Source organism: Xenorhabdus budapestensis (genome assembly GCF_002632465.1).
Taxonomy (GTDB): domain Bacteria; phylum Pseudomonadota; class Gammaproteobacteria; order Enterobacterales; family Enterobacteriaceae; genus Xenorhabdus; species Xenorhabdus budapestensis.
Window position 1 is genome coordinate 1 of record NZ_NIBS01000006.1, and the last position, 57,671, is coordinate 57,671.

47 protein-coding genes, 1 rRNA gene and 3 pseudogenes (1 of these 51 running past the window's edge) are annotated in these 57,671 nt (G+C 43.2%); 19 read left to right on the forward strand and 32 right to left on the reverse strand.

Translation table 11 applies throughout. The annotated features are described in order from the left end of the window. From Xbud_RS07585 to pepQ, 5 genes are all read right to left on the reverse strand, one after another. Positions 1-81, reverse strand: a 16S ribosomal RNA gene (locus tag Xbud_RS07585); the annotation flags it as partial. 391 nt (positions 82-472) lie between these two features. Continuing rightward, positions 473-1,015: a menaquinone-dependent protoporphyrinogen IX dehydrogenase gene (hemG, locus tag Xbud_RS07590; RefSeq protein WP_099135503.1), complete on the reverse strand. Its 543-nt coding sequence runs from the start codon at positions 1,013-1,015 to the stop codon at positions 473-475. Between the two features lie 35 nt (positions 1,016-1,050). Continuing rightward, a complete protein-coding gene (gene trkH / locus Xbud_RS07595; RefSeq protein WP_099135504.1) occupies positions 1,051-2,502 on the reverse strand; it encodes a Trk system potassium transporter TrkH in 1,452 nt (483 codons plus the stop codon). Between the two features lie 37 nt (positions 2,503-2,539). Beyond that, positions 2,540-3,151 (reverse strand): IMPACT family protein, encoded by a 612-nt coding sequence (locus Xbud_RS07600; protein WP_099135505.1) that lies wholly within the window; start codon positions 3,149-3,151, stop codon positions 2,540-2,542. Continuing rightward, the gene (pepQ, locus tag Xbud_RS07605) at positions 3,151-4,485 is read right to left on the reverse strand and encodes a Xaa-Pro dipeptidase (RefSeq protein WP_099135649.1); all 1,335 of its coding nucleotides are present in this window, start codon (positions 4,483-4,485) and stop codon (positions 3,151-3,153) included. Before pepQ ends, Xbud_RS07600 begins: the two co-directional genes overlap by 1 nt. Before the next feature lie 271 nt (positions 4,486-4,756). Here pepQ and fadB point away from each other — a divergent pair, with 271 nt between their 5' ends. Together fadB and fadA are read left to right on the forward strand one after the other, a co-directional pair. Beyond that, entirely contained in the window at positions 4,757-6,943 is a 2,187-nt protein-coding gene (gene fadB / locus Xbud_RS07610) for a fatty acid oxidation complex subunit alpha FadB (RefSeq protein WP_099135506.1), read from the forward strand. A gap of 11 nt (positions 6,944-6,954) precedes the next feature. Beyond that, positions 6,955-8,118 (forward strand): acetyl-CoA C-acyltransferase FadA, encoded by a 1,164-nt coding sequence (gene fadA, locus Xbud_RS07615; RefSeq protein ID WP_099135507.1) that lies wholly within the window; start codon positions 6,955-6,957, stop codon positions 8,116-8,118. Positions 8,119-8,377: 259 nt separating this feature from the next. Here fadA and fre read toward each other — a convergent pair whose 3' ends face one another. Together fre and ubiD are read right to left on the reverse strand one after the other, a co-directional pair. Next, complete coding sequence (gene fre, locus Xbud_RS07620) at positions 8,378-9,079, reverse strand: NAD(P)H-flavin reductase (protein WP_099135508.1); 702 nt, start codon at positions 9,077-9,079, stop codon at positions 8,378-8,380. Between the two features lie 10 nt (positions 9,080-9,089). Further along, positions 9,090-10,562, reverse strand: coding sequence for a 4-hydroxy-3-polyprenylbenzoate decarboxylase (gene ubiD / locus Xbud_RS07625; protein ID WP_099135509.1), 1,473 nt, complete (start codon positions 10,560-10,562; stop codon positions 9,090-9,092). 578 nt (positions 10,563-11,140) lie between these two features. On the opposite strand from ubiD, the gene rfaH reads away from it, so the two are divergent. Then, a complete protein-coding gene (gene rfaH, locus Xbud_RS07630) occupies positions 11,141-11,629 on the forward strand; it encodes a transcription/translation regulatory transformer protein RfaH (protein WP_099135510.1) in 489 nt (162 codons plus the stop codon). Positions 11,630-12,170: 541 nt separating this feature from the next. Here rfaH and Xbud_RS07640 read toward each other — a convergent pair. Continuing rightward, positions 12,171-12,865 (reverse strand): IS1 family transposase gene (locus Xbud_RS07640; protein WP_099135512.1). Its coding sequence is split into 2 segments (ribosomal slippage): positions 12,171-12,610 and positions 12,610-12,865, totalling 696 coding nucleotides; the frame shifts between segments, so codons are not numbered across the junction. Between the two features lie 58 nt (positions 12,866-12,923). On the opposite strand from Xbud_RS07640, the pseudogene Xbud_RS20420 reads away from it, so the two are divergent. The 4 genes and pseudogenes from Xbud_RS20420 to pcp all read left to right on the forward strand — a co-directional run. Continuing rightward, positions 12,924-13,057 (forward strand): annotated as a pseudogene (locus Xbud_RS20420) (aminotransferase); the annotation flags it as partial. Positions 13,058-13,685: 628 nt separating this feature from the next. Further along, the gene (locus Xbud_RS07650) at positions 13,686-14,429 is read left to right on the forward strand and encodes a DUF969 domain-containing protein (protein ID WP_099135513.1); all 744 of its coding nucleotides are present in this window, start codon (positions 13,686-13,688) and stop codon (positions 14,427-14,429) included. Beyond that, complete coding sequence (locus Xbud_RS07655) at positions 14,426-15,445, forward strand: DUF979 domain-containing protein (RefSeq protein ID WP_211283506.1); 1,020 nt, start codon at positions 14,426-14,428, stop codon at positions 15,443-15,445. Before Xbud_RS07650 ends, Xbud_RS07655 begins: the two co-directional genes overlap by 4 nt. 78 nt (positions 15,446-15,523) lie before the next feature. Further along, positions 15,524-16,171, forward strand: coding sequence for a pyroglutamyl-peptidase I (gene pcp, locus Xbud_RS07660; RefSeq protein ID WP_099135515.1), 648 nt, complete (start codon positions 15,524-15,526; stop codon positions 16,169-16,171). A 209-nt stretch (positions 16,172-16,380) separates the two neighbouring features. Here pcp and pgpA read toward each other — a convergent pair whose 3' ends face one another. The 11 genes from pgpA to queA all read right to left on the reverse strand — a co-directional run bounded on the left by pgpA (position 16,381) and on the right by queA (position 26,506). Next, a complete protein-coding gene (pgpA, locus tag Xbud_RS07665) occupies positions 16,381-16,872 on the reverse strand; it encodes a phosphatidylglycerophosphatase A (RefSeq protein ID WP_099135516.1) in 492 nt (163 codons plus the stop codon). After that, entirely contained in the window at positions 16,865-17,911 is a 1,047-nt protein-coding gene (thiL, locus tag Xbud_RS07670) for a thiamine-phosphate kinase (RefSeq protein WP_099135517.1), read from the reverse strand. Before thiL ends, pgpA begins: the two co-directional genes overlap by 8 nt. Positions 17,912-18,011: 100 nt before the next feature. Next, entirely contained in the window at positions 18,012-18,428 is a 417-nt protein-coding gene (gene nusB, locus Xbud_RS07675; RefSeq protein WP_099135518.1) for a transcription antitermination factor NusB, read from the reverse strand. A gap of 29 nt (positions 18,429-18,457) precedes the next feature. Further along, on the reverse strand, positions 18,458-18,928 hold the full coding sequence (gene ribH, locus Xbud_RS07680; RefSeq protein WP_099135519.1) for a 6,7-dimethyl-8-ribityllumazine synthase: 471 nt from the start codon (positions 18,926-18,928) through the stop codon (positions 18,458-18,460). A gap of 98 nt (positions 18,929-19,026) precedes the next feature. Beyond that, the gene (gene ribD / locus Xbud_RS07685) at positions 19,027-20,160 is read right to left on the reverse strand and encodes a bifunctional diaminohydroxyphosphoribosylaminopyrimidine deaminase/5-amino-6-(5-phosphoribosylamino)uracil reductase RibD (RefSeq protein ID WP_099135520.1); all 1,134 of its coding nucleotides are present in this window, start codon (positions 20,158-20,160) and stop codon (positions 19,027-19,029) included. An 11-nt stretch (positions 20,161-20,171) separates the two neighbouring features. Then, positions 20,172-20,621 carry a transcriptional regulator NrdR gene (nrdR, locus tag Xbud_RS07690; protein WP_099135521.1) on the reverse strand — a complete coding sequence of 150 codons (450 nt, stop codon included), beginning with the start codon at positions 20,619-20,621 and terminating at the stop codon, positions 20,172-20,174. A gap of 155 nt (positions 20,622-20,776) precedes the next feature. Further along, positions 20,777-21,745, reverse strand: a complete 969-nt coding sequence (secF, locus tag Xbud_RS07695) for a protein translocase subunit SecF (protein WP_099135522.1) — start codon at positions 21,743-21,745, stop codon at positions 20,777-20,779. Between the two features lie 10 nt (positions 21,746-21,755). After that, complete coding sequence (gene secD / locus Xbud_RS07700; RefSeq protein WP_099135523.1) at positions 21,756-23,603, reverse strand: protein translocase subunit SecD; 1,848 nt, start codon at positions 23,601-23,603, stop codon at positions 21,756-21,758. A gap of 28 nt (positions 23,604-23,631) precedes the next feature. Beyond that, positions 23,632-23,970: a preprotein translocase subunit YajC gene (yajC, locus tag Xbud_RS07705; protein ID WP_047678376.1), complete on the reverse strand. Its 339-nt coding sequence runs from the start codon at positions 23,968-23,970 to the stop codon at positions 23,632-23,634. A gap of 208 nt (positions 23,971-24,178) precedes the next feature. Next, positions 24,179-25,303: a tRNA guanosine(34) transglycosylase Tgt gene (gene tgt, locus Xbud_RS07710; RefSeq protein ID WP_099135524.1), complete on the reverse strand. Its 1,125-nt coding sequence runs from the start codon at positions 25,301-25,303 to the stop codon at positions 24,179-24,181. A 90-nt stretch (positions 25,304-25,393) separates the two neighbouring features. Next, a complete protein-coding gene (gene queA, locus Xbud_RS07715; RefSeq protein WP_099135525.1) occupies positions 25,394-26,506 on the reverse strand; it encodes a tRNA preQ1(34) S-adenosylmethionine ribosyltransferase-isomerase QueA in 1,113 nt (370 codons plus the stop codon). A 106-nt stretch (positions 26,507-26,612) separates the two neighbouring features. Between queA and Xbud_RS07720 the strand changes: the two genes are divergently transcribed. The 3 genes from Xbud_RS07720 to ggt all read left to right on the forward strand — a co-directional run bounded on the left by Xbud_RS07720 (position 26,613) and on the right by ggt (position 30,092). Continuing rightward, a complete protein-coding gene (locus tag Xbud_RS07720) occupies positions 26,613-27,236 on the forward strand; it encodes an acyl carrier protein phosphodiesterase (protein ID WP_099135526.1) in 624 nt (207 codons plus the stop codon). A gap of 167 nt (positions 27,237-27,403) precedes the next feature. After that, complete coding sequence (locus Xbud_RS07730) at positions 27,404-28,006, forward strand: peroxiredoxin C (RefSeq protein WP_038262893.1); 603 nt, start codon at positions 27,404-27,406, stop codon at positions 28,004-28,006. A 322-nt stretch (positions 28,007-28,328) separates the two neighbouring features. Next, positions 28,329-30,092: a gamma-glutamyltransferase gene (ggt, locus tag Xbud_RS07735; RefSeq protein ID WP_099135528.1), complete on the forward strand. Its 1,764-nt coding sequence runs from the start codon at positions 28,329-28,331 to the stop codon at positions 30,090-30,092. A 376-nt stretch (positions 30,093-30,468) separates the two neighbouring features. Here ggt and brnQ (Xbud_RS07740) read toward each other — a convergent pair whose 3' ends face one another. The 4 genes from brnQ (Xbud_RS07740) to phoB all read right to left on the reverse strand — a co-directional run bounded on the left by brnQ (Xbud_RS07740) (position 30,469) and on the right by phoB (position 36,461). After that, positions 30,469-31,809, reverse strand: a complete 1,341-nt coding sequence (gene brnQ / locus Xbud_RS07740) for a branched-chain amino acid transport system II carrier protein (RefSeq protein ID WP_099135650.1) — start codon at positions 31,807-31,809, stop codon at positions 30,469-30,471. 576 nt (positions 31,810-32,385) lie between these two features. Further along, positions 32,386-33,720 (reverse strand): branched-chain amino acid transport system II carrier protein, encoded by a 1,335-nt coding sequence (gene brnQ, locus Xbud_RS07750; protein WP_099135651.1) that lies wholly within the window; start codon positions 33,718-33,720, stop codon positions 32,386-32,388. A gap of 480 nt (positions 33,721-34,200) precedes the next feature. After that, a complete protein-coding gene (phoR, locus tag Xbud_RS07755) occupies positions 34,201-35,622 on the reverse strand; it encodes a phosphate regulon sensor histidine kinase PhoR (RefSeq protein WP_099135530.1) in 1,422 nt (473 codons plus the stop codon). A gap of 149 nt (positions 35,623-35,771) precedes the next feature. Next, on the reverse strand, positions 35,772-36,461 hold the full coding sequence (gene phoB / locus Xbud_RS07760) for a phosphate regulon transcriptional regulator PhoB (protein ID WP_099135531.1): 690 nt from the start codon (positions 36,459-36,461) through the stop codon (positions 35,772-35,774). 302 nt (positions 36,462-36,763) lie between these two features. Here phoB and sbcD point away from each other — a divergent pair, with 302 nt between their 5' ends. Both sbcD and Xbud_RS07770 read left to right on the forward strand, forming a co-directional pair. Beyond that, on the forward strand, positions 36,764-38,035 hold the full coding sequence (gene sbcD / locus Xbud_RS07765; protein WP_099135532.1) for an exonuclease subunit SbcD: 1,272 nt from the start codon (positions 36,764-36,766) through the stop codon (positions 38,033-38,035). A gap of 28 nt (positions 38,036-38,063) precedes the next feature. Then, positions 38,064-41,789 carry an AAA family ATPase gene (locus tag Xbud_RS07770; RefSeq protein ID WP_099135533.1) on the forward strand — a complete coding sequence of 1,242 codons (3,726 nt, stop codon included), beginning with the start codon at positions 38,064-38,066 and terminating at the stop codon, positions 41,787-41,789. A 107-nt stretch (positions 41,790-41,896) separates the two neighbouring features. Here Xbud_RS07770 and Xbud_RS07775 read toward each other — a convergent pair. After that, positions 41,897-45,092: pseudogene (locus tag Xbud_RS07775) on the reverse strand (autotransporter domain-containing protein). Positions 45,093-45,473: 381 nt separating this feature from the next. On the opposite strand from Xbud_RS07775, the gene Xbud_RS07780 reads away from it, so the two are divergent. After that, positions 45,474-45,968 carry a TIGR00645 family protein gene (locus Xbud_RS07780; RefSeq protein ID WP_099135534.1) on the forward strand — a complete coding sequence of 165 codons (495 nt, stop codon included), beginning with the start codon at positions 45,474-45,476 and terminating at the stop codon, positions 45,966-45,968. Between the two features lie 46 nt (positions 45,969-46,014). Here the strand turns inward: Xbud_RS07780 and Xbud_RS07785 are convergent, their stop codons facing one another. The 4 genes from Xbud_RS07785 to Xbud_RS07800 form a co-directional block, all read right to left on the reverse strand. Continuing rightward, entirely contained in the window at positions 46,015-46,518 is a 504-nt protein-coding gene (locus Xbud_RS07785; RefSeq protein WP_038268072.1) for a hypothetical protein, read from the reverse strand. Between the two features lie 90 nt (positions 46,519-46,608). Further along, complete coding sequence (locus Xbud_RS07790; RefSeq protein ID WP_099135535.1) at positions 46,609-47,562, reverse strand: HpcH/HpaI aldolase/citrate lyase family protein; 954 nt, start codon at positions 47,560-47,562, stop codon at positions 46,609-46,611. 13 nt (positions 47,563-47,575) lie between these two features. Next, entirely contained in the window at positions 47,576-48,655 is a 1,080-nt protein-coding gene (locus Xbud_RS07795; RefSeq protein WP_099135536.1) for a cysteine protease StiP family protein, read from the reverse strand. A gap of 36 nt (positions 48,656-48,691) precedes the next feature. Continuing rightward, positions 48,692-49,861 (reverse strand): phosphoribosyltransferase domain-containing protein, encoded by a 1,170-nt coding sequence (locus Xbud_RS07800; protein ID WP_099135537.1) that lies wholly within the window; start codon positions 49,859-49,861, stop codon positions 48,692-48,694. Positions 49,862-50,350: 489 nt separating this feature from the next. Here Xbud_RS07800 and Xbud_RS07805 point away from each other — a divergent pair, with 489 nt between their 5' ends. The 6 genes from Xbud_RS07805 to Xbud_RS07830 all read left to right on the forward strand — a co-directional run bounded on the left by Xbud_RS07805 (position 50,351) and on the right by Xbud_RS07830 (position 54,935). After that, positions 50,351-50,938: a TerD family protein gene (locus tag Xbud_RS07805; RefSeq protein WP_099135538.1), complete on the forward strand. Its 588-nt coding sequence runs from the start codon at positions 50,351-50,353 to the stop codon at positions 50,936-50,938. Next, positions 50,938-52,086 carry a TerD family protein gene (locus tag Xbud_RS07810; RefSeq protein ID WP_099135539.1) on the forward strand — a complete coding sequence of 383 codons (1,149 nt, stop codon included), beginning with the start codon at positions 50,938-50,940 and terminating at the stop codon, positions 52,084-52,086. The genes Xbud_RS07805 and Xbud_RS07810 overlap by 1 nt, the downstream gene beginning before the upstream one ends. Before the next feature lie 61 nt (positions 52,087-52,147). After that, positions 52,148-52,603 carry a tellurite resistance TerB family protein gene (locus Xbud_RS07815; protein WP_099135540.1) on the forward strand — a complete coding sequence of 152 codons (456 nt, stop codon included), beginning with the start codon at positions 52,148-52,150 and terminating at the stop codon, positions 52,601-52,603. Positions 52,604-52,630: 27 nt separating this feature from the next. Continuing rightward, on the forward strand, positions 52,631-53,674 hold the full coding sequence (locus Xbud_RS07820) for a TerC/Alx family metal homeostasis membrane protein (RefSeq protein WP_099135541.1): 1,044 nt from the start codon (positions 52,631-52,633) through the stop codon (positions 53,672-53,674). 97 nt (positions 53,675-53,771) lie between these two features. Beyond that, on the forward strand, positions 53,772-54,350 hold the full coding sequence (locus Xbud_RS07825; protein ID WP_099135542.1) for a TerD family protein: 579 nt from the start codon (positions 53,772-53,774) through the stop codon (positions 54,348-54,350). Between the two features lie 240 nt (positions 54,351-54,590). Further along, positions 54,591-54,935, forward strand: a complete 345-nt coding sequence (locus Xbud_RS07830; RefSeq protein WP_099135543.1) for a SymE family type I addiction module toxin — start codon at positions 54,591-54,593, stop codon at positions 54,933-54,935. Between the two features lie 104 nt (positions 54,936-55,039). Here Xbud_RS07830 and Xbud_RS07835 read toward each other — a convergent pair whose 3' ends face one another. The 4 genes and pseudogenes from Xbud_RS07835 to Xbud_RS07850 all read right to left on the reverse strand — a co-directional run. After that, positions 55,040-55,786 (reverse strand): SDR family oxidoreductase, encoded by a 747-nt coding sequence (locus Xbud_RS07835; RefSeq protein ID WP_099135544.1) that lies wholly within the window; start codon positions 55,784-55,786, stop codon positions 55,040-55,042. Positions 55,787-55,970: 184 nt separating this feature from the next. Next, a complete protein-coding gene (locus Xbud_RS07840; protein WP_099135545.1) occupies positions 55,971-56,219 on the reverse strand; it encodes a peptide ABC transporter substrate-binding protein in 249 nt (82 codons plus the stop codon). Next, positions 56,206-56,589 (reverse strand): annotated as a pseudogene (locus Xbud_RS21310) (ABC transporter substrate-binding protein); the annotation flags it as partial. The gene Xbud_RS07840 and the pseudogene Xbud_RS21310, both read right to left, overlap by 14 nt. 125 nt (positions 56,590-56,714) lie before the next feature. After that, positions 56,715-57,671: the 3' portion of an ABC transporter substrate-binding protein gene (locus tag Xbud_RS07850; protein WP_244589881.1), read on the reverse strand. The gene runs 678 nt beyond the window's last position; the window shows 957 of its 1,635 coding nt (coding positions 679-1,635); its start codon lies beyond the right edge, outside the window; it ends in the stop codon at positions 56,715-56,717.

Below are 57,671 nucleotides of genomic sequence, written 5' to 3' on the forward strand. Positions count from 1 at the left end.
TTCCTCCCGCTGCCGCCCGACTTGCATGTGTTAGGCCTGCCGCCAGCGTTCAATCTGAGCCATGATCAAACTCTTCAATTAAAAGTTTGCTGCTCAAAGAATTAAACTGTCTGCTGTTAGTTCATAATGAATTAACTGTTCAGTCACTCTTCAAGACTTTAATCTTTTTTGCCTTGCGGCTTTTCGATAGTGTCCTGCGAGTGCCCACACAGATTGTCTGATTAACTTGTTAAAGAGCGGTGCAACCGAACGTTCGTTCCGGGTTGCGTATCTTACGCTTTTCGCCTCCGGAGTCAAGCGTTTATTTTCGCTTTTTTCTCCCTGGCCGGCGCGGCGTGTTTCAGCTCAGCGTCGGTCAATGGGGGCGCATTATAGGGCGTTTTTCGGTGCTGACAATAGTTTTTTTGCATTTTTTTTCTGTTCGCGTTTTTTTTTCAACAAAACGACGCAACAATCAGCGAATAGATTGCTTTTAAGGCGCTTTTTGACACGCTAACTGTAAAAACATCTTTGAAAAATGATCTACTTTAGCCCAATCGGTGTATTCAATCTCTTTGGTTGTATCCGTTTCTCCTCCCGTCATACGCATAATGAATTGAATCATGATGCGATCAAACCAATGATAACGGGGATAAAATAAAGCTCCTGCAAAAACATCACACAAATCTGGCTTCCACGGGCTTTTTGTCAAGAACTTGCGTAAATAGGCATTCGTTTCCGGTGTATTTTTTCCTGGTTTTCTCGCGGTTAAATTGACACTAAAGAATGCTGTCGGCAGTTGATTCAATTGCTTTTGATGGCTCGTGACAAACTTATACAACGCAGAATTAAAGTGACCATAGTGTATTGAAGCTCCTACCATCACTTTATGGTAAGGAGCTAAATTCATGTGCTTAACTGTAGCAAGATCCCTTAAATCACATCCTATACCCGCACGACGAATATTTTCCGCGATACGAGTAATAATTTTCTTAGTCTGTCCATCCTGTGTGGAATAGAGCAGTAAGTAGTTCATAGATACGTCCTTTTAAATAACGAATCATCTCATAACTAGTCGCGCCAGAAAGTTGGTGTGAATAGGACTAATAAAGTGAAAACTTCCAACCGTCCGAACAACATCGTAACTACCAATATCCACTTGGCTGTGGGATTCATCGTAGTGAAGTTATCCGCTACGGTTCCCAACCCTGGCCCCAAGTTATTCAATGTTGCGGCAATAGCTGAAAAGGCAGAGAACTCATCAACACCCGTTGCTATCAGTAGCAACATACTAATGATGAAAACCAATGCGTAAGCGGAGAAAAAACCCCAGACTGCTTCAATAATTTTTTCCGGCAATGCCCGACGTCCCAATTTAATAGTATATACCGCGTTCGGATGCACCAGACGTTTCAGTTCGCGGGAGCCTTGTAGAAATAAGAGTAAAATACGGATGACTTTCAAACCACCACCAGTTGATCCGGCACATCCACCAATAAATGCAGAGCATAATAGTAGAAACGGCAGAAACAGAGGCCATTTGGCAAAACTGTCTGTTGTAAACCCAGCCGTCGTTGCCATTGAAACAACCTGGAAGAAAGCATGATTAAGTGCATTTAATTTGGATTCATAAACAGAATGCTGCCATAAAACCAGTGTACACAGTACGACTAATGCCAACTGGATACTGATAAACATGCGAAATTCAGGGTCACGCCAGTAGACTGTCAAACTTCGCCCGGAAAGCACAGCAAAATGCAGGCCGAAGTTACAACCGGAAATCAGCAAAAAAATCGCAATAATAGTATTAATTGTCGGATTATTGAAAAATCCCACACTGGCATCGTGTGTTGAAAAACCACCGATTGCAATGGTAGAAAAGCTATGAGAAATCGCATCAAAAACCGACATTCCTGCTGCCCATAGTGCAATAGTACAGGCAATGGTCAATAAAACATAAATCAGCCAAAGGGTCTTAGCTGTTTCCGCAATACGAGGACGCATTTTATTATCTTTTAACGGTCCCGGCATTTCAGCCCGATAAAGCTGCATTCCACCGACTCCCAATAAAGGCAGGATCGCAACAGCCAATACAATAATTCCCATTCCCCCCAACCATTGCAGCATTTGCCGATAAAAGAGAATTGCCTTAGGAAGAGAATCAAGACCAACAAGCGTCGTCGCCCCTGTTGTTGTCAGGCCAGAAAAGGATTCAAAAAAAGCATCTGTAACCGAAAGGTTAGGTTTTTCAGAGAAAATAAAAGGTAATGCTCCAACACTGCCCAATACTGTCCAGAACAAAACAACAATTAGGAAACCCTCTTTAGGTTTCAATTCATGTTTTTGTTCCCGATTGGGTATCCATAGTATTAAACCAATAAAGAGCGCAAAGATGAATGTCTGACTGAAAGCTCTGCCTGCACCATCTCGGTAAATCAATGCCACCAACCCCGGAATAATCATTGTGACAGAGAAAATAATAACAAGTAGCCCGACAATACGAGTTATGGTGCGAAAATGCATTCAGCAGGTTCCTTTGAAATCCGGTATTACAAGATAGTTATTTTTTTGACGTTAAAAACAGCGTGCCGCGACTTAAGTCACGTAGTCTATTACCTATTTCCTCTGCAAGAGTAGCAGGTAATGATATTTGTAATGTAACATTTTCAGTATACACACTAGCGAGCACTTGCCCTGAAAATTGCTGTAACAATTGTTCCACCATGGAAATTTGTGCATATTCACACTGTATCTGATACAGTTTTTGCGGCACTTTATACTTTTTTTCCAATAGTTTAAGTGCCTGCTGAACGCCATTGCCATAGGCTTTCACCAACCCACCTGTACCAAGCTTGATACCACCAAAATAACGAACTGATACTGCGGTGATCTCTCCTAAGCCACTTCCTATTAATTGTGCAATCATCGGTTTACCCGCAGTTCCGGTAGGCTCTCCGTCATCTGAAAACCCTAATTGCTGAGAGTCATCAGGCGCACCTGCGACAAAAGCCCAGCAGTGATGCCGGGCATCAGGATATTGTTCCTTGATACCTTGGATAAATGCTTTTGCCTCATCTACCCCGCTGGTATGTTCCAACAGGGTAATAAAACGACTTTTCTTTATTTCTTCAGTAAAACTAACTGAAGCCGCAGGGATTAAATAAGGCTTCATTACGACAACTGCAAATCTCTGGTCATATTTTCAATTCTTCCATCGTGAATAACGATATTATCCTCAATGCGAGTACCGCCATAAAGCTTAAGCATATCGATTTTTTTCCAATCGAAATGTTTGCTGTATTCACTTTCACGCCAAGGCGTCAATAAAGTTTCAATGAAATAAAGACCCGGCTCAATGGTCAAAACCATTCCCGGCTCTAAAATACGTGTACAACGCAGGTAAGAATACATTTCCGGCGCAGCCAAATGAGTTCCGCTATCATCCTGCATTAACCCTGCAGAATCATGCACCTGTAAGCCAAGTTGATGACCAAGTCCATGTGGGAAAAATGGCGTAGTTAGGCCTTTTTCAACCATGACTTCTTCACTAATTCCAGTAATGATATCGTGTTTTTTCAGCAGTTTGGCTATACGATGATGCATATTAATATGGTAATCGGTGTATCGACCACCAGCTTTAATCGTGGCTATAATCGCCTGCTGCTCATCATTCAATCCTTTAATCAGAGCGGCGAATTCGCTGTTGGATTTTGCTGCATAAGTTCGGGTGATATCCGCTGCGTAGCCATTATATTCCGCCCCGGCATCAATCAAAAAACTGCGAATTTCAGAAGGTACTGTCTGTTGTAACTTTGTGTAATGCAAAACTGCCGCATTTTCATTCAAGGCAATAATATTATTATAAGGTACATCAGTATCACGGTGGCCTGTTGCTATTAAGTAGAACATATTGATTTCGAATTCACTGACACCCGATAGAAATGCATCATGTGCAGCCATATGACCATTAACAGCCGTTTTCTGCGCTTCACGCATACAAGCCAGTTCATAATCGGTTTTATATGAACGATGGTAGCTTAAATAATCTAAAACCACTTTAGGGTTGATATTTTGATTGAGGAGCCCCAAAGATTTTGCACGTTCAACTTGCTCACCGATATATGCCGTGTGTTGTTTTGGTAACCCATTCAGTGCAGTTTTGATATCATCAGCCTTAGCCAAATGAATCATGTCTACTTCTTCAGTCCAATAACCATGAGGCAACGGCTCCACACTGTGCCAATAATCCACCGGGGAGTAAAACCATAGCTTGGGTTTATTAGTACCATCGATCCATAACCAGCAATTCGGTACATTGGTTACAGGAACCCATGCTTTAAAATGCGCATTTGCCTTGAAAGGATAATGGCTATCATCAAGAAACACTCGTAATAACTCACCAGAGTGAATAAGCAGGGCGTCTAACTGGCTACGTGCCAATATTTCTCTGGCACGTTTTTGCAATATTTTAATATGTTCTTGGTACAGAGATGCCAACTTTTCCATTTTATTAGCCTTTAAGTTATCTGGCCGGAATTTAAATTTTATCACAATTCCTTTTTTTTAGTGTCATAGCAGAAAATCCATTTCATAGGAATTAACTGATAATATTTATATTTTTCAATGCAATAATAAAAAATATCACTACCCATCATAAATCTTACCTGTGATCCGCCCTACAAAAAATTAATCATTGATTTGCATTCACTTAACACACTAATCACAATCAACCACATCTGGTCATACCAGATGGTATGCACTCATTGAGGAGAATGACATGCTCTACCTAAGTGAAACTATTCAAGTAAACTGGCTGAAAGATGGCATTGCAGAACTGATCTTCAATGCGCCAGCTGCAATTAATAAATTAGACACAAAAACTGTTACATCACTAGATAAAGCCGTTGCTACCCTTGAGCAACAATCTAAATTAAAAGGATTGTTAATACGTTCTGAAAAACAAGCCTTTATTGTTGGTGCAGATATTACAGAATTTTTATCCTTATTCAGCGCACCAGCAGAAAAACTTCATGAACTGCTGAATCTCGCTAACAATATTTTCAACCGAATTGAAGATCTTCCTGTTCCAACAATCTCCGCAATCAATGGGTATGCGCTTGGCGGCGGTTGTGAGCTAGTACTTGCCACTGATTTTCGTATTGCGTCACCAGATCTTCGAATTGGTTTGCCAGAAACTAAACTAGGTATTATGCCGGGCTTCGGTGGCTCCGTCCGTATGCCACGCCTAATTGGTACTGACAACGCCCTTGAGATTATTACCGCAGGCAAAGATATCAGTGCAGAAGAAGCACTGAAAAACGGTTTAGTGGATGCGGTTGTCCCTGCTGAAAAACTTATTGATGCTGCTGTTTCTATTTTGGAACAAGCCATCAAAGGTGACTTGGACTGGAAAGCTGCCCGCCAGCCTAAGCTGTCACCACTGAGCCTCAACGAAGTTGAGCGCACTATGAGCTTCACCGTGGCAAAAGGTATGGTAATGAAAGTTGCAGGCCCTCATTATCCTGCTCCAATTACTGCCGTGAAAACCATTGAGAAAGCTGCCACATTGGGTCGTGATGAAGCATTGAAACTGGAAAGCGAGAGTTTTGTTGCATTAGCACACACTTCTGTTGCTCGCGCTTTAGTCGGCATTTTCCTGAATGACCAATATGTAAAAAGTCTGGCAAAAAAACATCTGAAAGAAGTCTCCACTCCTCAGCACGCTGCCGTTCTGGGTGCAGGCATTATGGGAGGCGGCATCGCTTACCAATCAGCACGTAAGGGTGTTCCAGTGCTGATGAAAGATATTAATCAGAAAGCGCTGGATTTAGGTATTAATGAAGCGGCTAAACTGTTGAATAAGCAATTTGAACGCGGACGTCTGGATGCGATGAAGATGGCTAAAATGCTGTCATCCATTCAACCAACTCTGAATTATGCTGGCATTGAGCAGTCACAAGTTGTTGTTGAAGCCGTCGTTGAAAATCCGAAAATTAAAGCCGCAGTTCTAGCAGAAACAGAATCCCATATTAATGATGACTGCATTCTGGCATCTAACACCTCCACAATTCCAATCACTGAACTGGCAAAATCCTTAAAACGGCCAGAAAATTTCTGTGGTATGCACTTCTTCAACCCAGTTCACCGTATGCCATTGGTTGAGATCATTCGTGGGGAAAAAACATCAGATAAAACGATTTCTACTGTTGTCGCTTACGCCAGCAAAATGGGTAAAACGCCAATCGTTGTCAATGACTGCCCTGGATTTTTCGTAAACCGTGTCCTGTTCCCTTATCTGGCCGGCTTCGGCATGTTATTGCGCGATGGCGGTGATTTCCGTCAAATCGACAAAATCATGGAAAAAGAATTTGGCTGGCCAATGGGCCCTGCTTACCTCATTGATGTTGTTGGTATCGATACTGCTCACCATGCCCAGAGTGTTATGGCGCAAGGTTTCCCTGACCGTATGAGCCGCGATTACCGGGATGCCATTGATGTATTGTTTGAAAACCAACGTTATGGTCAGAAAAATGGTGTTGGTTTCTATAAATACACCCAAGACAAAAAAGGCAAACCGAAAAAAGAGCAAGACGAAACCACAGATCAATTACTAGCAGACGTTAGTCAACCTAAACAGACTTTCTCTGGCGAAGAGATCATTGCCCGGACCATGATCCCAATGATTAACGAGGTTGTTCGCTGCCTGGAAGAAGGTGTTATTGCCAGCCCTGCGGAAGCAGATATGGCACTGGTTTACGGTTTAGGCTTCCCTCCATTCCACGGTGGTATTTTCCGCTATTTGGATACGATGGGAACCGCTGCTTATGTGAAACTGGCTGAAAATTATGCTCATTTAGGCGCACTTTACCAAGTTCCAGCCGGTCTGAAAGCAAAAGCTGAGAGCAATGAAAGTTACTACCCTGCCGCAGCAAAACTTGCTGTTAATCCCGGTGAAACAGCGTGAGGTCTGAAAACATGGAAAACGTAGTCATTATTGATGGTATCCGTACCCCTATGGGGCGCTCAAAAGGTGGAGTATTCCGTCAGATCCGTGCCGAAGATCTCTCTGCACATTTGATGAAATCGATACTCAAGCGCAATCCGTCAGTACCACCTGAACATATCGACGATATTTCTTGGGGCTGTGTACAACAAACACTGGAACAAGGCTTCAATATTGCCCGTAACGCCGCCTTACTGGCCGGGCTCCCTCACTCAGTTCCTGCTTTTACAGTAAACCGTCTGTGCGGCTCTTCAATGCAATCGTTACACGATGGTGCCCGCATGATCATGACGGGGGATGCCAACATTGCATTGATTGGTGGTGTTGAACATATGGGACATGTACCGATGACTCATGGTGTCGATTTCCATCCTAAATTAAGCCGTAATGTAGCAAAAGCAGCTGGTGTGATGGGTTTGACCGCTGAAATGCTGGCGAAAATGCACGGTATCAGCCGCGAAATGCAGGATGAATTCGCCATGCGTTCACACCAGCGCGCTGCACAAGCAACAGAGTCAAAAGCCTTTGCTGGTGAAATCGCACCAATCCAAGGCCATGACGCTGATGGTAATCTGAAACTCATCGATTTTGATGAAGTGATCCGCCCCGATACTAACCTGAAAGATTTGGCTGCCCTGCGTCCCGTCTTTGATCCTGTCACAGGCAGTGTGACCGCCGGCAACTCTTCCGCACTTTCAGATGGTGCATCTGCGATGTTGATCATGAGTGAAAGTAAAGCTCGTGAATTAGGGCTAAAACCCCGTGCCCGTATCCGTTCAATGGCGGTTGTCGGTTGTGATCCTTCTATCATGGGTTATGGTCCTGTACCTGCGACACAAATGGCATTGAAAAAAGCAAACTTAAACCTTTCAGATATTGGCATGATTGAGTTAAACGAAGCATTTGCAGCTCAATCTCTGGCCTGTATGAAGGGTCTGAAATTGCTGGATAGCATGGACGACAGAATCAACCTGAATGGTGGTGCTATTGCTCTCGGTCACCCATTGGGTTGCTCTGGTGCTCGTATCACTACAACCTTGCTGAACTTAATGGAGCGTAAAGATGTCCAATTCGGGTTGGCAACGATGTGTATAGGGCTGGGCCAAGGCATTGCCACGATTGTTGAAAAAGTCTAATTGTTGAGTTATTGGAGTTATCTGACAATTATGTAAGTATTTTCCCCTTGTCTGTCTTATCTATTGCATCACTCTAATAAGTTGTTGCCGTAGTTTCCCGCCTGTCAGGGGCGGGTTTTTTTATTTTTTATATTTGATAGAGTTCAGGTTGTATCAAGGTAGTAATTAGATGATTCCCCAGAAGCATAGCTAACCATGTAACTGGGGTTAATGCTCGTGCCAATAAGACACCTGAAAAGTGAAGTGTATGACGATTGGCTCAAATAAACTCGAATGCATCACCATACATGTGATCAATGCAAGCATCACGTTCACTACAAAACCGTTCACGGGCAATTTTGGCCATTTCAAAACGGCCTGCTATATAGATATCATACGGGGCCAAACTGCCAAAATCCTCCATAACAGCACTTAGTACAGTCCCCATTCTTCCATGCCAATTCTCATCAATTTGTTCAACTACAGGAACAACAGTTAAATTAGGATAACATTCACTTAGTGCCTGCAATTCTCCTAAATCGTAGAGATGCTGCAATTCGCGGCCACCCCAGTAAATTGCAATCTCGCGATTAGGATCTTTTTCTAATGCGGCCAGTAAGATAGAACGGGTATAAGAAAACCCTGTTCCTCCTGCAACCAATAGCATCGGTTTTTTACTATCTTCACGAAACCATGCTTTCCCGTGTGGAATATCAATATCAATAACTTTCTGATCCAGGATCCTGTCCATCACCGCCATTGCGTATAGATTTAATTCAGAAGCACCTATATGCAATTCAATCGTCTGTTTTTCTGATGGTGGCGATGCCATGGAGAAAGGACGTTTATCCCGCTCATCCATAACTACCATAAGGTATTGCCCTGCACGAAAAGAAAAAGGCGAATCAGGTAATAAATGAACCCGATAAACTGTATCTGTAATGGAGTCAACCGATGTTATTTTACAGCTTAGTATTGTCATGCGTTCCCTCTTATCGCTTCAAAATATCTAATTGATCCCAAATCTCATCGACACGGGCCCGGATTTCATCACTCATGACTATCGGACGCCCCCACTCCCTTTGTGTCTCTCCCGGCCATTTATTTGTTGCATCCAATCCCATTTTTGAGCCAAGCCCAGAAACCGGCGATGCAAAATCGAGATAGTCGATTGGTGTATTTTCCATTAATACAGTATCCCGTTGCGGATCCATTCGCGTCGTTATTGCCCAGATGACATCATTCCACTCTCGCGCATTAATATCATCATCACAGACAATAACAAATTTTGTGTACATAAATTGTCGCAGATATGACCAGACCCCCATCATGACTCGCTTGGCATGCCCTGCATATTGTTTTTTCATCGTAACGACAGCAAGCCGATAAGAACACCCTTCCGGTGGTAGATAAAAATCAACAATTTCAGGAAATTGCTTTTGTAGAATTGGTACTAGCACTTCATTCAATGCCACCCCCAATACAGCGGGTTCATCTGGTGGACGCCCTGTATAAGTGGAATGATAGATGGCATCACGGCGCTGAGTAATATGTGTGACGGTCAATACTGGGAACATATCTACTTCATTATAATAACCCGTGTGGTCTCCATATGGCCCTTCTGGTGCCATTTCACCTGGTTCAATATACCCTTCAAGGATAATTTCAGCACTCGCAGGCACTTCTAAGTCATTAGATAAACATTTCACCACTTCTGTTTTATGCCCACGTAACAGCCCGGCAAAAGCATATTCAGACAACGTATCAGGGATAGGAGTGACAGCTCCCAAGATTGTGGCAGGATCAGCTCCCAGTGCAACAGCAACAGGGAATCGCTCATCTGGATGTGCCTGACACCATTCCTGAAAATCAAGCGCACCACCACGGTGTGATAACCACCGCATGATAAGTTTATTTTTCCCCAAAACCTGCTGGCGATAGATACCCAGATTCTGACGCTCTTTATTTGGCCCTTTGGTTACAGTCAGCCCCCATGTTATCAGAGGAGCCGCATCTTCAGGCCAACAGTGCATCACAGGAATACGGGTCAAATCAACTTCATCCCCCTCCCAGACCTGTTCCTGACAAGGCGCAGAACTAAGGCGCTTAGTTGGCATATTCAAAACTTGTTTGAATTTTGGCAGCTTATCTACCAGGTCACGAAAACCTTTCGGTGGCTCAGGCTCTTTAAGGAAAGCCAATAAGTTGCCAACATCGTGCAATGCCTTAACATCATCCTGCCCCATTCCCATCGCAACCCGTTTAGGAGTACCAAACAGATTACATAAAACCGGCATTGAATATCCTTTTGGATTTTCAAACAACAAAGCAGGGCCACCGGCACGAAGAGTACGATCCGCGATTTCTGTCATTTCCAGATAAGGATCAACTTCCATACGAATTCGTTTTAATTCACCAGATTGCTCCAGTTGGGAAAGAAAGTCTCGTAGATCTCGGTATTTCATATTATTCAATTGTGCCGATTTGCAAGGAGGGAGGAAACATTATAAGCCCTCCCATAAAGGTTACAAGGTAAACTCATAACCTACTAAAAATCAATGATTTTATTGTAGTCTTGTGGATTAGGTTGCTGAGATACAATGAAACATTACCCAGGCCCCATACCTGTTTATCAAATTGTTCAGAAAACTCTTCATTATGCTGAAAGATTTTAAACCTTCTATTTCTGTCACTAAAACTATCACTAAAAATAGTGCTATTCTTTTAGCATGTATTTCTTCAATATACCTATTGATATAATTCAATTGATTTGAATAGTAAATCCTTATTAATTTCATCTGCAAAAATAAAATAAATTCATAAGCATACATAAAAGTGGTCAATATACAGTTAGATGCTATAAAACATGAACTTTTACTGGCAAGAAACACCTACTGGCTATAAAACCATGTTTTTTTCCTAAACGCGTTTTCACTTTATAGGTGATCCTTGTATATCAGTTTTGTTATTCTTCACTTTATAGATGATCCTGGTATATCGGTTTTGTTATGCTAAGTACATTGTGTAATGGAGTCGGAATATTATGGGAAATTGGTATCTTATTTACTGTAAACGCGGGCAAATCTCCCGGGCAATAGAAAACCTGGAGCGACAGGATGTTATTTGCCTGACACCCACAGCCAAAATTGAAAAAATTGTTCGGGGTAAAAGGACAACCGTAACCGAACCCCTCTTTCCGAACTACCTCTTTGTGAATTTTGATCCAGAGGTTATTCATACCACTACCGTCAATTCAACACGCGGAGTCAATCATTTTATCCGCTTCAGTACGTACCCAGCTATTGTTCCACAACAATTAATCGATGAATTGATGAACGCAACCGAACAGGAATTTACCGCGCCAGAAACCCCTATTTCTGGCGACACTGTATTGATTACTGAAGGAATTTTCGAAGGAATCCAAGCAATTTATGATGAGCCGGACGGAGAAACTCGTTCAATTCTTCTGTTGAATATTCTCAATAAAGAAGTATCCAAGGTATTGAATAATAAACAGTTCATTAAAGTCTGATTCAACTGAATTCTTCTCAGACCGTCATGAAAACCCTTATTTTTGAGTAAGGGATATTTGTGACGGTTTTTCTCGTTAAGCATTAAGACACAGCTAAAGTACACTGCCAAATATATACCCGCCGTCTTTCAAGTTGCAGCTTTATTGGCTGCATTCACTCACCCCAGTTACCGTTTTTATAAACATACGGTTATCTATGCTCCCGGGGATAATGAGAGGCTCCTGCCTCTCACCGGAGGCCAGCCTTTGACTGGGCAAATTCGTTCCCGACGAATTTGTCGTTCCCTTTCCGCCTCGCTGCATCTTGAAATCCATGGGGTATAGTTGTAATTGGAGACTCTCAGTCTGTGATATTTGGCTATTCACTCCAGGAGAGTCATGACAACGATATCTTTACTTACCCGGCAATAAGCAAGATAAAAAATCACAACAAAAGTCACATTTTCACACCTCATGAAACCTGTTACATGAATAATAAGCTCTTCTCACATTCCATCTAAAATGAATTAGTTGGTCATGTATTAACTAATTAGATTGAATATCAAAAATAGTACTCACGCTCAATAAAAGTCCCTATCACCTTATCGTGCACTTCTTCGGATTTTGAATAACTGATAGTTTTTCTATTCAGTCTTTTTACTCGAGTACGCTGAGTTAAATTCATTCTCTCTATACGCTGAGTAAACGTCTTTCCAGTCAGGTGATCTTCCTCGGGAAGGTTATCATAAACAACATAATCATCTGTGCAGTAAAACCGAATATTACAGGGCGATAAGAGAGCAAGTAGCTTGTCTAACGTTTTTCTACTGCGATCGCCAAAAACATGGGCCACTATTCGTTTTAGGCGGGGCTCCCAAACATACCAAAACCAGCGTTGATTTTTCTTGTTCCCCACAAATGACCATTGCTCGTCTATTTCACCGATAAGCTGAATGTTATTTCCATCAAGGGGCAGCGTCGTTACGTTTCGGGGCGTGAGGTTTTTAACGTTTTCATGACGGTGGCTGTTGCGACTTTCAGGATTCGAGCGGTGTCACGAATTCCCCCGTTATTCATCGCTATGTCGACAATCTGCTCTTTAACGCCGGGTTTGCAGGCTTGATAAGTGTATTCCAACTGAAAAACCTTACAGCAGGTATAGCAACGATAACGAGGATGTCCGCCATTCCCTTTTCCATGTCCTTTGACCTGTTCTGATTTGTGACAATAACGGCAATAGATGTCAACTTTGGTCATGCTTTACCCTTAAAAGGCGGGAAGCATATCACAACAACTAACTATTTAATACATTCCAGCCCAAATAGCTGTTTCAATGGGATGTAGTTTTGGTGATAAAGGAAAAGGATTTATCCGAATTAATTTAGGCTGCCCCGCCAATACCTTGAAAAAGTAATCGCAGGTTTATCTGAGTTAGCTCCCATAAAATAAAAAGACAAAGTGTTATTAACTCTGTTTTAATTCTATTAACATACCTGAAACTTTTCTTGTGAAAATTTTCAGGTTATTAGTTTCAGTGATTTTTGTATAAAACTAAAGTGGTAGAGTACCAGAAAGGTTTTTACAACCTGAAAGCCGTATTTTCATTTGAATTTCAGATATTGGTAATACTCACAACAGAAGGTAGTCAGACTAAGTTATCGCTCTATATTACAGCAAGAATTTCTAAACATACGCAACAGTACTAGTATCAATATTGAATGTCCGTGTAATGTCACGGATATTAATCTTATTTATGATAAAATAAGCTCATTTCTCTTTTACCCCCAAAATATCTTTATTTTCATTAAGAATATATTTCTTCTATTATTCAAGATCTTTTCTGCCAATCAGATATTTTACTTCTCGCCAGCTAGCAAAATAGCGTCATTAAATAAACTGTTTTTCAACCAACAAGTGATCTGCATTCCATTTTTGCAATCTGATGCAAATTTGCATTGATCATTCTTTGATCACAACCTATTTATTGTTCAACAATTTAAAAACAATAAGATAACAATCCATGCAATTTAAACCGACAATAGAACAGCACTTCATTTATCTAAAGGGGAAGTAGAAGATGCAGTACACAATCAATTTCTGGCCCTTAATTGGGATCGCAGTCATCATGGTCGGCTTTATTCTGAAGTTCAATCCTGTTTTGATTGTAACAATTGCAGGGCTGGTTACTGGGTTAGCCGCCGGTATGCCAATCCTCGATATTCTGGAAAAACTCGGCTCCGGGTTTCTTAATACACTGAATCTACCGCTGATTATTTTACTGCCCTTAGTCATCATCGGCCTGCTGGAAAGGCATGGGTTAAAAGAACAAGCCCAACGCACAATTTCCCATATCAAAAGCGCCACAGCAGGACGTCTATTGATCATCTATTTATTTGTACGTGAAACCTCTGCTGCTCTGGGATTAACCAGTCTGGGTGGGCATCCACAAATGGTTCGTCCACTGTTGGCACCTATGGCAGAAGGGGCTGCCAAGAATCAATATGGTGATTTGCCTGACCATGTCCGTTACCGGATCCGTGCTATGTCCGCTGCAACGGATAATACCGGATTATTTTTCGGTGAAGATATCTTTGTCGCGTTCGGTGCCATTATATTTATGCACAATTTTATGCTGAACTCCGCTGGCATCCAGACTGAACCTCTGCATATCGCCATGTGGGGCATTCCGACCGCTATTTGCGCTTTTCTAATCCATTCAGTTAGGCTATATCGCCTTGATAGCAGGCTTGCCAAAGAAATTGCTTCCCTGAATCACGCACCTTTAAATCCTATAAAGCAGGCCAGTAAGGAGGTAAGATAATGTTTCAATTACAGTATCTCTACTACTTAGCTGGTGCTATTTTACTTATTGTTACTGTGATGTCCTGGCGCGATAAAACTAATCCCCGTCGCTTGACTACCGGCCTGTTTTGGGGACTTTATGGCTTTATTTTTCTATTGGGAGACTGGAGCTACCGTCTGATAGAGATCCGGATCAGCGACGAAACTCATGCAACAAGAATTATCCATATCGGAGTGGGAATTCTGGTGGTTGTAATGGCTCTGCTCGCAGGGTTTGGCGGAGTACGTTTAGGTAACTACCACCAACCTACACCGAAACAGCGGCAGGAAAGTGCAGCTCGTCTCGGCAATCGCTTATTTTTACCCGCTCTGCTTATTCCCGTTGTCACTATGATTGGCGTTTTGCTGTTTAATCATGTCTCAGGATTAGAACGAGCCATTTTTGGCGAAGGTAATCATACGACGCTGGCTACACTGTTTTCTATTAGCCTTGGCTGTCTGATCGCATTGGTCATCGCCATATATATCACCCACGAAAAAATCATGCAGCCTATGCAAGAAACTCGCCGATTGTTGGATTCTATCGGCTGTGTGTTTATTTTACCGCAAATTCTGGCAACTCTCGGATTACTGTTTACTGCCGCAGGAGTGGGCACAATTATTTCCCATCTGACGGAGAGTTATCTGGCTGTCGATAACCGATTTATCGCTGTAATGGCTTATGTATTTTGCATGGCATTACTAACCATGATCATGGGAAATGCTTTTGCTGCTTTTCCTATTGTGACGGCGGGGGTTGGTATTCCTATTCTGATCTTGCAACATGGTGGCAATCCGGCAGTGATGGCAGCAATCGGGATGTTTTCCGGCTATTGTGGTACGTTGATGACACCAATGGCAGCAAATTTTAATCTCGTCCCGGCTGCGCTATTGGAGCTACCTGATCGAAATGCCGTTATTAAGGCGCAAATTCCTACTGGATGTATCTTACTGATTACCAACGTTTTTTTACTCTATTTTTTGATGTTCATATAAACAATTAGTTATAAATATATTGGTTATAAATACATTAATTATAAAAACATACTTATAAAATAACGACAGGAAACAGCTATGAAAACAATTTTAATCACTGGTTTTGAGCCTTTTGGGAGCGAAACCATCAATCCTTCATGGGAAGCGATAAAACCACTGCAAGGCAACCAAATTGCCGATGTAAACATTGAAATTGAGCAACTCTCCTGTATTTTTGATACTTCACTGGAACAACTTTATGCCGCCATTGATAAGCATCAGCCGGAAATGGTGATTTCCGTCGGGCTGGCAGGAGGCCGGCCAAATATCAGCGTAGAGCGGGTCGCAATCAATATCAACGATGCCAGAATTGCTGATAATGCAGGTAAACAGCCAATTGATACTCCCGTTATTGCCGGAGGCCCTGCGGCTTATTTCTCCAGCCTCCCTATCAAAGCAATAGTCAATGAACTAAAGACAGCAGGTATTCCCGCTTCTGTCTCTCAAACAGCCGGTACTTTTGTCTGTAACCATGTAATGTATGGCTTATTACATTATCTGTCACATAAATACCCTGCTGTTCGTGGAGGATTTATTCATGTACCTTATTTACCGCAGCAAGCAGCAGAGCATATTGAGATGCCAAGTATGTCTCTGGAAACAATGATTATCGCATTGAAAACAGCTATTGAGATAGTCTGGAAAAATAAATCGGATATTGTTGTGACAGGTGGTACAACCCATTAAGTTTGCCACTACGTTGTATAGCCTATGGTTTTTGAAGTCAACGAGCTATTATTGTCTTTCATTATTGTTATTTTATAAGGCGGTTTATATTTTTGATTATTTATTTTTTAATATTCTGGCTCGTATAAAAATTAAGGGTACAAAAGTAAAATTAGCCACTGCATACAGTGGCTAATCAGTCAGTTATCACTACGCTAAAAATGGAAGGATCAGAAAGGTAATAGTTGATATAAATTCAGCAACCAGATAACAATCACGGCAAAAATCGCGGCGATAATATCATCCAGCATAATACCAACCCCGCCTTTCACATAACGGTCAAACCAGCGAATCGGCCACGGTTTCCACATATCGAAAATACGAAATACCACAAAAGCCACTAACACCCATTGCCAGTTGAGGACAGGGATCGCCATTAATGTGATCCACATTCCGATGAATTCATCCCAGACCACACACCCTGGATCTTCAACCTGCATAGCATCAGCTGCTTTCTGGCAGATAACACAGCCAATAATTGTGCCCAACAAAATAGCCAGCCAGCCCCCCCATTGGGGTAACTGTACCAACAATAACCAAAATGGGATAGCAACGACTGAACCCATGGTGCCCGGAATAATCGGCGATAAACCACTGCCGAATCCGGTAGCCAGCAAGTGCCACGGATTGCTCATCCTCAAACGACATTTTGCATCATCCATGAGTTCCCTCCGTTTGGTCATTCGCTTCATGCTCTGATGTCTGACAATCTTCTACCGGCTTTTTTTCGGTTTTAAAATGGTCGAATCCTTTCAGATCCAGCTCAATCTCTTCATTATTGTTAAAGTAGCGGATACCTTCTGATTCTGGTCTGATCTGCCCGATACAGCAGAAACTGGCTCCTGTATGAGCCAAAGCCATATTTAATGCACCACGGTTCAGTTCAGGCACAGTAAAGCATAACTCGTAATCTTCACCACCACTTAATGCCAAACTTAGTGCCTGTTCTGGCGGAACATATTTCTGCATCGCCTCAGAATAAGGTAATGCATTCAGGTTAATACGCGCACCACACTGGCTGGCAGTCAGAATATGATTCAGATCGGAAATTAAGCCATCAGATAAATCGATAGCAGAAGAGGCCAAACCACGCAATGCCTGCCCCTGCAAGACCCGAGGCTGTGGGCGGAGATGGCGCTTGAGAAGCCAGTTTTGGATTGCTGTCTCTTCGATTGTCAGGCGATCCTGCAATAAGGCAAGCCCTGCTGCACTATCACCCAAAGTTCCGGTCACATAAATCCAATCACCGTTTTTGGCACCGGTACGATGTAGTGCTCTGCCAGCCGGAACCAGACCATGTACAGTCAGAGTCAGGCTCATCGGGCCTTTGGTCGTATCTCCACCAATTAACTGCATTCCGTAATAGTTCAGTTGTTCAAACAGACTATCACTAAACCGCTTTAACCAATCCTCATTGATAGTAGGCAAAGTCAGAGCCAACGATGCCCAGGCAGGATCTGCTCCTACCGCAGCCAGATCACTGATATTGACAGCCAGAGCCTTATACGCCAGATCTTCCGGTGTAATATCAGGAAGAAAATGAATACCAGAAACCAACGTATCCGTTGTCACTGCCAGCTCTTGCTTTTCTGCAACGGTCATCAGTGCACAATCATCACCAATCCCTAGATTCACATCACGTCGGCGGATAACATGGCGATTGAAATAACGTGCAATGAGGTCAAATTCACCACATGCCATAATAGAATTCCAAAAAGTGACTGACGATGTGTACATAAGGCCGGGAAACCGGCCTTATGTTTAAAATCATCGAGTTATAATAGGGGCTATTGGCAAGCAATCACTTTTTTTTACGTGCTACCGGACCAGCTTTGTCCAATACCCCATTCACGAATTTATGACTATCTTCGGCACCGAACGTTTTTGCCAATTCGATACCTTCATTAATAGCCACTTTGTAGGGGACATCATCACGAAAGCTTAGTTCAAACATCGCAACGCGCAAGATGGCTTTTTCCACCTGACCTAACTCTTCAAGCTGGCGGGAAAGATAAGGAGCCATCAAAGCATCCAATTTTGCAGCATTAACCGCGACCCCGGACAGCAATTCACGGAAATAGGTGACATCAACACCAGTTACGTCCTGCTCTGACAGAAACTGAAATTCAACATCAGCGATGCTGTTTTTGGATAATTGCCATGAATAAATTGCCTGAACAGCACACTCACGAGCACGACGACGAGCAGCAGGTTTCACAAAATTCCCCTTAATTAAAACTAAAAAACTTAAGCCTTGATGGCTTTAATTACATTAATCATTTCTAATGCGGTCAATGCAGCTTCAGCCCCTTTATTGCCCGCTTTAGTACCCGCACGTTCAATTGCCTGTTCAATATTTTCGGTTGTCAGAACACCAAATGTGACAGGAATGTCGCTGGACATTGCCACACTGGACAAGCCAGAGCTGCATTCACCGGCAACATATTCGAAGTGGGCCGTACCGCCACGGATAACAGTACCCAAAGCGATAACCGCATCATACTTTTTGGATTCAGCCAGTGCCTTAACTGTCAACGGCAACTCATAAGCTCCCGGAACCCATACTACGGTGATATTGTCTGAAGAAACCTGACCGATGCGTTCCAGCGCATCCACGGCCCCTTCCAGCAGGCTGTTATTAATGAAGTTGTTAAAGCGGGCAATTGCAATAGTAATACGGGCTTCAGGAGCTGCAACAACACCTTTGATTACGTTCATAGCCTTCCTTATATCTTATTCATATCCGCAGGGGCGCGGATCTTATCACATTCTTTTTCTCTGCGTCTTGATTTATGTTCAAAGTTAAACCAGAGCACTTAGCGCGGTCGTAAACGAAGACGCACATCAGGCCCAACTTGTTTTACATCCATCAGTGTAAATTCTGGCGCATCCGATAATTTTTGCAGTTCAGGGATAACAAATAGCCCACGAGCGTTGTTTCCCAATACTTTTGGAGCAATATAGAGGATCAGCTCATCCACCAAGCCCAAAGACAACAACGCACCTGCCAGCGTTGGCCCACATTCAGCCCAGACCGAATTTATCTGACGTTTGCCAAGCTGCATCATCAGCAGAACCAAATCAACACCAGCACCGTGTGTCGGCAATACTATCCTTTCAACAACCTGCTCAATATTTTCAGTCCAGTGCTGTTCATCTTTATCAGAACCTGCCGAGTCAGTGTGCACTAACCAATATTGCCCTGGTTGCTGAACAACTTGATGTTGTGGCGTCACACGATTTTGGCTGTCCACAATAATACGGATCGGTTGACGCAAGAGTTCTTGAGGATAAACAGACTGGGTCTCTGCATCCAGTTCATTCCAACGAACCGTCAGTGAAGGGTCATCTGCTAATACCGTCGCGCTGGAACTCAGGATAGCACTGCACTGTGCCCGCAATTTCTGTACATCCTGCCGTGCTTCTGCTGATGTGATCCACTTACTCTCACCCGATGCCAATGCAGTACGCCCATCCAATGAAGCTCCCAGCTTTAATTGCAGATAAGGAAACCCAGTGCGCATACGCTTGAGAAATCCTTTATTCAGTATTTCGGCCTGTTCCATCATTAAACCATGCTCAACCGCAATACCTGCCTGCTGCAATTTATATAAACCACGTCCCGCAACTTGTGGATTAGGATCCTGCATTGCCACCACAACACGACTTATACCTGCGGCAATCAAAGCATCAGCACAAGGAGGCGTTTTACCGTGGTGGCTGCATGGCTCAAGGGTAACATAGGCCGTTGCACCTTCTGCTTTGTTACCAGCCATGCGAAGAGCATGAACTTCTGCATGAGGTTCGCCCGCACGTAAATGAAAACCTTCTCCTATTATTTGATCATCTTTGACGATGACACAACCCACGTTCGGGTTCGGAGATGTTGTAAAACGCCCCTGATACGCCAGTTCCAGCGCCCGGGACATATATGTTTCATCAAGAGTCATAGTGATGGCCTTTAATCTTGTAGTCTGGCGATCTCTTCACCAAATTCCCGAACGTCTTCAAAACTACGGTAAACAGACGCGAAACGAATATAAGCCACTTTATCGAGTTTTTTCAGCGCATCCATCACGAAATTGCCGATCATTTTAGACGGGATTTCACGCTCTCCCGTAGCCCGAACCTGTGACTTAATGTGGCTAATCGCCATTTCCACATCATCAGAGCTGACAGGGCGCTTTTCCAGTGCCTTCTGCATGCCACGACGCAATTTTTCTTCGTCGAAAGGCTCCCGCATATCATCACTTTTTATGACTCTCGGCATCACCAATTCTGCGATTTCAAACGTGGTGAATCGTTCATGACATTCAAGACACTGACGGCGGCGGCGCACTTGTGAGCCATCCCCTACCAGACGGGAATCAATAACTTTAGTATCAACGGCTGCGCAAAATGGGCAATGCATATTGTTTCCTGACAGTTAACCGAACAGACAAACAGTTTACCTTGAAGTGATAATGAAAAACACCCTGTCAGTAAGTACTCACAGGGTGTTTGAACAAGACAAACTATGTCATTAAAAACTGGTCATCAAAAACTATGTCATTACAGAAAAAGTGATTAAGGAAGAATGGAAGGTTGATCCGCCCCTTCTTTCTCCACTTTCTGCACAATCATATGCTCACGCTTCATACCGAGTTTCAGCGCTAGCGCAGATGCAACATAGATAGAAGATGCTGTACCGATGGAAACCCCGATTAACATCGCCAGTGAGAATCCTTTCAGCATTTCGCCACCGAAGATATAAAGCATCATCACCACCAGTAATGTCGTCGCTGAGGTCATAATCGTACGGCTCAGAGTCTGAGTCAGAGAGACGTTTATGATTTCATATGACGTACCACGGCGTATCTTACGGAAGTTCTCACGAATACGATCCGAGACAACAATACTATCGTTTAATGAATAACCGATAACGGACATCAACGATGCCACGATAGTCAGGCCAATTTCAATGTGGAATAACGACAGTATACCTAATGTAATGATGACGTCATGAGCAAGCGCGATAACGGCCCCTAACGCCAGACGCCATTCGAAGCGGAATCCGACATAAATCAGAATACAGATCAGCGCCACCACTAGCGCCATTGCCCCGGTTTGCGCTAACTCGCTTCCCACACTTGGGCCAACAAATTCAACTCGCTTAACAACCGCATCTTTATCGATATCTGCGTTTATGACCGAGATAATTTTATTGCCCAGCTCCTGACCTGCATTACCAGTCACTGGCGGCATACGAACCATTACGTCACGGCTGCTGCCAAAGTTTTGCAAAAGTGGATCTGCAAAACCATTTTTCATCAGGCTCTCACGCATCTTATCCAGATCAGCCGGTTTACTCAGGTTAATCTCAATTACCGTACCACCGGTAAAATCAAGCCCCCAGTTAAACCCGCGAGTTGCTATCATGACGATGGAAGCGATCAACAGCAGAAACGAAACAGTAAAGGCGACGTTGTCCCAGCGCATAAAGTCGATGACTTTACGCCCATAGTTTAATTGTTCAACAGAGTAATCCTGTGCCACAACGTGCTCCTTAAATTGACAACTTATTGATACGCTTACCACCATACAACAGGTTCACGATTGCGCGTGTTCCTACAATGGCAGTGAACATTGATGTCGCTACACCGATACTGGTTGTGATCGCAAAGCCTTTGATAGAGCCTGTTCCCACTGCATACAAGATAACAGCGGTAATCAGCGTCGTCAGGTTGGCATCGATAATACTGGAAAATGCACCTTTATAACCTTCATGAATAGCCTGCTGTATACTACGCCCGTTACGCAGCTCTTCTTTGATACGTTCGTTTATCAAGACGTTCGCATCCACCGCAACAGCCAAAGTCAATACGACACCCGCAATACCCGGCATCGTCAGTGTCGCCCCCGGTAACAAGGACATAATACCGACGATCAATACCAGGTTTGCCAACAGCGCACTACTCGCTATCAAGCCAAATTTACGATAGTAAATCACCATGAACAGTACAGAAGAAATCAATCCCCATAAACAAGCTTCAAGACCCTGTTCAATATTCTGCATACCAAGAGTTGGCCCAATTGTGCGTTCTTCCACAATCTGGATTGGTGCAATCAGAGCACCTGCACGCAGCAATAATGCCAATTGGCGTGCTTCATTCGGGTTATTAATCCCGGTAATACGGAAATTGTTACCCAAACGGGACTGAATAGTCGCGATGTTGATAACTTCTTCGTGCTTAGCCAGAATCGCTCGGCCGTTAGCGTCTTTCTTACCGCTGTCTTTATACTCCACAAACAGCGTTGCCATAGGCTTCTGTAGGTTATCTTTGGTGAAGTTAGACATCGCAGTACCACCGACACTGTCCAGTGAGATATTAACCTGAGGATACCCGTTCTCATCAGTACCCGATGTTGAATCGGTAATATGATCACCGGTCAGGATAACACGCTTGTACAGCACAGCAGGGCTACCATCACGGGTATATTTCAGTTCTGAATCACCCGGAATACGGCCTGATGCAACAGCGCTTTGGTCAACGTTAGTATTTACCAAACGGAATTCCAGCGTCGCAGTTGCCCCAAGGATTTCCTTCGCACGAGCAGTATCCTGAATACCTGGTAGTTCAACAACAATACGGTCAGCACCTTGACGTTGCACCAAAGGTTCGGCAACACCCAGTTGGTTAACACGGTTACGCAGGATAGTGATGTTCTGCTGTACAGCATAGGAGCGAGCTTCACGCAAACGTTCATCACTCATAACCGCTTTCAGGGTACTGTTAGCGCCTGTCGAAAACACCAAGTCGCGGTGGCGGGATGCAAGATAACTTTCTGCTTTAGAGCGAGCATCATTATCACGGAAACGAATTTCTACACCGTAATTTTCAGCCTTACGGATAGTGGAATAAGCAATACCTTGGTCGCGCAGTTCAGAACGCAGACTATCAATGTTCTGTTCCTGAAGTTTGCTCATGGCAGTGTCCATATCCACTTCCATCAGGAAGTGCACCCCTCCGCGCAGGTCTAAGCCCAACTTCATCGGCTCAGCGCCAATTTTGTTTAGCCAGATTGGGGTCGCAGGCGCAAGATTTAATGCCACAACATACTGTTCACCCAATGCAGAAACTAAAGCTTCACGAGCACGGAGCTGAATATCCTGGCTATTGAAACGAGCAAGAATTGCCCCATTTTCCAGTGCAATGGACTTGCTCTTGATCTGTTCTTTATCTAAAACATTACGGACTTGGTCCAGCGTTTTTTCACTGGCGGCGATACCTCGCGCGCCAGTGATTTGCACAGCCGGATCCTCACCATAAAGGTTGGGAAGTGCGTAAAGCAGACCGATGAGGATCGCAGCGATCAGCATCAGATACTTCCACAAAGGATAACGGTTCAACACGGCAGTTCCCTTCGGGAAAATCGGAAAATTAAATAGCCTTCATTGTACCTTTCGGCAAAATGGCAGCGACGAAATCACGTTTGACAGTTATTTCTGTGGTGTCATTCAGGGCAATTACGATGTAGCCAGTTTCAGACACTTTAGAGACACGACCAACCAAACCACCAGAAGTCAGTACTTCATCTCCTTTGGAGATGGAATCCATCAGTTTTTTATGTTCTTTGGTGCGTTTTTGTTGCGGACGCAGAATCATGAAATAGAAAATCAAACCGAAAACAACCAGCATGATAATCAGAGAATATGGGTTTCCCTGAGCTTGCGCTGGCGCACCAGCAGCTGCCGCAGCTTCAGAAATAAAAAAACTCATCAAATATCCCTCATTGTTATCGAAAACATCATTTGCGAAGCATGTATTTTAAAAAATAGTTTTCAAAAACAAGTTTCAAAAAGTGGTTTCCGAAAAATGGTTTGCGAAAAAATAGTTCTCGAAAAATTTGCCATCGAAAATCGATAATGGCCCGATCAAAAACCAGCCCAATATGCTACACACATTGAGGCTGGTTAGTCACGCCAAATTATACATTTAACGGTGGAACCGGTTTACCGATCCGCTGATAAAACTCTTCAACAAACTGTTCCAGTTTGTCCTCTTCAATGGCTTTACGAATTCCGGCCATCAGGCGCTGATAATACCTTAAATTATGTATTGTATTCAGCCTTGCACCAAGAATTTCGTTACAGCGATCAAGATGATGCAGATACGCACGGCTATAATTTCGGCAAGTATAGCAGTCACAATGCTCATCTAACGGAGATGTATCTTCTTTATGTTTCGCATTGCGGATCTTGATCACACCTTCTGTCACAAAAAGATGACCATTCCGGGCATTACGAGTTGGCATAACGCAGTCAAACATATCGATACCGCGACGAACACCTTCAACCAAATCTTCTGGTTTACCAACTCCCATCAAATAGCGTGGCTTATTTTGTGGAATTTGCGGGCAAACGTGTTCTAAAATGCGATGCATATCTTCTTTTGGCTCACCTACAGCCAAACCACCCACAGCGTAACCGTCAAAGCCAATTTCCACCAACCCTTTGACAGATACATCACGCAAGTCTTCATAAACACTGCCCTGAATGATACCAAACAGTGCATTTTTATTGCCCAGTTCATCAAAACGCTGACGGCTGCGTGCTGCCCAGCGCAATGACATTTCCATAGAGCGTTTGGCATAATCCCAATCCGCAGGGTATGGCGTACATTCATCAAAAATCATGACGATATCGGAACCCAGATCATATTGGATTTCCATCGATTTTTCCGGGCTAAGGAAAACGGGCGTTCCATTGATAGGATTGCGGAAATGAACGCCTTCTTCCTTGATTTTACGCATTGCCCCAAGACTAAAGACCTGAAAACCGCCAGAATCAGTCAGGATCGGGCCTTGCCACTGCATAAAATCATGCAGATCGCCATGCAGTTTCATGATTTCCTGGCCAGGACGTAACCATAAATGAAAGGTATTTCCTAACAGGATTTGAGCTCCTGTCTCTTTAACCTCTTCCGGTGTCATGCCTTTAACTGTGCCGTAAGTTCCCACAGGCATAAACGCTGGTGTTTCCACTACACCGCGATCAAAAATCAGGCGACCACGGCGGGCATGCCCGTCCGTCTTTTGTAACTCAAATTTCACTTAACCTCCAGACATCAGAAAAACAGTCCGATGTGATGTTTAAAAATTGTTCAAGCCAGCGGAACTGGAGTGACGAAATTTTTTCTTTTGCTACTGTTTCTTTTGAAGCCATAGTTCTTTTGCAGCCAGAGAATTACGATTAATAAACATCGCATCACCATAACTAAAGAAACGATATTTCTCAGCTACCGCTGCTTTGTAAGCACCCATGGTATTTTTATAACCCGCAAATGCAGAAACCAGCATGATTAATGTAGATTCCGGCAAATGGAAATTAGTAATCAGTGCATCAACAACCTGATATTCAAATCCTGGGTAGATAAAGATTTGGGTATCATCGAAAAATGGAGCAATAAGACCATCCTGACAAGCACGGGCTGCACTTTCCAACGAACGGACTGACGTTGTTCCCACTGCCACCACTTTATTACCACGCGCTTTGCACGCCAGTACAGCATCAACAACATTCTGCGGTACTTCTGCATATTCAGCGTGCATAACGTGATCTTCGATTGTCTCTACACGCACAGGCTGAAAAGTTCCTGCCCCCACATGCAGAGTGACAAAAGCCATTTCTACGCCTTTTTCACGCAAAGCAGCCAAAAGTGGCTCATCAAAGTGCAACCCAGCGGTTGGTGCAGCAACCGCTCCCGGACGTTCATTGTATACTGTTTGATATAATTCCCGATCTGCCTCTTCATCAGGACGAGCAATGTAAGGCGGTAACGGCATATGACCGATTTCATCTAAAATGGTCAATACGTCCCGTTCGTCATCAAAACGAATTTCAAATAAAGCATCGTGGCGTGCCAACATTGTTGCTTTGATGCCGTTATTTGCACCAAGGATATTCTCACCAAGCGCTTTATCCTCGCCAAGGATCAACTCTGCGCCTTCTTTTGGTGCTTTAGATGCACGAACGTGAGCAAGTACTCGCTTATTATCCAGCATCCTTTCTACTAAAACTTCCAATTTGCCACCTGTTGCCTTACGACCAAACAGACGGGCAGGAATAACTCGGGTATTGTTGAAAACCAGCAAATCCCCCGTTTCCAGTTTATCCAGCACATCAGTAAAAATGCCGTGTGCCAGCTCGCCTGTTTCCCCATCAAGGGAGAGCAAACGGCAGCCACTGCGCTGTGGTTGGGGATAGTGAGCAATCAGCTCTTCTGGCAGTTCAAATGTAAAATCAGCGACACGCATTTTATCTGTATCATTCAAAAAAACAGGCGGACTAGTCTAGTGCTGCACAGACAATGGTGCAAGAAAGAAGCATATTAGTTTAACTATTTACGCTATACTCTTCCCCATGAATTTTCTCGCACACTTGCATTTGGCAGCATTATCCGAAAGCTCCTTACTGGGTAATTTAATGGCAGATTTTGTCCGTGGTTCCCCAGAAGGCTTATTCAGCGCCGATATTGTATCGGGTATTCGTCTGCACCGCAGAATAGACAGCCTGACAGATAACCATCCTTTGGTCATTGAAGCCGGGACATTATTCCGTAGTGAATATCGGCGTGTGGCACCTATAACCCTTGATATCATCTGGGATCATTTTCTATCTCGATACTGGGATAAACTTGAAAAAAATTACTCTTTGCCGGAATTTGTTCACCTTGCCCACCACCAGATAAAACCTCATCTCGGTTCCACTCCTGAAAAATTTCAGGAATTAAACCAATATCTCTGGTCACAAAATTTGTTGATCCGTTATGCTGATCTGACATGTATTGCTAATGTCCTGCAAAGTATGGCAAGAAGACGACCGAGATTATCAGCATTGGCGGGATCGTACCAAGATATTGAAAATCATTACTCTGATTTTGAAGCACTATTCTGGCAGTTTTACCCTCAAATGATGGTTTTAGCCGCAGACAAACGTTTACTGGAACAGGAAATTTCTCCAGAACCTTGCACTTTTGCCAAATAGCTTTATCTTATGTAGACGAAAAGGCATTAAAAATAGATTATCAATAGGTAAAACCTATTATATCAATTGGTATTTTATCCTTTATTGCTATAACCTAATTCCTTATGCTGTAACCCGTTTCCACAAATACCTAAGGGTAGAATCTTTTAAAATCACAGGAGTCAATTATGGTTTTAGTAACCCGCCAAGCCCCTGACTTTACAGCTGCTGCGGTTCTCGGTAATGGTGAGATCGTTAATAACTTCAACCTGAAAAAACATCTGAATGGTCGTCCAGCCGTTATCTTCTTCTGGCCAATGGACTTCACTTTCGTTTGTCCTTCAGAGCTGATTGCTTTCGATCACCGTTATGAAGAATTCCAAAAACGCGGCTTTGAAGTTATCGGTGTTTCTTTCGACTCTGAATTCGTTCACAACGCATGGCGCAAGACCCCAATCAACGAAGGCGGCATCGGTGAAGTCAAATACCCAATGGTTGCTGACATCAAACGTGACATCATGAAAGCATACGGTATTGAGCACCCAGAAGCTGGCGTCGCTTTACGTGGTTCTTTCCTGATCGATAAAAATGGTGTTGTTCGTCATCAGGTTGTTAACGATCTGCCACTGGGCCGTAACATTGACGAAATGCTGCGTATGGTTGATGCACTGCAATTCCACGAAGAGCACGGCGAAGTCTGCCCTGCACAGTGGGCTAAAGGTCAAGAAGGTATGGGTGCTTCCCCAGAAGGCGTAGCTAAATACCTGACCAAAAATGCTGACAAACTGTAATCTCCGTCAGTATTCAATCCTTTAATAGAATCACATTGTTAATGGATCTTTCAAACCAGCCGTATTATCGGCTGGTTTTTCTATGTGCTTTTCTATATACCTTTCGTCTTTCAAGTTGCTCCCTTGCCGCCGCGACGCAACTTGAAATCCATTGGGTATAGTTAGTTTTCATTATTTGAATTTTTCAAGTTATTGACAGGCGCCCAAAAATTCACCTTCCCAAAATCCTGAGCTTTCTATAAGGTAATATCACAAATAATTAACAAAAACCTTATAATCTTTTGGCGCTTTTACTCAACAACCCGAAGATAAGGAGCAAAAAATGTCCAAGACATGGAAAATCCCTCTCATTGCTGTCTCGTTATTCGTATCCTCTACTCTTTATGCTGCTACCGAACTTGCTGTTGAAGCCAAACAAGGCATGGTAGTCAGTGCACAACATCTGGCATCACAAGTTGGTGTTGATATCCTCAAGATGGGAGGTAATGCTATTGATGCTGCGGTTGCCGTGGGCTATGCAGAAGCTGTGGTCAATCCCTGCTGCGGGAATATTGGTGGAGGGGGTTTTATGACCATCCATCTGGCAGATGGTACAGATACATTCATTAATTTCCGTGAAACCGCACCAGCGGCTGCCAGTGCCGATATGTATCTGGATAAAGAGGGTAATGTTATCAAAGGTGCCAGCTTGTATGGTTATAAAGCCATCGGTGTGCCCGGCACAGTTATGGGGCTGGATACCGCACTGCAAAAATACGGTACGTTAACCCGCGAGCAAGTCATGGCACCAGCAATCAAGCTGGCACGTGAAGGTTATATCCTGACCCGTGGTGATACAGATATTATGGACACCACTGTCAAACGCTTTACTCAAGATCCAGAAACTGCCCGCATCTTCCTGCGCAAAGATGGAACACCTTTCCAGCCAGGAGACAAACTAGTTCAGACTGATTTAGCCAACACGCTGGAGATGATTGCCAAACAAGGGCCAGATGCCTTTTATCACGGTAAAATTCCACAAATCATTGAGGAAACTTCAAAGAAATCTGGAGGGATCATTACAGCGACTGATTTTGCCAATTACACTATCACCGAAACCACACCAGTCACCTGTAGCTATCGCGGATATAAATTCATCTCTTCTCCTCCTCCCAGCTCCGGTGGCGTCACACTGTGCGAAATACTGAATATTGTTGAAGGTTATGATCTCAAATCCATGGGATTCAACTCTGCCGCCTATATCCATACATTGACGGAAGCTATGCGTCACGCTTACATAGACAGAAATACTTACCTTGGTGATCCTGCGTTTATCAAAAACCCGCTTGATCGTTTATTAAGTAAAAGCTATGCAGAATCTATCAGAAAAGAGATCCAGCCAAACAAAGCAACCCCGTCAAAACAAGTTCAGCCGGGTATTGGCCCACACGAAAAACCAGAAACAACCCACTATTCTGTTGTAGATAAAGGTGGTAACGCAGTATCAACAACCTATACCATTAATGGGCGCTTTGGTGCCGTTGTCATCGCACCGGGTACTGGCTTTTTCCTGAACGATGAAATGGATGACTTCACCACTAAGGTTGGGGAAAAGAATATGTATGGATTGGTTCAAGGAGCAACCAACTCCATTGCCCCCGGTAAGCGCCCACTATCATCCATGAGCCCGACACTCGTAACCAAAGATAATAAAATTTTTCTGGTCTTAGGCTCTCCGGGTGGTTCAAGGATTATCTCTATCACCTTACAGGCTGCCTTGAATATCATCGAATTTGGTATGCCTCCACAAGAAGCAGTTAACAACCCGCGCATTCATCATCAATGGCTACCAGATGAAGTCTATTATGAACAGCGTGGCCTTTCGAAAGACACCTTAAATTTACTGGAAAAAATGGGGTACAAAATGGTAGAGCAGACTCCATGGGGCGCGACTGAATTAATCATGATAGGTTTACCGGGCGCTGCCGGCGTTTCTCCAGTCAATTCATCAGGCAATGACTCTGCCGTCTCAGGCAAAGTTCGTGAAGGATATATCTATGGTGCCAATGATGTACGACGACCTGCTGGCGCAGCTACTGGCTACTAATTATTAGCAACTAAATAAGAACAGCTAAACAATAATTTATTTTAGGGGCAATGCAAGCCCCTGAAATAACGAATGAACTTCAATCGGATTGCAACCAATTTAAATAGCCAAATTACCCATCCCCATTTTGGCTATCTGTTAGGAATTACAGTAATGTAATCACCGACAAAATCTATCAGCTTGCTATCACTAGTATCTTGGCGATCACCACTGGTTCTTCAGTACGAGCAACTTTCTAAACAATTCTGGACAGGTTGATTTTCGCATCGTAGATGTTAACTTTTTCCATAACATCACCTCTTAATGTACACACTTTAAGCATATTTTTTATTAGTCTAGTCAGTTAGGTTAGACTAATTTATGAGCTTATCGACTGTCAAAGCTGCTCCTGCTGAACTTCATGCTTTGGGATTTTTGTTGAACCTACGATGCGATCGTAAATAGCAAATACAATGACAGACAACAGAGTCGGCATTAACCATGCCAACCCTTGCTCTGCCAATGGCAAATATTCTGCCCATGTTGGGAATAAGTGAACCAAATACTCAGACGCTTTAACCGCATCCAGGATCCCAAATACCAAACTAACCAGCATAGCGGGAGCCAGAATACGGGTGAAGTTATTCCACCAACGATTGGTAAAACTCAATAATATCAGTGTAATACAAGGCGGATAAATTGCCGTAAGCACCGGAATTGAAAACGCAATCAGATGACTCAAACCCAAATTGGAAACCAGCATGGAGAACAATCCCAGGCTCAGAACCAGAGTACGATAAGAGAGCGGCAGATAACGGCTGAAAAACTCAGCACAAGCGCAAGTTAAACCGACTGCTGTTCCTATACAGGCAAGGAAAATCAATACCGCCAGTAAGAAGCTCCCATAATTACCAAAAGTATTCTGAACGTAAACATGCAGGATCGCTGCACCGTTTTTAGCTGTTGGTATTAACGTTCCACTCACCTCCCCCAATTTGAACAAAGAGAGGTAAACCAGAGTCAGACAAAGCCCTGCAATCAAACCCGCATACATGGCATAACGGGTCAACAATACAGAAGACTTCACTCCTCTGGAACGCGCAGCATTAACGATAACAATGCCGAATACCATTGCTCCCAGTGTATCCATGGTTAAATAACCATTTACAAAACCATTTGAGAATGGGATTTCCTGATAAGTATTAGAGGCAGGAATAGGGCTACCGGCAGGCCACAATAATGTCGCAATACCCAGAATAGCCAACGCCAACATTTTAGCAGGTGCCAGTATACGTCCGATATTATCCAGTAATCTCCCCGGATAAAGTGCAATGACGATTACCAGTAGGAAATAGACGACACTATAAATAAAAAGCGGAAGCTTACCGTCTCCTGTCAGCGGCGCAATACCTACTTCAAAAGAAACAGTTGCAGTTCTCGGTGTTGCAAACAGTGGACCTACAGCCAGATAGCAGACTGTCGCCAGTATTAAACCCGCCGTTTTACCGATAGGAGAACTCAGTGTTTCAATTCCGCCCCCTGCTTTCGCCAGAGCAATAACGGTAATGACTGGTAGGCCTACAGCAGTAATCAAGAAACCAGCAGCAGCAATCCAAACATTCTCACCCGCCTGCAAACCAACCATAGGCGGAAAAATAATATTTCCCGCTCCAACAAACAGGGCAAAGGTCATAAAACCTAATGCCAAAATATCTTTAGATGATAAATGATATGCCATAGTGATTAATAATAAATTATTGTTAAAGATTAAATATGAAATAGTAAATGCTATACATTTTGTTACATCTATAAATAGAGTAACTATCGCAAATACTGAAATTTTCATTGGTGAGACTAAATTCTTACTTTAATACGGGGTGCGTTTTATATTCAATGATACCCGTAAGATACAAAATGATAGTAACAACTAGAATCGCCAATAACTGACCATAAGTAAAGCTTTTATATCGCCAAAAGACAAGTGGCAAACCAAAAAGCAGAATAATATCCTAAACTAATTTTTAAAAATAGTGATTATTATTATCTATAATTGAATGAATAATATATGATTTGCATTTTTCTGTTCATTTTTATCAATAACCCTGAATTTACCAACCAAACATCTTCTAATAATTATTGAATTTATCAGCAACAAATTTATTAGGTATAATCTAGTGGAGTTTAGTTTTATATTTCTTGATAGATATTGTTATTATTTTATAGGAAAGGCAGGGCCAACAGGCATCAGGGCGGCATTGATTTATGCCGCCCGAATTGTTTTTCTTACAGAAGAATTAATGAATAGTAATCAGCATTATCCCTGCTGGATTTCATGCTTTGGAAGTTTGCCTTCTCCCGCAATGCGATCATAAATAGCAAATACTACCACTGACAACAGAGTCGGTATTAACCATGCCAGCCCTTGATTTGCCAACGGCAGATGAGTTGCCCATTTAGGCAGTAAATGTGATAAATACTCAGATGATTTAATGGCATCCAAAACCCCAAACATCAGGCTGACCAGCATAGCGGGAGCCAGAATACGGGTGAAGTTATTCCACCAACGGATCGTAAAACTCAACAATATCAGTACAATACAAGGCGGATAAATTGCCGTGAGCACCGGAATTGAAAAAGTAATCAGATGACTCAGACCCAAATTGGAAACCAGCATGGAGAACAATCCCAGGCTCAGAACCAGTGTGCGATAAGAGAGCGGCAGATAACGGCTGAAGAACTCAGCACAAGCGCAGGTCAAGCCTATTGCAGTTACCATACAAGCTATGAAGATCAATACCGCAAGGAAGAAGCTTCCATAGTTACCAAAAACACTCTGAACATAAGCATGCAGGATAGTTGCACCATTATCAGCTTTTGGTACTAATATGCCGCTGCCTTCCCCCAATTTGAACAAAGAAAGGTAAACCAGAGCCAGACAAAGCCCTGCAATCAAACCAGCCCACATGGTATAGCGGGTCAACAATGAAGAAGATTCCACCCCTCTGGAACGTGCAGCATTAACAATAACAATGCCGAATACCATTGCGCCAAGGGTATCCATAGTTAAATACCCGTTCACAAAACCATTTGAAAACGGTATTTCCTGATAAGTCTCAATAGCAGGAATAGAATGGCCCGCTGGCCATAACACAGCTGCAACTCCCAGAATGACTAATGCCAGTATTTTGATTGGTGCCAACACATGTCCGACGCTATCCAGTAATTTACCCGGATAAAGTGAAACCAGAACCACCAGTAAAAAATAGATTATGCTGTAAATGAAAAGTGGAAGTTCTCCGGAGCCTACTAACGGAGCGATACCCACTTCAAAAGAAACGGTTGCAGTTCTTGGTGTTGCAAACAGCGGGCCAACAGCCAGATAGCAGACAGTCGCCAGTATTAAACCCGCTGTTTTACCGATAGGGGAACTCAGAGCTTCAATTCCACCCCCTACTTTCGCCAAAGCAATAACGGTAATGACAGGTAAACCTACAGCAGTAAGCAAAAAGCCAGCGGCAGCGACCCAAACATGCTCACCCGCCTGCAAGCCAACCATAGGTGGAAAAATGATATTTCCCGCACCAACGAACAGAGCAAAAGTCATAAAGCCTAATGCCCAAATATCCTTAGATGATAAACGGTATGTCATAATGATTGTTAACTTATTGTTACTGAAAGAATTGCACATGCAATAGTAACTATTGCAAATACTTGAATTTTCACTGGCGAAACAGGATCCTGATTTAACAGTCAGTGATAAGTATCTGTTCCCTGATACTCGCAAGACACAGAATGGTAGTGGAAAGAACAGCTAGAATCGCCAACAACTACCCCCAAGTAAAACTTTTATAACGCCAAAAGGCAAGCAACAAACCAAAAAGCAGAGTAATATCTTAAACTAATTTTTAAAACTAGTGATTATTATCATCTATCATTGAATACACACTATATGATTTGCACTTTTTTATTCACATTGATTAATAAATCATTTTTTTGCCCGTATTATTACCATTAAATTACATTAACCTTATGATTTTTTTAATCAGTTTACCTATATCCTTCGCCTTTCAAGTTGCCTCTTTGTTGGCTGCACTCATCCATCCCGGTCACCGTTTTTATAAACATACGGTTATCTATGCTCCCGGGGATTAATGAGAGGCTCCTGCCTCTCACCGGAGGCCAGCCTTTGGCTGGACAAATTCGTTCCCGACGAATTTGTCGCTCCCTTGCCGCCGCGATGCAACTTGAAATCCATTGGGTATATATCGGAGACAACAAGCGGCTGAGGCAACAAAAAACTAAATGTAGAACCTTTCCCTACAGTGCTTGAAATATCGAGATGTGTATTGTAATGATGCAAAGCATGTTTCACGATCGCCAACCCCAACCCACTTCCACCTGTTTGTCGTGAACGAGCACGATTAACCCGATAAAAACGCTCAGTCAGGCGCGGTAAATGCTCTTGGCTGATCCCTTGACCATTATCTTCGACTTTGAACAATGCTCCCTGAGAGGATCTAGACCAACTAACTACAATACGAGTACCTTCCACTGTGTGGTTAATAGCATTGTAAACGAGGTTCGACATTGCACTTCTCAGTTGTTCTTCATTCCCGAAAACCCGTAGTTTTTCATCGACATCAAACGCAATATCATACCGTTTATCTGCCAGTGTCAGCACTTCCTGCTGCAATAAAACCAACATAGCAGGCACATCAACAACATCATGCATATCCACCTGCGATCCGATTTCAATTCTGGAGAGATGCAATAGTTGTGTAACCAGACCATCCATTCTTCGGATCTGTTCCTGCATTGTCCTGATCGCTTTCTGGTTTGCTTCTCTACCCAATTCCTGATCCTGCATCATTTCCAGATAGCCTTGCAGTACTGTTAATGGTGTTCTCAACTCATGACTGGCATTGGCAAAAAAATCGCGGCGGAAATTTTCCAATCGCCGCTTTTGTGTAATATCACGGGCGATCATCAATAGTAGCCCTTCTGCATATGGCATTAACTGAAATTCCATCAGATGACTATTATTTAATTCAATGGAAAGAGGGTAAGTAAAATCGCCCGCAACCATATAGCGACTAAAATCAGGATAGCGAAGCAAATTAAAAATAGACTGCCCATTATCCTCAGGCCAGCGGAATCCTAATAAATGTTGAGCTAAGCGATTACACCAGAAAATATTACCTTCCACTGTCATCATCACCAGAGCATCCGGTAATGATTCCGCCCCGCTACGGAACCGTTTTATCAGTAATGCCAACTCCCGACGACGCTTACGGTTACGTTGCTGCAACTGATAAATGCCGTAAAATATGGGTTCCCACCCTCCACGACCTGAAGGAGGTAACATACTGCGATCCAACCAGAGCCAGTCAGATAATTTCAGTAAATTGTAACCATGCCATACCAGTGCCAGCAATAATGCCACCACCAGCAACCACGCCAGATGGCCAATAAAGAAAGACAAAATAATTGCAGGCAGACAAAAAATAAACAGACCCAGTACTAACTGCTTCCAGGATAACCGCTCCAGCACGTGATTCTCTCCGGCATGAAATTAAATGTTCATCATAATTATTTGGTTTACTTAGCTTTGTTTAGCTGATTTTGTTCATCTGGTTTTATTCACTAAGTAGTGTTCAACAAACCTGTCCACATAAAACCTATCGATAAAAACCAGACAGATTAATAACGGGTGGAGAAACGATAACCTGTACCACGCACAGTCTGTACCATTTTATCGTGTCCACCGATTTCAAGCACCTTACGTAATCGACGGATATGCACATCAACAGTACGATCTTCCACGTAAACATTAGCTCCCCATACATAGTTGAGTAACTGTTCACGGCTATAGACACGTTCAGGATGTGTCATGAAAAAGTGAAGAAGTTTGAATTCCGTTGGCCCCATATCCACATCCTGCCCCTGACTGGAAACTCGGTGGGATACGGAATCCAGCATTAACCCATCCATATTGATAATATCTTCCGCTGTCATGGGAGACATACGACGCAACACAGCTTTAATACGAGCAATCAATTCTTTCGGAGAAAATGGCTTAGTGATGTAATCGTCAGCACCAACATCAAGCCCACGAACCCGATCTTCTTCTTCTCCCCGCGCAGTCACCATTACGACAGGAATATCTTTGGTATTACTGCTGCGCTTCATCTGTTTAATAACTTGTATTCCTGAGCCACCAGGCAGCATCCAGTCTAATAATACTAAATCAGGGTAAGGCTCTGACAGACGCCCGATAGCTGTATCATAATCTTCTGCTTCAACAGGTTCATACCCGTTTTGCTCCAGCACAAAGCACACCATTTCACGAATTGGGGCTTCATCTTCAACAACCAAAATACGTCTAACCATGGTTAATCCTACCAATATTATTGAAGTCAGCAAAACTCACAATAATTCATTGTGAGTCAATTTTATTACAGTTTTATGAAACACCTTCTGTCTTCATCATAAAACTGTAATCAACATTACAGGGAATTTATTACATAGCTGTCATATTTCATTGTTGTTGCGAAGCTGCTCGAAAACCTGCGAATGAAATCGTAATTACACACGACATCCCTTGAGCACTCATTATAATTAATAAGCGGAAAGCTGAAACAACACATAAATCAGAGCAAAAAAGCAAGATAAGAAAAACAGAGTAAAAAAACATGCGAATCATTCATACGTCAGACTGGCATCTTGGGCAATATTTCTTTACCAAAAATCGTGCCGCAGAGCATCAACACTTCTTACAGTGGCTTATTGGGCAAATAAATGAATATCAGGTTGATGCCCTGATTATTGCCGGAGATGTTTTTGATACGGGATCTCCACCCAGCTACGCCCGTGAGTTATACAATAGGTTTGTCGTGGACTTACAACCCACTGGCTGTCAGCTCGTTATTCTTGGCGGAAATCATGATTCTGTCGCCACACTCAATGAATCAAAGACCCTATTTTCTTACCTGAACACCACCGTCATTGCTTGTGCAGAAACGGATATCCAGCAACAAATTAAGTTACTGAATAACAAAAATGGTCAACCCGGTGCCATTCTCTGCGCCATTCCTTATCTGCGCCCACGGGATATCATGATAAGTCAAGCGGGGCAATCAGCCATGCAAAAACAGCAGGCACTACAAGATGCTATTACGGAACACTACCACCAGCTCTATCAACAGGCTTGTCTATTACGGGAACAGCTCGGTCACCCTCTGCCGATTATCGCAACCGGGCATCTGACCACTGTCGGGGCTTCTACAACAGATTCTGTCCGGGATATTTATATTGGCACACTGGATGCCTTCCCTGCTCAGGCCTTTCCTCCTGCTGACTATATTGCTCTGGGGCATATTCATCGTCCACAACTGATCAATCAGGCTGAGCATATCCGTTACAGCGGCTCACCAATCCCCTTAAGTTTCGATGAAGTCGGGCAAGAGAAAAGTGTTTGTTTGGTTGAATTTAAGGAGGATAAGTTCAATAGTGTCACCCTGTTGCCCATTCCTGCTTATCAACCAATGCAATTAATTCGGGGGAATTTGCAACAAATCGAGGAACAATTACAAACTTTCAGTGACTATCAGGGAGAACGTCCTGTTTGGCTGGATATTGAAGTTGCAACTCAAGATTACCTGCATGACATCCAGAAACGCATTCAGTCTATGGCTGTCGATCTGCCTGTCGAAATCATCCTGCTACGGCGTAGTAAAACTATACGACAAATATCATTATCGGAAAAAAACAAAGAGATACTTACCGAATTGAGTGTATACGAAGTTTTCGAAAGACGACTGGCATTGGCTGAAATTGACGATCAACTGCAGAAACAACGCCTGACTACCCTGTTCAGGCAAACACTGGACGATATTGCTCAGCAACATACCCAAGAACAGCCGCTCAAAAACAATAGCTCAGAAACAGCAGCTCAAAAACAATAGTTCAGAGAAAATAGTAGGATGCAATAGCATGAAAATTCTTAGCTTACGGCTAAAAAATATTAATTCCTTACAGGGTGAATGGAAAATTGATTTCACAGCAGAGCCTTTTGCCAGCAACGGATTATTTGCTATTACCGGCCCGACAGGTGCAGGAAAAACTAGCCTGTTGGATGCTATCTGCCTCGCCTTATATCACGAAACCCCACGGCTCAACACCATTTCAGCCAATCAGAATGAATTAATGACCCGCCATACAGCCGAATGTCTGTCAGAAGTTGAATTCGAAGTTAAAGGGGTTGCTTATCGTGCCTTCTGGAGCCAGCGTCGTGCCCGCAATCAAGCTGACGGCAAACTCCAGCCCCCGAAAGGAGAATTAGCAGACAAAAAAACAGGCAAGATTTTGGCTGACAAAATACCGGATAAAAAAGAGAAAATTGCTGAAATAACTGGTCTTGATTTCAAACGCTTTACTAAATCTATCCTCCTGTCACAAGGTGATTTTGCTGCATTCTTAAATGCAGATGATAAAGACCGTGCCGATTTACTGGAAGAACTGACCGGTACAGAAATTTACGGTATCTTGTCGCAGGAAATTTACCAACGCCATAAAGAAGCCCAATCTGAATTAAATATTCAACAAGCTAGAGCTTCTTCAATCGAATTATTAACTCCGGCACAGATAGAAGAATACCAAAATCAGCAACAACAGCTTATCGCAGCAGAAACTCAGCTCAACCAGCAGCTTAAAGACTTACAGGCAACCGAACATTGGCTCGTACAACAAAATGAATTAGAACAAGCATTAACTAACAACAAATTGCTTTTTCAGCAGGCTGAGCAAGCTATTCAAGATGCCCACCCCCAATTACAACAACTGGCTGCCAGTGAACCTGCCGAAAAACTTCGTCCATTGTGGGATACACAAAATCGAGCATTTAATGAAAAGCAACGGCTTGATGAACAACACAGAAAAATAACATATGAGATTGAACAACAATGTTCTTTATTACAACCAGCCCAACAAAAGCAGATTGAGCTAGAAAATACCCAAAAAGAGCATATACAGCATCATATGCGGCAGGAAAAACTGATTTCTGAGCACATTATGCCACTTGATCATAAGATCGAAATTCAATCGAAAGACTTGCTCACTCAGGAGAAAGAAGTTACTGCATATAATCGTGAACTGACAGAAATATTGTCTCAATATCAAGTGACGAAAACTCAGTACATCACACTGAATAAAGAACAAAAAACGCTGGAAACATACTACGAAGAACACCCTTATTTCCGTAAGCTGGAGAGTAAACTGCCTGAATGGAAACAACTCTTTTCTCGCCAGAAAGAAAAACAGATCCAGATAACCAGGCTCAGACAAAAAAACCAGCAAATTACCACTGAACTAACCTGTACAAATGAGCACCTGAATGTCTTAAATACGACGCTGGTACAACAATCTACACAAAACCAGCCATTACAGAATGAACTTATCCTTGCCGAAAAAGAACTGAGTAGCTTGCAGGCAATTCATCCATTGGAACAGTTACAAAAACAGTTATTAGATTACCAATCACAACTCAGTTCACAAAATCAACTGGAGATTTTGCAGCCCCAGATCCAACAATTACAGGCAACGATTTCAGATAATCAGGCACAACTCACACAAACTCAGGCATTACTGGAACCTTTACCAACTCAGATAACCGCTCTCGAACTGCAATTAACAGAAACGCAGCAACACCATCAGGATTTAGCTGAACGTATTCGTCTGGAACAGCGGATCATCAGCCTGGAACAAGAACGCAACCAATTGAAGGAAGGAGAAGCCTGCCCGCTTTGTGGGGCAACGCATCACCCTTTGATCACCGAATACCAAAATATCGCCCTGCCAAAATCAGAAGAGCGCTTGAAAGTTCTGAGCCAGAAAATAGAACAGCTACAAGGAGAACGCTCCGCTTTACAGCAAAAACAGCAGTTTCAGCAAGAACGCAGTGAGCAATTACAGCAATCCATTACACACCTCATATCTCAACTAGCAGAGATGAATAAACAATGGCTGCACCATTGCCAACAGCTACAATCCTCTGAATTTACAGTAGATGAATTATCAGCAGAGACAGAGTCTGTAGGTCACTTTATTAGTCAACGGAAAGCGGCTTACCGACAACACCAAAAACAGTACGAAGCACTATTACAAGCTGAAAAACAGTATCAGGCTGCGGAAAAATCACTATCGAATCATCGTGAACAGTACAAATCTTACGAGCAAGAGATCGCCCTGGAAAAGGTCAAGCAAGAGACTTATCAGAGACAATTAACTGAAAATACAGAAGAGTTGCGCCAGATAGAAGCGGAATACACAGCCACAACAGAGCAGCTAACCTTCGAATTATATGATACGCCATTTGTACTACCGGAACCGCAGGAGGTTGAGAACTGGCTACAGTTACGTGATAACGAATTAAAAAACTATCATGCTTCGCGAGAAAGATGGCAACAATTACAACGGGAGCAGGCAGCTCTGCAAAGTAAACTCAATGAACTGGAAAAGCAAAAAGATAAGCTGACCAATAAACTGCAAGCACTGAGTGAACAGCAACAACAACAAAAACTGCTATTGCAACAAACACAACAAGAGCGTTATCAATTTTTTGGTGAGCAATCCATCAGTACCGTCCGTCAGGAATTACAGCAAAAGACGAATGAATTGGATACCGCCTATAAACAAGCGACGACAGCTTTGCAGCAGTTACAGAATAAAATGAATCAATTAACGGGCGCAGCCAGTCAAATTGAACGAAGCTGTCACACTGCCGAAACCGAGTGTACATTAGCATCCAACGCTTTCCGGCAAGGGTTGCAACAACAAGGTTTTTCTCATCAAACTGCTTTTGAGCAAGCTTTGCTGGTGCCTGAACAGCGAGAAGCTCTGCAACAATTACAAGAACAACTTACCAAACAGAGCCTGCAAGCTAAAACACGATATCATGAATCAGAAGTTATATTACAACGGCATAGAGAAAAATCGCCGTTACTGCTGGAACAACACGAACCGCCACAAGTAACCGAACTCTTGGCTAATATTGCCGATGAACTGAAACAAAATAATCAGCTCCAAGGCGCAGTAAAAAACCGGCTCAACAGCGATGCCAGTCGTCGGCATCAGCAGCAAGAACTACTGGCACAAATTGCCCTTTCACAACAAAACTACGATGACTGGAGTTATCTCAATAACTTACTCGGCTCCGCTGATGGTGCCAAGTTCCGGCGTTTTGCTCAAGGACTAACATTGGATCATTTAGTCTATCTGGCAAATATTCGGTTAGAAAAATTACACGGCCGCTACTATCTACAGCGCAAACGACAAAGCAAAGATGATGGTGGATTAGAGTTACAGATCATCGATACCTGGCAAGCCGATGCAATTCGAGATACCAAAACCCTCTCAGGTGGTGAAAGTTTCCTCGTTAGTCTGGCGCTGGCATTAGCTCTGTCTGATCTGGTCAGCAACAAAACTCAGATAGAATCCCTGTTCCTTGATGAAGGCTTTGGTACTCTGGATTCAGAAACCCTTGATATCGCTCTGGATGCACTTGATCACCTGAATGCGACAGGAAAAACCATCGGTGTTATCAGCCATGTTGAAGCGATGAAAGAGCGGATACCTGTGCAGATCAAAGTAGAAAAAATGAATGGATTAGGGGTCAGTAAGTTATCGCCGGAATTCAGCATTCATTGCCATAACAGGAGTTGATATAACAAAACTATGAGGAAGTATTTGATTGCCGTAAAACCCGTCCAAAGACGGATTTTACGGCGCAACATTGATAATTTCTCTGGATATTAGTTATACACCCATCGTCAGAAGCGCCAGACAAAACCCGCATTAACACTATTGTCCTGATGAGCAGAAGATAACAATCCACTATAACCAAGCGTAAATGACACATTCTTGCCTGCTGTCATTTCAGCATTAGCCTTCAATACAAGTCCATCACGCGAAACCGGAACACTGTGGGTAATGAAAGTTTTGTTACTTCCACGAAACGCTGAACTCACCGCGCGCTCACGCTCACCATACTGGTGTTGCCAACCTAACTCACCATGCAGGGCAACAGTAGCCCCCCACTTGGTCTGCCAATCATGGTTAGCACGTAATCCAAGTGTGGAAAGTGTTGCTTCTGTATGCTGTTTATCGGCCTGAAGCACCGCCGGTCCCCCATTTTCGTTAATACCATTATTACGGAAACCGACATAAGAAAGATTCATAAACGGTTCCAGATTTACCGGAGCTATAGGCAGATTGTACGCAGCTTCAACAAATAACTGTGCCGTACGGCCACCATATTTCGCTTCTCCGCGATCGTACTGATAGCCATAATTAACAGGGCGATTGGTATCGATGCGATGCCAGGTGTATCCACCTCCGGTACGCAGTGTCAGATCACCAAAGCGACGATCACCATAAAGAGCGATGTGATAATTATTACTGTCAGCACTGGTACGGTAGCCACCGTCAAGAGAAGTACGGGTATAACCAGTGGCGATACCAAAATGACTATAATTATCAATCGAACCGTCAGTTCCGAGTAGTACTCCGTAAGTGGAAGACTGATAACCAGTAGCATTAAGCGTACCGGAACCATGGCCCCATGCCCCAAGCAACCGAACCCAAGCGCCCTTATTTTCTCCGTGATTGCTATATCCGTAATTACCATCTGCGTTATTATGCTCCGCATAAATACCGGACGATAGCGAACGGCCTTCAGCCTGCCTCAATCGGGCATTCAGGGTATCACGCAAGTAACGGCTTTCATTAACCAATGCAGAAGTTATATCCGCATGGATCTGTCCATCAAATTGTTTGAAAGCATGTCGAACCTGATCGGCAGAAGTGGAAGGCAAAATACTCTCGTAAACCGGATTACCAGCACCGAGGGAATCAACAGCACCAGCCACAGAGCGTTCATTCTGCGTCAGTGCTACATCGGCAAAAGCGGTATTATTACGTGCTATATTGAGCATCACTTTACTGGGTTGATATGACAAGTTAGTGTTCAAAAAGAGATAGTGCGAACCAACTTTATCAAAACGCCCGCTAATGTCCTTTTCTGTACTGAGAATATTATACTGCTGACCTGTCAAGCTATACGCTTTATCGTCAGCAAGATTATCGCGGGAAAGCAGGTTATTACTGTTCAGAAGAGCGATTTCTACCTTACCTCCGTTGATTTGTACCTTATCCCCTGCATGGATGCTGTCATTGCGTCCATCAGATGTGATTTCAACAGCATAACGAGAGCCAGATTCAAAGGTAACTTCACGGGAAACACTGAGTTTACCAACAGAATAGCCCGGACTGACCGTTCCTCCACGCTGAACCACAAGGGAACCGATAGTGCCATAACCACCGAATACACCGCTGTCTTTTACCAGGACTGAGGAAGTCAGTGAATCGCTGATCCCCAATACCCCCTGTTTAACTAATGTCGGGCCAGAATAAGTATGCTTACCAGTGAGAAGTAACGTACCATTACCCTGTTTGGTTAACCCACCGTGACCACTGATATCATTACTCCAGATATCAAATTCACACTGTCTGCCTTCACAAACACGTTCGGTCGGTTTGCCTCTGTCTAGAACAACACCAACACCGGGAATATCAGCGACAAACTGTCCATCCCCATAAACAACACCCTCTGGATCAGGAATACGAAAAGTAGTTGGAATATCCTCTGCCGTATAAAACATGCCAGGGCCATTTATTGCTTTACCGAGATTAATCATTCCCCAACCATAAATCTCATCAATGCCTGGCTTGCCCATATCAGTAGCAGTAGTGCGGAGCACGGAAGAAACCTGGGCACCGCTCATGTACGGGAAACGCTCCATCAGAATAGCAATACCACCGGCAGCATGAGGGGCTGCCATTGAAGTACCACTGAATTTCTCGTAATCGGTTTTTAGCGTATCCACACTTGTTCCATTTATCACTGAGCTATATATAACTTCCGGGTGCACTGACACACAAACTGGCCGTATAACCACAGCGGGACGAAAAAACACTGATACTATAGGGAATTTTATTGCTGCTATTAGCATCCTTCTGCACACTGGCAACCGTCAACCAGTTTGGCGCAATATCCGGTACAAACCAGGCCAAACCCGCTATGGCATCCGGCTCATTATAGTTACCGCTGTTACCCGCAGCAAAAATGGTCACAATACCACTACGCCCGGCATCAATTGAGCCCTGATACGCACCACCTGGTTTTGTTCCTAATATCGGTTTGATTTGATCGAACTGTTTCTGGGCATGTTCCAGATGAAAATGTGACCCTTTGGGATCCTTCCCCGCATCTTCAAGCTTTTTATCAATACCAATGCCCCAACTGTTATTGATAATACGGGCCCCACTTGCTATCAATGCATCCCAGCCAGCCTGATATACACCGCCGTCATTACCTAAAATAATGCCATCCTCAGGGCCGGGATCGCCATTTTCAGCACTAATGATCTGTGCATTATAGGCCACACCATGCATTTTTCCGCCATCACGGCTACCGGCAGCAATACCAGCAACATGAGTACCGTGATTTCCCAATTTGCCTCCCAGTTGCTGGCTTGGTGTACCATCATAAGAAAAGGGATCGCCTTTCTTCACCGCAATATAGGGATCGGTATACTCACGTATTCCGAAGGTGTAAAGGTTAATCACCTTATCTTTTCCCATAAACTCAGGATGCTTAGCGTAAACAGCCTGATCAAATATTCCTAGTTTGATCCCTTTACCGGTATAGCCTTTTGCATATGCTTCATCTGCGTGAATCGCACCAAGCCCCCACTCTGCAAGGAATTCACCAGAGTGCCAACTGGCAGGATTGCCCAACTTACCAGTTTCAATATAATTTTCTGCATATGCTCCGACGCTGCCCGCCGCAAGACAACAAGCAACGGCATAGCAAAGTGCACATGGTTTCGTTTTGAATAAATTAGTTTTGAATAGATTAATTTCGGATGGGGTGTTCTTAAATAGACCTGTATTTTGCTTATTCATTTCAATCACTGTCCATTGTTGATTTGCCAAAATGTCATTGCCATACCGCAAAAAAACTCTGTAACGAACTCAAAGGGATTGACGCAAATAACGCTGCGATATTTTTCTCTTCCAATAAATCCCACATAAATCAATAATGACACACGCAGAATTGCACAATTAATTAACAATTAATATTCATTTATGTAACTTTATTTAATAGGGTGTACTAATGAATAACATTTATGGTGGGGAAGTTTTTTCTTCTAAATGAGAAAGGAGATCTCCCGCTACTGGCAGAGATAACTCCCAATAAAGGAGGAACAAACAATGAGATGTATTTCATAGCTCACACAATCTTGATCTATAATACTGCTCCTTTTGCAACATATTCAAAACACCATGGAACGATTTATAGAAAACGCTATGTATGCCTCTCGCTGGCTACTGGCACCAGTTTATTTTGGTTTATCACTGGCCCTGTTTGCTCTGGCTATAAAATTCTTTCAGGAAATCATTCACATCCTGCCACATATCTTTTCGGTTGCTGAATCAGAACTTATCCTGACCCTACTTTCTCTGATTGACATGGCACTGGTTGGTGGGTTGTTGGTAATGGTCATGTTTTCTGGCTACGAAAACTTTGTTTCCACACTGGATATTGAGGAAAACAAGGAAAAGTTGAACTGGTTGGGAAAAATGGACGCGACTTCACTCAAAAATAAGGTTGCGGCTTCTATTGTTGCCATCTCATCAATTCATTTACTGCGTATCTTTATGGATGCCCGCAATGTTCCAGACAATAAATTGATGTGGTATGTCATTATCCACCTCACTTTTGTTATATCAGCCTTTGTAATGGGATATCTGGATAAACTTACACGCCACCATCATTAGCAAGGAATTCTATCCAGCATGTCTCTCCCCTGATGCCAGCCTGATATCATTTGCTGGCATTACGGGAAACCACTTTTTTTCGTGATGAATTGCTACGGGCTGTTTCTTTCTGTAATTCCTCAATAAACCTGTCTACAACCATTTCAACCGTTTCACTTCTGGTCGCTCCGAGCCTATTGGACAGCCCATCTATTTTTCTGATAACAGACATCCTCAACGACAGAGAAATCGATCTTTTTTTCTCCTTATCAAGGTAAACATGACTGGTAGCCTCCTTAGATTTAAAGTTGTTATGCTGAGCAAGCAGTTCTTCAATTCTGCGTACTTCTTTTCTGGTTAACATCCCCTTATCAACTAATTGGTAAGTATTTCCCATTTTGCTAAACCGGATGTCAGCACAATAGTGATCCCTCAATTCTCTTAAGGTGCGAGTCAGTGTCGGTTCAGAACAACTGAGTGCCTCGATCACCTTCACCTTACTGACAGGCTTTTCATGCGAAAGCAGCAAAGTTAATTTAAAATTTCTAAGTTGTTTAGGGCTAAGTAACATCGTTTTCAATTACCGGGTCAGGAATACTAATTCCTAATATCAACTATAAACACAACAGCCAGCATAGCTTTTCATTCTGGTAAATCAATATTAAAACAGGTTAAAAGTTCCATAGTTTTCTCCACCAGCTCTCGAACAGATGCCATGATATTTCGCTCGTTCCAGAATATTCACTGCCCAACGCCAGTGCGTAGCAGGTTCACACATTGCCCCCTGGAATTTGAATACCGCCTGATTTGAATTGAGGATCTGTAAGGCATCATCGTAATCACGAGTGTTCACCATCAAGGCCCGATGAATATGTTCTATTTGCCCAGGATGAATGGCCGTTTTCCCAACAAGGCCATGAGCTATATCCAGGGCCAGCTCTTTCTCAAGTAACGCCAGATTATCAATATGCTCACAAACTGGTGCAGTCAAATAAAAACCCCGCGAGCCAAAAACAGCTACCAGCATTTTGATCACATACCCCATCGGGCCATCATATAAAGTAAGGTCACGCGAGCGCCGCATAGAAATCAGGTTCATCAGATCGTTACCACCAATACGTAAGGCAATAATACGCTCATAGCAAGGGTGAGATTTAAGCTTATCGGCGAGCCGATTCATTTGTTGCACATCAAAAACATCTTCAGTTTCCAATGTCGGCATGATCCCAAGATGGGTTGCAGCGACGATCTCCCACCACTCAGATAATGACTCCTGCGTAAATTTAGGCAAAACCAAACCAGCGACAGCGCTAAGATCAACAGTATCGACCAGATATCGTCCCATTGATTCATTGCGTGGACGGATAAAAATCAAAGGAGGAGGATGTTTAATATCGGCAACAGAATTCTTTGCCTCTGCCAGTGTCTGTAATACAAACACGAGATTTTTGATAGCATGGGGGATATCCTGTTCAGTAACTGAATCCTCCAGACAGATCACCAAAGAGCGCAGCCCCACAACTTTATTGCGCAGCATAATTTCAGTAATATTCCGACGAGTCGCTGGTACATACAGCGTTGCACCAAGCTGATTTGCAGAAGGGATCGATTTCATCAGACTACCTTTTTCATACTACTTTTTTAATAATCGTTACCGCGCGATATTGGCCTATCAGATCGCCCACTTCTGTAATAGCAACATTTTTCTGCTGCGCTAAATAAATCAGCAAAGCGATATCAGGATTATCCACTGATCGAACAAGTACCTGTTCTGGCACACGCCGCAAAACCGCGCGGGTTGCTTCTGCAATTCCGAGTTTGATACGGTTAATATTATCGATCTTATACATGTCAGCAAGAGTTGAAATTACGGTTTTACTCAATTGCAGCAAAGCCGTTTTTTCCTGCGGTTGCCAATCCGCTGCTGGTACGGTCGTCAAATCTAAGCGATCACGGTATTCCGCGACAGTATCAACTAACAACCTACTGCATTCAAACTCACTCAGATGACCACATTTCACACAGCCGTGCAATCCTTCTTCACGCCAAATTGAACGCGATATCAGCCCTGATACGGGAGCCCCCATGATGCCGAAAGGAATTAACCAATCATCATCACTGGCTGCCAGCCATGAACATCCACAAGGATCAGCCAGCACCACCAAACGAGGAATCCCTGAATAGCCAGCTCGTCCCACCAACGAGCGAGATAATTCTGTCGTGATTGCGCCCTTGCCTGTCCAGCCATCTACAAATACCAGACCCTCCGTACCATGCTGCTGCTCTATATATGACAGCGCTACGTTGTCAATGCCACGATCCCGTATGATACTGATCCCATAGTGGTAAGAACGTTTTCCCATCTTCCGCAAAGCCTGATGCAGCATGACGCCTAAAGGCACTCCCGCCCTGACCAAACTCGCCAGCACAATCGGTGTATCACCAAAGCGTGATATCAGAGACTTGGCAAGCATTACAACTTCCGTCGCCAGTCTGGCTGCTCCCAGTTGCAACGCTTTATCGAACAGATCTAGATGATAAGAGGTTGGCACTGGTTCCTGACTCAACATATCGGAATAATGGCGAGTACCAGATTGAATTAACTGCTCTTTAACCTCAACCGATGTCATTTCAATCTGAATGGGTTTTAGCAAAAACTGAATATCATCGGCAGCATAAGAACCAGAAAAAGGAGGAAAGCCATTCATTTATTTATAGTTCCGATAGTTGTATTAAAAACCGGCTTAATCATAGGTCACAATTTCTACAGCAGGAGCGACAAGAGATAATTGCGCGATTAACGCTGGATCAACCGAGGTTTCCGGTGTTTCAAGACAAAGCAGTATGCGATCGAATTGCTGGTGCGCGACGTTATAGAGGAAATTCGGTATCCCTAATCCGTAATTATCCGTAAATGCCATAACAGACTGAATTGCATGCCCGCAAGAGATAGGAGAACGGGTTGTCGAGCCAAACTTCACCAATGCACCTTCCTGTTCAAGCCGTTCCGCCAGCAAAAATGGTTGCCAGACAAACTCACTGGAACCGAGTACCAGCACTTTCTCACCGGCTTTGGCCTGAATATTAGTACCAAGATCATACTGAATATCATCTAGTCCCAGACGTCCCCAATTCTGAGTACCGATAATATCAACCTTTCCCCGCGCTGTGACATTGACTTGAGGCATGACAGGAACAGGAGCAGAACTATCCGCCTCCCACCGCCAATTTCCTTCAATCAAAGAAACAGTAGAGACAAGAAGCGGACAGCGTCTTATGATGCTTTGACCACTCCAATCCGTCAGTGTCACTGTGATGATATGTTCAATTTGATCCAGCCCGGCATGACGCAATGCCTCGAACAGATTAAGAAAGGTATTACCGGTAGTCGCTTCATCATCGATCAGAACAAGAGTACGGGCACTGCTTACCCGTTGACGCAGATGATTTTCTTTCGGCCAGTAAATCAGATGATCCGTTGCATGGCTATGATCCTCTTTAAATTCACACAACAAATCACCTTCTACCGGATGGCGCGTTGATGTCAGAAATACCGGAGAGGCCACTTTTTGCTGCGTCTCCTGAAAAACGCCAGCGGCCAATCCAACCGCCGTTTCTGCCATGCCGATATAGAGCACAGGGCCAGGCAAATTAATCGGAAACTGTTCTGACAACTGCCGGTAAACAGCCCGCATAATAGATGGGCTGACGGGAATATGGCGGCCCAATACTTTGCTGACAAATAAGAATGCTCTTTTAGGATTACGGCGTTCAGCAATATCAAACAATGTTTCCAAAGACGTTACACCACGTTCAGCCATTACAGTCAAAGTTCCACTATTTAACTGTTTCTTATAGAACTGGCTGTTATTAACCTGAGATTGGTAACGCTGAAGATGATTACATGCTGTCATACAGAGAAGCCTTTTAAAAAAATTTCAGCCATTTCAGGAAGTGGAGCGGTAACAGTCGTGATGTTTTCATAAAACAAATTTCCCTTTCATAAATCAAATCTTGTTACTCAAAAAGTGCCTATTGCTAAATTGCCGTTAGTCACAATGGATACACTCGTTTTCCAGTCTACATTCGGTGAAATATGCAGCGCAGTCTAGAGCCGAGATTCAGCTTATGTCAATCATAATATGATTTTTTATGAGCAAATTTTGTTTGACTTTTTATCATGGAAAAGAAATCATAAAAAGCGAAGCCAGATTGTTCTCTATCATGCAGTTAAAGGAAATATACAATTTGTGGGGATCATAATATGACAGGATTTTAGCCATCACTCTGGTCATATTATGATTTTTTCCATAAGTGAAATTATCGCAATTCAATGATAACGATTTACGATAAAAAATAATTCACGATAAAAACAATTCACCGATAAATAAGAGGTGTTATTAATGGTTTCATTAAGTAAAAATCAGTCAGTCTCTCTCAGTAAACAGAGCACTTCACTGGCTAAAATTGATTTTGGTCTGGGATGGGATCCTGTAGCCCCAAAAAAAGGTTTCTTGTCACGCTTATTTGGCGGAGACAATAATGAAATTGATCTGGATGCAAGCTGCATCCTGCTTGATAAGTCTGGTAATACCATTGATGTTGTCTGGTTTGGTCAACTGAATTCAGAATGTGGTTCTGTAAAACACAGCGGCGACAACCTGACTGGTGAAGGTGACGGAGATGATGAAGTCATCAGCGTCGATTTGATCAAGCTGCCTGCCGATGTTGAATATCTTGCCTTTACCGTTAATAGCTTTCGTGGTCAAACCTTTAATGATGTTGAGAACGCTTTCTGTCGCGTTGTTGATCAAAACGGGAAAGAGCTGGCACGCTATCAGTTAAACGAACAAGGCGTTCATACTGGCATTATTATCTCTTCTCTGTGCCGTAACAGTGGTCAGTGGGATTTCACCGCACATGGTGTTGCTTGCCGTGGGCGTACCATTGAAGATATGTATCCACAAATCGTTGAAACGGTGGTGCGCTAATGAACCTGACTCCGGGAGGAAATGCCTCCGTCTCTAACCAGACACTGACCATAAGGGTACTTTCCGGATCATCAGTCGATGTCTCCGCTTTCCGTCTTTATGCTAACGGGAAAGTTCAGGGGGATCCGGACATGGTATTTTATGGTCAGCCAAATAATGACGATAACACCATTCGTCTATCCGGCGGCAATACCAATACTGCATTTTCTGTTAACCTGCCGGCTCTGCGGCAAGAGGTTCAGAAAGTGGCATTTACTGCGACTTGCGACGGCAATCAAACCATCTCCAACCTGCACAATCTCTCTATTCAGGTAGAACTGAACGGAAGCGTGATCTTACAGGGGCATGTTGAGGTTCAGGGTCGTTCAGAAGCCGCCTTGATTCTGGGCGAACTTTATCGCCGCAACGGCGAGTGGAAATTCCGCTTTATTGCCCAAGGATTTAATGGTGGTCTCAAGCCCTTAGCTGAGCATTTTGGTGTCGATATTATTGATGAGGCGCCAACATCAACACCAACGACTGCTCCTAATAGCGTTAATCTGAGCAAGGTTTCTCTTACCAAAGAAAAACCTGCTATCAGCCTGAATAAACGTGATAACTACGGTGAGATCCGCATCAATCTGAACTGGAATCAGGGCGCTGCCCCTGCTAATCGGGGAATGTTCCAGAACATCTTTAACACCAACAACGGCGTGGATTTGGATCTCGGTGCATTCGTCCGGCTCCGTGATGGTACACGTGGAGTTATACAAGCATTAGGAGAAAGCTTTGGCTCTTACCATCACGATCCCTACGTACAGCTACAAGGGGATGATCGTACGGGTAATGTCAAAGACGGTGAATGGCTCCACATCAATGGTCTTGAATGGAGGAATATCAGTGAAGTTCTGATCTACGCCTTTATCTACGAAGGTGTACCTAACTGGAACGACACTGACGGTATTGTCACAATTTATGTCAATGGGCAACCTCCGATCGAAACGCGTCTGACGGAAGGCCACAACCGCAAAAATATGTGTGCCGTTGCCCGTCTTGTTAATGAAAATGGCGCCATCAAAGTAGAACGTATCAACCAGTACTTCAGTGGGCACAAAGAAATGGACAGTGCCTTCGGATGGGGTTTTCGCTGGACATCAGGCAGTAAATGAGGCTTCTGCTGTGATGTAGGCGCTGTTATATAAATCGGTTATTACATAATTGGAGGAATTTATGTCCTTTTTAAACAAAATTAAGTCAGCTCTCACTGCTGGTCGCGAAGAATTGGCCAATCAAGTTGGCCGTTTCAAAAACAGAAAATTCATGGAAGGCACTGTAGCGGTATGCGCGCACATTGCGATGGCAAGCAATGGTGTCAGTTCTGAAGAGAAACAAAAAATGGTGGGATTTATCAAAAACTCCCCCGAACTAAAAGTGTTCGATACCACTGAGATTATCGAATTCTTCAATAAACTGGTCAGTAGCTACGAATTTGATGCTGATATCGGCAAAGGTGAAGCCATGAAATATATTATGGCGTTGAAACAGCAGCCAGAAGCAGCACAACTTGCTTTACGCGTCGGTATTGCCGTTGCCAAGAGTGATGGTGACTTTGATAACGATGAAAAAAATGCTGCCAGGGAAATATGCGCAGCTTTAGGCTTTGCTCCAGCAGATTTTGAACTGTAATCGCAGTTAATTTAAGAGGCTTACTTCATGGTATCCACGCACATTGGTTTTCCGATAGAAACCGTTGCTGTATTTATCCTTCTGTCGGTTGGTGCGCTCTTTATCGACCTCTTTATGCATCGTCATGACAAGCCAATTTCGTTGCGCAGTGCCGCACTCTGGTCTGTTTTCTGGGTCGCCATTGCTTTTATTTTCGCCGGCTTCCTGTTTGTCCATCACGGTGCTGAAGTAGCAAGTCTGTTCATTACAGGCTATGCGCTGGAAAAAGTACTTTCTGTCGATAACCTGTTTGTCATCATGGCAATTTTCTCTTGGTTTGCGGTCCCGGATCGTTATCGTCACCGCGTTCTTTACTGGGGCATTATCGGGGCCATTGTCTTCCGTGGTATTTTTGTTGCCATCGGGACAAGCCTGCTGATGCTGGGGCCCTGGGTTGAAATGGTCTTTGCTGTTGTGGTCGGCTGGACGGCAGTGATGATGCTGAAAAGTGGTGACAATGATGATGAAATCGAAGACTACTCTCAACATCTTGCCTACCGCTTGGTGAAGCGCTTCTTCCCAATCTGGCCGAAACTGCGTGGTCATGCTTTCATACTCAGCCAGAAAGAAGTCAAAGAGGAACTGACCAAACCGGAAAATGCAGATGTGGCTATTGATCGAAAAAAAACAGGACGTGCTGGCAAAGCAGCATTTTATGCCACCCCACTGTTGCTGTGCCTGGCAGTTGTTGAACTGTCCGATGTCATGTTTGCTTTTGACTCTGTGCCTGCGATTATCGCGGTCAGCCGCGAGCCTTTAATCGTTTACAGCGCCATGATGTTTGCTATCTTAGGCCTGCGTACACTCTACTTTGTACTGGAAGCGTTGAAAAAGTATCTGGTGCACTTGGAAAAGGCCGTGATTGTCCTGCTGTTCTTTATTGCTATTAAATTAGGGCTTAACGCATCTGAACATATGTTCCACCACGGTTATTCCATTTCGGCAACAACCAGCCTGTTTGTGGTGCTTGGGGTTCTGGCTGCTGGTATTATTGCCAGCCTTCTGTTTCCCCAGAAAGAAAAAGCAAGCTAAATCCTGTATACCCTATAGATTTCAAGGTGCAGCCAACGAAGCGGCAACTTGAAAGACAACGGGAATAAATAACTATTTAATAAGTGAGGAAATAATAATGGGTGTATCTCTTTCTAAAGGCGGTAACGTTTCTCTGAGCAAAGAAGCTCCAACGATGAAAAATGTTCTGATCGGTCTCGGCTGGGATGCCCGCGCAACTGATGGACAGGCTTTTGACCTTGATGCTTCTGCATTCCTGCTGGCAGCAAACGGCAAAGTACGCAGTGATACCGATTTCATTTTCTACAACAACCTGAAATCTGCTGACGGCTCCATTATGCACACTGGCGACAACCGTACTGGTGAAGGGGATGGTGATGATGAATCATTGAAAATTAAACTGGATCAGATCCCTGCTGACGTAGACAAAGTCGTCTTTGTTGTCACTATCCATGACGCACAAACACGCAGTCAGAGCTTCGGCCAAGTTTCAGGGGCTTTCATTCGTCTGGTTAATGATGATACGCAAGTTGAAGTTGCTCGCTATGATCTGACTGAAGATGCTTCTACTGAAACGGCTATGCTGTTCGGTGAACTGTATCGTCACAATGGCGAATGGAAATTCCGTGCGGTTGGTCAGGGTTATGCTGGTGGTCTGGCTTCTGTTTGTGCTCAGTATGGCATTAACGCAGCCTGATCCTAGTCTGGCTCAATCTAAGGTCTTTCAGGTAACGACCTTCAATACAAAGCCATTAATATCGTGAATTAATTACTATATCGTGATTAAATAACACCGTAATTAAAAACCCTGCCTGATAATATCGGCAGGGTTTTAACTTATCGAATGGAGTTAACGTTTTCTCACAACATGATTTTCTCAGAACATAAAGTGCTGCTAAAGTATCTCCACATATCCAAATAACACAAGGAACGTCAGATGAGTCTTCATGTTTTATTTCGCCATAATGATATCCCTGAATTAATCCTGCATGGCAGCGACCTCAACGAGGCTGGATTCATTGCTGATTCATTATTCCATATCTACCAATGTTCAGATGGCATAATCATCTCTCTACTTGCTCCTCAGACTGATCTTGCCAGCCTGATCAATGAAATTGAAAACAATCCAGAGCAGGGAATAGATAATATTCGTGAAAATGGTGAACTCTATATTGCAGGTGATTGGCTAACTGACAGTCAGTTGATAGAGCAACCAATTAATATTGAGATAACATCCGGGAAAATTATTCTTAAGCCCAAGTTAGCAGAACTGTTAGCCTGAGCAACAACTCACAATCTTTTGTCAAAAATCTCTTGGAGATATCAACCGGAAAGATTATCCACTCTTTTCCGGTTGACTATTTAATTTTAAGCTGCCGAAAAAACCTACTTTCCACCCGCCAGGTCCATGAAATTGCCTGTTACATACGATGCTTCATCAGACAATAGCCACGCAATGGCTTCTGCAATTTCTTCTGGCTGCCCTCCTCTTTTCATCGGTAGGGAATCTTTAATGCGCTCGACCCTATCCGGCTCACCTCCATCTGTATGCATTTCTGTATAGATAAAACCGGGACGAACTGTATTCACCCTGATCCCCTGCGCTGCAACTTCTTGAGATAATCCGATCGTCAATGTATCAACAGCACCTTTTGATGCAGCATAATCAATATATTCATAAGGGGAACCCAACCTTGCAGCCGCCGATGAAACATTCACAATTGCTCCCCCTTTGCCTCCATGACGAAAGGCCATTCTTTTGACAGCTTCACGGGCACAAAGAAAATACCCTGTTACATTGGTGGCAAATATGTCATTCAATCGTTCCGCTGTTAACTGCTCAATGGTAGCCTGAGGCTTTAAAATACCGGCATTATTTACCAGCCCGGATATATAACCCAGTTCCTCTTCTGCCCTTTGGAACAAGGCCACTATCTGTTTTTCATCTGTTACATCCACCTGAACAGAGATTGCCGACTGCCCCAGGTTTCGGATCATCTCCACAACTTCATGTGCACTGTTTTCACGAGTACGATAACCAATACAAATATGATGACCTCTCTTTGCCAGACACAGGGCTGTCGCTTTACCAATGCCACGGGAACCGCCCGTAATAATTGTGATTTGCTGCATAATGCGATCTTCCTTCTTTTTATTTTTCTGATGTGATTCCCTTTATACCCAATAGATTTCGAGTTGCATCGCGGCGGCAAGGGAACGTACCCCCGGAAGCATAGATAACTATGTGACTGGGGTGTAAAAGCTGCAACTTCATCAGATGAAGCTTGAATCCTATCGAGGATAATTTTTTTATTCTTTAATGCTCAATAATATAAAGGTCTTTAGTGGATACATATCCCAACGGGTTAACATAAAAACCGCCCACATAAGGCTTCACCATTTTTGCACTGACATAATAATAAACGGGAATAACGGGAGAATCTTTGGTAATAAGATCTAATCCTTTTTGCTGATATGAGTTACCGTTAGTCTCACTCGCTTTTTTAATCAATACATCATATTCACTGTTCTCATATAAGAATGTATTTTTTAAATACAAAATCATGGACAGTAATCAGTGTACCATCAGACCATTTACCTCCTTTTCTTAAATAGAAAACTCATGTTTTATTATCATCGGTTCCCCAGCTTTCAGCTAATCTTGGTTCGATATTGCCTTGTCTGTCGGTATAGACCAAACCATCAAAAAAATCATGGATAATATCTAATTCAGTATTACTTTCTACTTTATGCACATCCAGAGAAGCCGGAAATGAACCATTATTGCGCACAATTTCCTGTTTCTCTGCCAACTCTGTACCGGGCGGGACAACGGCAGCCTAAGCCAAACTGACACTACTCAGTATAATTCCTATCGAGCAGGATAATACTTTAGATGTTTTATTTTTTATTATTCTGGATATTATTTTCTGCATGTTTGGTTACTCCATCATGATAGTTATTTAATTTTTCACATTTTAATTCTCTTCATAATTACTGTTTTTAATTAAATCTTTCATTTAATAACAGCCTGTCAGAAACAGGCTGTTATTATTAAAAATCAGTGTTTAATAATATAAAGATCTTTTGTCAGAATACGCCCTAATGGGCTGATATAAACGCCGCCAACATAAGGTTTAATTAATTTAATACGGACATAATCATAAACTGGGATGGCTGGTGAATCGTGAGTAAGAATATCAATTGCTTGTTGATAAATATCCTTATCGTCAGTCTCATCCGCCTTTAACACCAATTTATCAAATTCTGGATTATTATACTTTGTTATATTGTTAGTGTTTCCTGTCATGAAAATCTCTAAGAAGGTAACTGGACTATCATAATCTGCCTGCCAGGCATATCTGGAAACTTCGAAGTTACCCTGATACATGGACTCAACCTGTGATTTACTTTCCTGATTTTCTAAGACGGCTTCAACACCGAGATTTTTTTTCCACATCGAACTGGCGGCAATAGCGATTCTTTTATGTCCATCTGACGTGTTGTATAACAGCTTAAATTTAAGCGGATTATTCTCATTGAAACCCGCTTCATTCAGCAATGCTTTAGCTTTTGCAATACGTTTTTCTTGCGTCCATGACGCATAATCAGGGCGTTTTAAATTAATTCCTCCGCTGCCCGGAAACACCACATAATAAGCGGGCTTTTGGCCTTGTCCCATTACCCTGTCAGCAATAACATCCCTATCCAGCGCTAAAGTCAGCGCTTGCCTGACCCGGATATCGTTAAACGGTGGTTTTCGGATATTAAAAAGATAATAATAAACACTCATTATGGGAGTAATATGAAATTGATCACCCAATTGCTTTTTCAGTGTCGGAAAGAAATCTGTTGGGCCTCCGTTTGAAATATCAATTTCTCCTGCCAAGTAACGATTAAGATCGGCTTTATAGTCTGATATCGGCAAATAAGTGACTTTATTAATTACGGTATTCTTGTCATCCCAATAATGAGGGTTTCTGACACCAACAATTTTTTCATTTACAATCCATTCAGA

Excerpts from the sequence above, each read along its gene's own strand:
- hemG (WP_099135503.1), bottom strand. The coding sequence starts at position 1,015 with ATGAACTACTTACTGCTCTATTCCACACAGGATGGACAGACTAAGAAA.
- trkH (WP_099135504.1), bottom strand. The coding sequence starts at position 2,502 with ATGCATTTTCGCACCATAACTCGTATTGTCGGGCTACTTGTTATTATT.
- Xbud_RS07600 (WP_099135505.1), bottom strand. The coding sequence starts at position 3,151 with ATGAAGCCTTATTTAATCCCTGCGGCTTCAGTTAGTTTTACTGAAGAA.
- pepQ (WP_099135649.1), bottom strand. The coding sequence starts at position 4,485 with ATGGAAAAGTTGGCATCTCTGTACCAAGAACATATTAAAATATTGCAA.
- fadB (WP_099135506.1), top strand. The coding sequence starts at position 4,757 with ATGCTCTACCTAAGTGAAACTATTCAAGTAAACTGGCTGAAAGATGGC.
- fadA (WP_099135507.1), top strand. The coding sequence starts at position 6,955 with ATGGAAAACGTAGTCATTATTGATGGTATCCGTACCCCTATGGGGCGC.
- fre (WP_099135508.1), bottom strand. The coding sequence starts at position 9,079 with ATGACAATACTAAGCTGTAAAATAACATCGGTTGACTCCATTACAGAT.
- ubiD (WP_099135509.1), bottom strand. The coding sequence starts at position 10,562 with ATGAAATACCGAGATCTACGAGACTTTCTTTCCCAACTGGAGCAATCT.
- rfaH (WP_099135510.1), top strand. The coding sequence starts at position 11,141 with ATGGGAAATTGGTATCTTATTTACTGTAAACGCGGGCAAATCTCCCGG.
- Xbud_RS07650 (WP_099135513.1), top strand. The coding sequence starts at position 13,686 with ATGCAGTACACAATCAATTTCTGGCCCTTAATTGGGATCGCAGTCATC.
- pcp (WP_099135515.1), top strand. The coding sequence starts at position 15,524 with ATGAAAACAATTTTAATCACTGGTTTTGAGCCTTTTGGGAGCGAAACC.
- pgpA (WP_099135516.1), bottom strand. The coding sequence starts at position 16,872 with ATGGATGATGCAAAATGTCGTTTGAGGATGAGCAATCCGTGGCACTTG.
- thiL (WP_099135517.1), bottom strand. The coding sequence starts at position 17,911 with ATGGCATGTGGTGAATTTGACCTCATTGCACGTTATTTCAATCGCCAT.
- ribH (WP_099135519.1), bottom strand. The coding sequence starts at position 18,928 with ATGAACGTAATCAAAGGTGTTGTTGCAGCTCCTGAAGCCCGTATTACT.
- ribD (WP_099135520.1), bottom strand. The coding sequence starts at position 20,160 with ATGACTCTTGATGAAACATATATGTCCCGGGCGCTGGAACTGGCGTAT.
- nrdR (WP_099135521.1), bottom strand. The coding sequence starts at position 20,621 with ATGCATTGCCCATTTTGCGCAGCCGTTGATACTAAAGTTATTGATTCC.
- yajC (WP_047678376.1), bottom strand. The coding sequence starts at position 23,970 with ATGAGTTTTTTTATTTCTGAAGCTGCGGCAGCTGCTGGTGCGCCAGCG.
- queA (WP_099135525.1), bottom strand. The coding sequence starts at position 26,506 with ATGCGTGTCGCTGATTTTACATTTGAACTGCCAGAAGAGCTGATTGCT.
- Xbud_RS07720 (WP_099135526.1), top strand. The coding sequence starts at position 26,613 with ATGAATTTTCTCGCACACTTGCATTTGGCAGCATTATCCGAAAGCTCC.
- Xbud_RS07730 (WP_038262893.1), top strand. The coding sequence starts at position 27,404 with ATGGTTTTAGTAACCCGCCAAGCCCCTGACTTTACAGCTGCTGCGGTT.
- ggt (WP_099135528.1), top strand. The coding sequence starts at position 28,329 with ATGTCCAAGACATGGAAAATCCCTCTCATTGCTGTCTCGTTATTCGTA.
- brnQ (WP_099135650.1), bottom strand. The coding sequence starts at position 31,809 with ATGGCATATCATTTATCATCTAAAGATATTTTGGCATTAGGTTTTATG.
- brnQ (WP_099135651.1), bottom strand. The coding sequence starts at position 33,720 with ATGACATACCGTTTATCATCTAAGGATATTTGGGCATTAGGCTTTATG.
- phoB (WP_099135531.1), bottom strand. The coding sequence starts at position 36,461 with ATGGTTAGACGTATTTTGGTTGTTGAAGATGAAGCCCCAATTCGTGAA.
- sbcD (WP_099135532.1), top strand. The coding sequence starts at position 36,764 with ATGCGAATCATTCATACGTCAGACTGGCATCTTGGGCAATATTTCTTT.
- Xbud_RS07770 (WP_099135533.1), top strand. The coding sequence starts at position 38,064 with ATGAAAATTCTTAGCTTACGGCTAAAAAATATTAATTCCTTACAGGGT.
- Xbud_RS07780 (WP_099135534.1), top strand. The coding sequence starts at position 45,474 with ATGGAACGATTTATAGAAAACGCTATGTATGCCTCTCGCTGGCTACTG.
- Xbud_RS07785 (WP_038268072.1), bottom strand. The coding sequence starts at position 46,518 with ATGTTACTTAGCCCTAAACAACTTAGAAATTTTAAATTAACTTTGCTG.
- Xbud_RS07790 (WP_099135535.1), bottom strand. The coding sequence starts at position 47,562 with ATGAAATCGATCCCTTCTGCAAATCAGCTTGGTGCAACGCTGTATGTA.
- Xbud_RS07795 (WP_099135536.1), bottom strand. The coding sequence starts at position 48,655 with ATGAATGGCTTTCCTCCTTTTTCTGGTTCTTATGCTGCCGATGATATT.
- Xbud_RS07800 (WP_099135537.1), bottom strand. The coding sequence starts at position 49,861 with ATGACAGCATGTAATCATCTTCAGCGTTACCAATCTCAGGTTAATAAC.
- Xbud_RS07805 (WP_099135538.1), top strand. The coding sequence starts at position 50,351 with ATGGTTTCATTAAGTAAAAATCAGTCAGTCTCTCTCAGTAAACAGAGC.
- Xbud_RS07810 (WP_099135539.1), top strand. The coding sequence starts at position 50,938 with ATGAACCTGACTCCGGGAGGAAATGCCTCCGTCTCTAACCAGACACTG.
- Xbud_RS07815 (WP_099135540.1), top strand. The coding sequence starts at position 52,148 with ATGTCCTTTTTAAACAAAATTAAGTCAGCTCTCACTGCTGGTCGCGAA.
- Xbud_RS07820 (WP_099135541.1), top strand. The coding sequence starts at position 52,631 with ATGGTATCCACGCACATTGGTTTTCCGATAGAAACCGTTGCTGTATTT.
- Xbud_RS07825 (WP_099135542.1), top strand. The coding sequence starts at position 53,772 with ATGGGTGTATCTCTTTCTAAAGGCGGTAACGTTTCTCTGAGCAAAGAA.
- Xbud_RS07830 (WP_099135543.1), top strand. The coding sequence starts at position 54,591 with ATGAGTCTTCATGTTTTATTTCGCCATAATGATATCCCTGAATTAATC.
- Xbud_RS07835 (WP_099135544.1), bottom strand. The coding sequence starts at position 55,786 with ATGCAGCAAATCACAATTATTACGGGCGGTTCCCGTGGCATTGGTAAA.
- Xbud_RS07840 (WP_099135545.1), bottom strand. The coding sequence starts at position 56,219 with ATGATTTTGTATTTAAAAAATACATTCTTATATGAGAACAGTGAATAT.